General features: G+C 61.9%; 50 protein-coding genes and 1 pseudogene (1 of these 51 cut by a window edge). 19 read left to right on the top strand and 32 right to left on the bottom strand.

All coding sequences use genetic code 11. From position 1 onward, the window contains the following. Positions 1 to 2,001: the 5' portion of a TonB-dependent receptor family protein gene (locus FJD34_RS02700; protein ID WP_223232749.1), read on the bottom strand. 129 nt of this gene lie to the left of the window's left edge; only the first 2,001 of its 2,130 coding nucleotides appear in the window; its start codon is at positions 1,999 to 2,001; the stop codon falls past the left edge of the window. A 414-nt stretch (positions 2,002 to 2,415) separates the two neighbouring features. Continuing rightward, on the bottom strand, positions 2,416 to 3,726 hold the full coding sequence (locus tag FJD34_RS02695; RefSeq protein WP_032860575.1) for an MFS transporter: 1,311 nt from the start codon (positions 3,724 to 3,726) through the stop codon (positions 2,416 to 2,418). Positions 3,727 to 3,896: 170 nt separating this feature from the next. Here FJD34_RS02695 and FJD34_RS02690 point away from each other — a divergent pair, with 170 nt between their 5' ends. From FJD34_RS02690 to FJD34_RS02680, 3 genes are all read left to right on the top strand, one after another. Beyond that, entirely contained in the window at positions 3,897 to 4,997 is a 1,101-nt protein-coding gene (locus tag FJD34_RS02690; protein ID WP_032860574.1) for a sugar diacid recognition domain-containing protein, read from the top strand. A 115-nt stretch (positions 4,998 to 5,112) separates the two neighbouring features. Continuing rightward, the gene (locus tag FJD34_RS02685) at positions 5,113 to 6,261 is read left to right on the top strand and encodes a glycerate kinase (RefSeq protein ID WP_090291031.1); all 1,149 of its coding nucleotides are present in this window, start codon (positions 5,113 to 5,115) and stop codon (positions 6,259 to 6,261) included. Positions 6,262 to 6,321: 60 nt separating this feature from the next. Then, the gene (locus tag FJD34_RS02680) at positions 6,322 to 6,834 is read left to right on the top strand and encodes a GNAT family N-acetyltransferase (RefSeq protein WP_032860570.1); all 513 of its coding nucleotides are present in this window, start codon (positions 6,322 to 6,324) and stop codon (positions 6,832 to 6,834) included. Here the strand turns inward: FJD34_RS02680 and FJD34_RS02675 are convergent. Further along, positions 6,822 to 7,523 carry an aspartate/glutamate racemase family protein gene (locus FJD34_RS02675; RefSeq protein ID WP_090291032.1) on the bottom strand — a complete coding sequence of 234 codons (702 nt, stop codon included), beginning with the start codon at positions 7,521 to 7,523 and terminating at the stop codon, positions 6,822 to 6,824. The two genes, FJD34_RS02680 and FJD34_RS02675, sit on opposite strands and share 13 nt — an antisense overlap. A 119-nt stretch (positions 7,524 to 7,642) precedes the next feature. Between FJD34_RS02675 and FJD34_RS02670 the strand changes: the two genes are divergently transcribed. Continuing rightward, complete coding sequence (locus tag FJD34_RS02670; RefSeq protein ID WP_032860567.1) at positions 7,643 to 8,137, top strand: hypothetical protein; 495 nt, start codon at positions 7,643 to 7,645, stop codon at positions 8,135 to 8,137. Between the two features lie 69 nt (positions 8,138 to 8,206). On the opposite strand, the gene FJD34_RS02665 is transcribed toward FJD34_RS02670, so the two are convergent. From FJD34_RS02665 to FJD34_RS02655, 3 genes are all read right to left on the bottom strand, one after another. Continuing rightward, a complete protein-coding gene (locus FJD34_RS02665) occupies positions 8,207 to 8,428 on the bottom strand; it encodes a CcoQ/FixQ family Cbb3-type cytochrome c oxidase assembly chaperone (protein WP_090291033.1) in 222 nt (73 codons plus the stop codon). Continuing rightward, positions 8,428 to 9,855 carry a cytochrome-c oxidase, cbb3-type subunit I gene (gene ccoN / locus FJD34_RS02660; protein WP_032860564.1) on the bottom strand — a complete coding sequence of 476 codons (1,428 nt, stop codon included), beginning with the start codon at positions 9,853 to 9,855 and terminating at the stop codon, positions 8,428 to 8,430. The genes FJD34_RS02665 and ccoN overlap by 1 nt, the downstream gene beginning before the upstream one ends. Before the next feature lie 273 nt (positions 9,856 to 10,128). Then, positions 10,129 to 12,432: a tetratricopeptide repeat protein gene (locus FJD34_RS02655; RefSeq protein WP_090291034.1), complete on the bottom strand. Its 2,304-nt coding sequence runs from the start codon at positions 12,430 to 12,432 to the stop codon at positions 10,129 to 10,131. A gap of 193 nt (positions 12,433 to 12,625) precedes the next feature. On the opposite strand from FJD34_RS02655, the gene FJD34_RS02650 reads away from it, so the two are divergent. Continuing rightward, positions 12,626 to 13,297, top strand: a complete 672-nt coding sequence (locus tag FJD34_RS02650) for a DUF3313 domain-containing protein (protein ID WP_032860562.1) — start codon at positions 12,626 to 12,628, stop codon at positions 13,295 to 13,297. 41 nt (positions 13,298 to 13,338) lie between these two features. On the opposite strand, the gene FJD34_RS02645 is transcribed toward FJD34_RS02650, so the two are convergent. From FJD34_RS02645 to FJD34_RS02575, 15 genes are all read right to left on the bottom strand, one after another. After that, on the bottom strand, positions 13,339 to 15,825 hold the full coding sequence (locus FJD34_RS02645) for a fused MFS/spermidine synthase (RefSeq protein WP_090291035.1): 2,487 nt from the start codon (positions 15,823 to 15,825) through the stop codon (positions 13,339 to 13,341). Positions 15,826 to 15,979: 154 nt separating this feature from the next. After that, a complete protein-coding gene (locus FJD34_RS02640; protein ID WP_032860559.1) occupies positions 15,980 to 17,566 on the bottom strand; it encodes an arylsulfatase in 1,587 nt (528 codons plus the stop codon). A 76-nt stretch (positions 17,567 to 17,642) separates the two neighbouring features. Next, complete coding sequence (locus FJD34_RS02635; protein WP_090291036.1) at positions 17,643 to 18,644, bottom strand: HAD family hydrolase; 1,002 nt, start codon at positions 18,642 to 18,644, stop codon at positions 17,643 to 17,645. Next, a complete protein-coding gene (locus tag FJD34_RS02630) occupies positions 18,641 to 19,696 on the bottom strand; it encodes a BatD family protein (protein ID WP_090291037.1) in 1,056 nt (351 codons plus the stop codon). Before FJD34_RS02630 ends, FJD34_RS02635 begins: the two co-directional genes overlap by 4 nt. Then, positions 19,689 to 21,200 (bottom strand): VWA domain-containing protein, encoded by a 1,512-nt coding sequence (locus tag FJD34_RS02625; RefSeq protein ID WP_090291038.1) that lies wholly within the window; start codon positions 21,198 to 21,200, stop codon positions 19,689 to 19,691. The genes FJD34_RS02630 and FJD34_RS02625 overlap by 8 nt, the downstream gene beginning before the upstream one ends. Then, positions 21,181 to 22,182, bottom strand: coding sequence for a vWA domain-containing protein (locus FJD34_RS02620; RefSeq protein WP_090291039.1), 1,002 nt, complete (start codon positions 22,180 to 22,182; stop codon positions 21,181 to 21,183). Before FJD34_RS02620 ends, FJD34_RS02625 begins: the two co-directional genes overlap by 20 nt. Beyond that, entirely contained in the window at positions 22,169 to 22,639 is a 471-nt protein-coding gene (locus FJD34_RS02615) for a DUF4381 domain-containing protein (RefSeq protein WP_090291040.1), read from the bottom strand. The genes FJD34_RS02620 and FJD34_RS02615 overlap by 14 nt, the downstream gene beginning before the upstream one ends. Continuing rightward, positions 22,636 to 23,559 (bottom strand): DUF58 domain-containing protein, encoded by a 924-nt coding sequence (locus tag FJD34_RS02610; protein WP_032860551.1) that lies wholly within the window; start codon positions 23,557 to 23,559, stop codon positions 22,636 to 22,638. Before FJD34_RS02610 ends, FJD34_RS02615 begins: the two co-directional genes overlap by 4 nt. Next, positions 23,556 to 24,530, bottom strand: coding sequence for an AAA family ATPase (locus tag FJD34_RS02605; RefSeq protein ID WP_032860550.1), 975 nt, complete (start codon positions 24,528 to 24,530; stop codon positions 23,556 to 23,558). Before FJD34_RS02605 ends, FJD34_RS02610 begins: the two co-directional genes overlap by 4 nt. Before the next feature lie 24 nt (positions 24,531 to 24,554). Further along, positions 24,555 to 25,106 carry a hypothetical protein gene (locus FJD34_RS02600; RefSeq protein ID WP_032860549.1) on the bottom strand — a complete coding sequence of 184 codons (552 nt, stop codon included), beginning with the start codon at positions 25,104 to 25,106 and terminating at the stop codon, positions 24,555 to 24,557. Then, positions 25,103 to 25,843, bottom strand: coding sequence for a DUF2092 domain-containing protein (locus FJD34_RS02595; RefSeq protein WP_032860548.1), 741 nt, complete (start codon positions 25,841 to 25,843; stop codon positions 25,103 to 25,105). Before FJD34_RS02595 ends, FJD34_RS02600 begins: the two co-directional genes overlap by 4 nt. 20 nt (positions 25,844 to 25,863) lie before the next feature. After that, entirely contained in the window at positions 25,864 to 26,769 is a 906-nt protein-coding gene (locus FJD34_RS02590) for a transporter (RefSeq protein WP_032860547.1), read from the bottom strand. 45 nt (positions 26,770 to 26,814) lie between these two features. Then, the gene (locus tag FJD34_RS02585) at positions 26,815 to 28,215 is read right to left on the bottom strand and encodes a DUF1254 domain-containing protein (RefSeq protein ID WP_090291041.1); all 1,401 of its coding nucleotides are present in this window, start codon (positions 28,213 to 28,215) and stop codon (positions 26,815 to 26,817) included. A 95-nt stretch (positions 28,216 to 28,310) separates the two neighbouring features. Next, on the bottom strand, positions 28,311 to 29,072 hold the full coding sequence (locus tag FJD34_RS02580) for a hypothetical protein (protein ID WP_050593369.1): 762 nt from the start codon (positions 29,070 to 29,072) through the stop codon (positions 28,311 to 28,313). Between the two features lie 345 nt (positions 29,073 to 29,417). Then, positions 29,418 to 29,783: a response regulator gene (locus FJD34_RS02575; protein ID WP_032860544.1), complete on the bottom strand. Its 366-nt coding sequence runs from the start codon at positions 29,781 to 29,783 to the stop codon at positions 29,418 to 29,420. Between the two features lie 223 nt (positions 29,784 to 30,006). Between FJD34_RS02575 and FJD34_RS02570 the strand changes: the two genes are divergently transcribed. From FJD34_RS02570 to FJD34_RS02550, 5 genes are all read left to right on the top strand, one after another. Further along, the gene (locus FJD34_RS02570; RefSeq protein ID WP_032860543.1) at positions 30,007 to 33,507 is read left to right on the top strand and encodes a response regulator; all 3,501 of its coding nucleotides are present in this window, start codon (positions 30,007 to 30,009) and stop codon (positions 33,505 to 33,507) included. Between the two features lie 15 nt (positions 33,508 to 33,522). After that, positions 33,523 to 34,338, top strand: coding sequence for a CheR family methyltransferase (locus FJD34_RS02565; protein ID WP_032860542.1), 816 nt, complete (start codon positions 33,523 to 33,525; stop codon positions 34,336 to 34,338). Beyond that, positions 34,335 to 34,940 carry a chemotaxis protein CheB gene (locus FJD34_RS02560; protein ID WP_090291042.1) on the top strand — a complete coding sequence of 202 codons (606 nt, stop codon included), beginning with the start codon at positions 34,335 to 34,337 and terminating at the stop codon, positions 34,938 to 34,940. The genes FJD34_RS02565 and FJD34_RS02560 overlap by 4 nt, the downstream gene beginning before the upstream one ends. After that, positions 34,934 to 36,127, top strand: coding sequence for a hybrid sensor histidine kinase/response regulator (locus FJD34_RS02555; RefSeq protein WP_032860540.1), 1,194 nt, complete (start codon positions 34,934 to 34,936; stop codon positions 36,125 to 36,127). Before FJD34_RS02560 ends, FJD34_RS02555 begins: the two co-directional genes overlap by 7 nt. Positions 36,128 to 36,205: 78 nt before the next feature. Then, a complete protein-coding gene (locus FJD34_RS02550; protein ID WP_032860539.1) occupies positions 36,206 to 36,583 on the top strand; it encodes a response regulator in 378 nt (125 codons plus the stop codon). A gap of 37 nt (positions 36,584 to 36,620) precedes the next feature. On the opposite strand, the gene FJD34_RS02545 is transcribed toward FJD34_RS02550, so the two are convergent. The 4 genes from FJD34_RS02545 to FJD34_RS02530 all read right to left on the bottom strand — a co-directional run bounded on the left by FJD34_RS02545 (position 36,621) and on the right by FJD34_RS02530 (position 41,973). Continuing rightward, positions 36,621 to 38,303 (bottom strand): response regulator, encoded by a 1,683-nt coding sequence (locus FJD34_RS02545; RefSeq protein WP_065943243.1) that lies wholly within the window; start codon positions 38,301 to 38,303, stop codon positions 36,621 to 36,623. Then, the gene (locus FJD34_RS02540) at positions 38,300 to 39,802 is read right to left on the bottom strand and encodes an ATPase domain-containing protein (RefSeq protein WP_032860537.1); all 1,503 of its coding nucleotides are present in this window, start codon (positions 39,800 to 39,802) and stop codon (positions 38,300 to 38,302) included. Before FJD34_RS02540 ends, FJD34_RS02545 begins: the two co-directional genes overlap by 4 nt. 143 nt (positions 39,803 to 39,945) lie before the next feature. Next, on the bottom strand, positions 39,946 to 41,004 hold the full coding sequence (locus FJD34_RS02535) for a tetratricopeptide repeat protein (protein ID WP_065943241.1): 1,059 nt from the start codon (positions 41,002 to 41,004) through the stop codon (positions 39,946 to 39,948). 75 nt (positions 41,005 to 41,079) lie between these two features. Next, entirely contained in the window at positions 41,080 to 41,973 is an 894-nt protein-coding gene (locus FJD34_RS02530) for a bestrophin family protein (protein ID WP_065943240.1), read from the bottom strand. A gap of 253 nt (positions 41,974 to 42,226) precedes the next feature. On the opposite strand from FJD34_RS02530, the gene FJD34_RS02525 reads away from it, so the two are divergent. The 6 genes from FJD34_RS02525 to FJD34_RS02500 all read left to right on the top strand — a co-directional run bounded on the left by FJD34_RS02525 (position 42,227) and on the right by FJD34_RS02500 (position 48,188). Continuing rightward, positions 42,227 to 43,879: an AMP-binding protein gene (locus FJD34_RS02525; RefSeq protein WP_090291043.1), complete on the top strand. Its 1,653-nt coding sequence runs from the start codon at positions 42,227 to 42,229 to the stop codon at positions 43,877 to 43,879. 21 nt (positions 43,880 to 43,900) lie between these two features. Further along, positions 43,901 to 44,668, top strand: a complete 768-nt coding sequence (locus FJD34_RS02520) for an SDR family NAD(P)-dependent oxidoreductase (protein WP_032860531.1) — start codon at positions 43,901 to 43,903, stop codon at positions 44,666 to 44,668. Between the two features lie 12 nt (positions 44,669 to 44,680). Further along, entirely contained in the window at positions 44,681 to 45,874 is a 1,194-nt protein-coding gene (locus FJD34_RS02515; RefSeq protein ID WP_032860529.1) for an acetyl-CoA C-acyltransferase, read from the top strand. 9 nt (positions 45,875 to 45,883) lie between these two features. Further along, positions 45,884 to 47,011, top strand: a complete 1,128-nt coding sequence (locus tag FJD34_RS02510) for an acyl-CoA dehydrogenase (RefSeq protein WP_032860527.1) — start codon at positions 45,884 to 45,886, stop codon at positions 47,009 to 47,011. Between the two features lie 14 nt (positions 47,012 to 47,025). Then, the gene (locus tag FJD34_RS02505) at positions 47,026 to 47,799 is read left to right on the top strand and encodes an enoyl-CoA hydratase (protein ID WP_090291044.1); all 774 of its coding nucleotides are present in this window, start codon (positions 47,026 to 47,028) and stop codon (positions 47,797 to 47,799) included. Positions 47,800 to 47,993: 194 nt separating this feature from the next. Next, positions 47,994 to 48,188, top strand: coding sequence for a hypothetical protein (locus FJD34_RS02500; RefSeq protein ID WP_032860524.1), 195 nt, complete (start codon positions 47,994 to 47,996; stop codon positions 48,186 to 48,188). 1 nt (position 48,189) lies between these two features. On the opposite strand, the gene FJD34_RS02495 is transcribed toward FJD34_RS02500, so the two are convergent. After that, entirely contained in the window at positions 48,190 to 48,570 is a 381-nt protein-coding gene (locus tag FJD34_RS02495) for a hypothetical protein (RefSeq protein WP_032860521.1), read from the bottom strand. Between the two features lie 253 nt (positions 48,571 to 48,823). Between FJD34_RS02495 and pvdQ the strand changes: the two genes are divergently transcribed. After that, positions 48,824 to 51,112, top strand: a complete 2,289-nt coding sequence (pvdQ, locus tag FJD34_RS02490; protein WP_090291045.1) for a bifunctional acylase PvdQ — start codon at positions 48,824 to 48,826, stop codon at positions 51,110 to 51,112. Between the two features lie 5 nt (positions 51,113 to 51,117). Here pvdQ and FJD34_RS02485 read toward each other — a convergent pair whose 3' ends face one another. The 4 genes and pseudogenes from FJD34_RS02485 to FJD34_RS28780 form a co-directional block, all read right to left on the bottom strand. Further along, on the bottom strand, positions 51,118 to 51,642 hold the full coding sequence (locus FJD34_RS02485; RefSeq protein ID WP_032860517.1) for an AAA family ATPase: 525 nt from the start codon (positions 51,640 to 51,642) through the stop codon (positions 51,118 to 51,120). Further along, on the bottom strand, positions 51,639 to 52,202 hold the full coding sequence (pnuC, locus tag FJD34_RS02480; RefSeq protein WP_032860515.1) for a nicotinamide riboside transporter PnuC: 564 nt from the start codon (positions 52,200 to 52,202) through the stop codon (positions 51,639 to 51,641). The genes FJD34_RS02485 and pnuC overlap by 4 nt, the downstream gene beginning before the upstream one ends. Before the next feature lie 205 nt (positions 52,203 to 52,407). After that, positions 52,408 to 53,142: a methyl-accepting chemotaxis protein gene (locus FJD34_RS28785; protein ID WP_411736488.1), complete on the bottom strand. Its 735-nt coding sequence runs from the start codon at positions 53,140 to 53,142 to the stop codon at positions 52,408 to 52,410. A 120-nt stretch (positions 53,143 to 53,262) separates the two neighbouring features. Further along, positions 53,263 to 53,952: pseudogene (locus FJD34_RS28780) on the bottom strand (cache domain-containing protein); the annotation flags it as partial. Positions 53,953 to 54,292: 340 nt separating this feature from the next. On the opposite strand from FJD34_RS28780, the gene FJD34_RS02470 reads away from it, so the two are divergent. Together FJD34_RS02470 and FJD34_RS02465 are read left to right on the top strand one after the other, a co-directional pair. After that, the gene (locus FJD34_RS02470) at positions 54,293 to 55,123 is read left to right on the top strand and encodes an undecaprenyl-diphosphate phosphatase (protein ID WP_032860512.1); all 831 of its coding nucleotides are present in this window, start codon (positions 54,293 to 54,295) and stop codon (positions 55,121 to 55,123) included. A gap of 5 nt (positions 55,124 to 55,128) precedes the next feature. Next, positions 55,129 to 55,521 (top strand): DUF1294 domain-containing protein, encoded by a 393-nt coding sequence (locus FJD34_RS02465; protein WP_050593368.1) that lies wholly within the window; start codon positions 55,129 to 55,131, stop codon positions 55,519 to 55,521. 46 nt (positions 55,522 to 55,567) lie between these two features. Here the strand turns inward: FJD34_RS02465 and FJD34_RS02460 are convergent, their stop codons facing one another. After that, on the bottom strand, positions 55,568 to 55,918 hold the full coding sequence (locus tag FJD34_RS02460; protein WP_032860509.1) for an MmcQ/YjbR family DNA-binding protein: 351 nt from the start codon (positions 55,916 to 55,918) through the stop codon (positions 55,568 to 55,570). Positions 55,919 to 55,929: 11 nt separating this feature from the next. Next, positions 55,930 to 56,838, bottom strand: a complete 909-nt coding sequence (locus tag FJD34_RS02455; protein WP_090291046.1) for a LysR substrate-binding domain-containing protein — start codon at positions 56,836 to 56,838, stop codon at positions 55,930 to 55,932. Between the last annotated feature and the right edge of the window lie 9 nt (positions 56,839 to 56,847).

Here is a 56,847-nt window from a genome sequence, read left to right as displayed (position 1 = left end):
CACGTCCAGGTACACCTGCCATTTCTTGCTCGGGGCTTCATACCCCAGCTTGGCGCCGAAGATCGTGTAGGAGGGCGCATACAGGGTGTTGGCGTAGTCCACGGCGGTACTCGATACCGAGCGCACATTGACCCCGGCATAGAACCCGTCGGGATGGCGGTATTGCAGCTCGGCCTGGTACACGTGCTTGGGCAGCCCCGGCAGCTCGTTGGAGCCAAAGCGCTCGTCGTTGCGGTAGTAGAAGTCGTTGAGGGTGTAGGCCTGGCGCAGGCTGATTTTTTCGCCACGCGCGCTTTGCCACAGCTCGGTGTCCAGGCCGGCTTCGATGCCCTGGTGGATGGTCGGGCTGGCGTTGGACGTCGAGTTGACCGCCGCTGTGGTACGGGTGGCTGGAATCACTTCGACGGTGAGCAGTTCATCCTTGATCCACGAGCGGTACACCGCGAGGCTGCCGTCGAAAATCCCGGCTTTGCCGCGCACGCCAAACTCAACGGTATTGGCCTTCTGCTCGGTGAGGGTCTTGGCGTAGTTGCTGGCCACCCCAGAGCCCGACGACGACCAACTGCTGGGCGGGTCGATGGAGCGGCTGACGTTGCCGAATACCTGGAAGTCCGGTGTGATTTCATAGCGCAGGCCCAGGCGCGGCGCGACATTCCAGCTGTCGTAGTTGTAGTGGTCAGGGTAGGGCGAAGTATTGGCGCGGTCCGAGTAGCGCACTTCGATATCGCGCTTGATCTGGCTCAGCGACAGGCCGGTGGACAGCCACAGGCGATCGGTCAGTTGCAGGTCATTGCCGGCGGCAAACACGCGGTCGAACGAGCCGGTGTAGCGCGCCTGTTTCTGCAGGGCGCCGTAGGTGCTGGAGGCGGGGTTGCCGTTGTAGGTCTTGACCCCGGCCTGTAGGTGCTGGGTGCTGGTCAGGCTCAGGGATGTGTTGCTGGTATGGCCCTGGATCTGGTCGCTGCGGTTGTAGGTCAGCGACAGGTTCAGGTCGCGCCAGTCCCAGTAGTTGGGGTTGACCGTGCTCTTGCGGTACAGCACCTGAGGGTAGTTGTGGTAGACCAGGCCAAAATCCAGGGTGGCGTCATCGTCGAAGGTGTAGGTGGTCTTGCTGCCGACCCAGGTCGATCCGCGCTTGGTCGAATCATCGCGGCTGGCCAGGGCCACCGGGTTGGTTTGCGACGAGTTGTGCTTGAGCTGGGCCTTGGTCAGGGTGCCGGAGCTTTCGTGGTATTCCTCGCGGTAGCGCACGAACAGCCGGGTTTCCAGCTTGGGGTTGAAACGGTAGCCGAAGTTGGTCACCACGCCCTTGGCTTTGGTGAAGGTCCAGTCCTGGTAACCGTCGCGTTCGGAGTTGCTCAGGCTGACGTAGTAGTCACCGTTGTCCACCACGCCGCCGGTGCTCAGTTGCTGCTTGCGCCAGCCAAAGCTGCCGGCCTCGAAGCGCGCGTGATTGCCCGGTGCAGTCAGGCCAGAGTGGGTCACCATATTGATCGCGCCACCCAACGACAGCGCGCCGTACTGGAAGGCATTGGCCCCGCGCAGCACTTCGGTGTAGTCCAGGCCCTGGGTTTCCAGCAGCTCATAGGGCGTGCCACCGGAACCGGTCAGGGCCAGGCCATCGAACAGGAACTTGGTGCCTTCGCGAAAATACCCAGGCGAGGTATTGGCCCCGGAGCCGCGAATGGAAATCTTGATGGCATCGTTGCCGCCCGCCGACTGCGCGTACACCCCGGGCTGATAGGCGAGAGTGTCTTCCAGGGTCGCCGAGCGGCCGCGTTCGACATCGGCGGCCTTGACCAGGCTGACGCCGCCGGCCACCTCGTCGAGTTTGAGCTGGGCATCTTCGCTGGCGGTGACCTTGCTCGCCTGCACCGTCACGGTCTGCAGGCGCGATTCCTCGGCGTGGGCCCATTGGGAGGCGAGGATCAAGGTCAGGGCACTGACGGTTTTAAACGAGCTGGAGGAGAGTTGAGGCAGAGGCCTTGAGATCAACTTCAATTGTGCATTCCTTGTGATTGGCTACGAGTGGAGGCGAGTTTCTATTCGTATAGTCAATCTCTGGCAGGGATAGAGCAGAAAGCATGCCAAGACCAGAAGGGCGTTGTTGTGGGGTATTTGGTTTTAATCAGCGTGTCGCTTATGCCAAAAAACTACACCTGTGTTGAACTGCTGTTCGATTTTGAACAGTGCTGAAGAGCCCGTGCTAGAGCGGTTTTGGTTATGAGGTTAGATCATTCGGCACAGATATCATCGGCCTCGACGGCGGCGGCCTGTTGTAAACACCCAACCAAATGTGGGAGCGGGCTTGCTCGCGAAAGCGGTGGATCAGTCAACCTATGTATTGACTGATCCACCGCTTTCGCGAGCAAGCCCGCTCCCACAAAAAGCTGCTCCTACATTTTTTTGAGCGCGTCAGGCCTTCAGGGTGCGGGTCATGCGCAATGCCAACACGCTACCCGCGACAATCACCGCTGCCAGCAGATACAACGCCAGGTCGGTGGATCCAGTGGCATCTTTCACAAACCCCACCACATACGGGCTCAAGAAACCCGCCATCTGTCCCATGGAGTTGATCAACGCCAGGCCGCCCGCTGCAGCGCCGGCGCTGAGCATGGCGGTGGGTACTGGCCAGAACATCGGCAGGCCGGTGAGGGCGCCCATGGTGGCGATGGTCAGGCCGAGGATGGCAATGGCCGGAGTGGTGGCGAAGTTCACTGCGATGATCAGGCCGACAGCGCCCATCAGCATCGGCACCACCAAATGCCAGCGCCGTTCCTTGCGCAGGTCGGCAGAGCGGCCTACCAACAACATGAACACCGCGGCCAGCAGATACGGAATTGCACTGAGCCAGCCAATTACCAGGTTGTCGGAAAAGCCCATGTTCTTGATGATCGACGGCAGCCAGAAGTTGATGGCGTACACGCCGCTCTGGATGCAGAAGTAGATCAGGCCGAACGCCCAGATCGCCGGGTTCTTGAACACTTCCAGCAGCGAATCAGTGGTGGTCTTGGGCTTGTTGGCCAGGTCGGTGGCCTGGTCGGCTTCAAGCACTGCGCGTTCATGGGCGGTCAGCCATTTGGCGTTGGCGAAGCTGTCGCTGAGCAGGAAGTAGGCGAGAGCGCCGAGGATGACCGTCGGCACGCCTTGCAGCAGGAACATCCACTGCCAGCCCGCCAGGCCACCCTGGCCTGCGGCGAAGTGGTTGAGGATCCAGCCAGAGAACGGGCTGCCGAGCAGGCCGGACACCGGGATCGCCGACATGAACAGCGCCATGATCCGCCCACGACGGAACGTCGGGAACCACTGCGAGAGGTACAGCACCACGCCCGGGAAGAAACCCGCTTCAGCGGCACCGGTAAACAGGCGCAAGGTGTAGAAGTGCGTCGGCGTGGTCACGAACAGCAGGCAGGTAGACAGGGTGCCCCAGGTGATCATCATCAGCGCAATCCAGCGCCGTGGCCCGAACTTGGTCAGTGCCAGGTTGCTCGGCACACCACACAGCACGTAGCCGATAAAGAAGATCCCGGCACCGAGGCCGTACACGGTCTCGCTGAACTTCAAGGCGTCGAGCATCTGCAACTTGGCAAAGCCGACGTTGACGCGGTCCAGGTAGTTAAACAGGTAGCAGATGAAAATGAAGGGGATCAGGCGCAGGGTGATGCGCTTGTAGACGGCGTTTTTGTCGTCATCGTTGGCCAGGGTAGCGGCGGCGCTCTGTGACATGGCGTTCTCTCTTTATTATGATTTTTCGCGATGCGAGGGTAACGTTGATCGCCCCAAGAGTCTCGGTCACGGGACGGTGCCGTGTCTTTGTGCCCCCGCACAGCGATCGATCCATTGCGCTGTGCCTTTGAACAATTGCGTAACGCAGCGCTTTCAAGGAATTTAGCCCCATGTTCGAACTCGATCATGACCTGGCGCAGGATATCGTCAATCGCACGATGGCCATTTTGCCCTATAACGTCAACGTCATGGACAGCCAGGGCCTGATCCTTGGCAGCGGCGAACCGGAGCGGATCAATACCCGCCATGAAGGTGCGCAATTGGTGCTGGCCAACGGTCGCGTGGTGGAAATCGACAGCCAGACCGCCAAGCACCTCAAGGGCGTGGCGCCGGGGATCAACCTGCCGTTGCTGCATGACCAGCGCCTGATCGGCGTGCTGGGCATCAGTGGCGAACCGCAGCTGCTGCGCACCTATGCCGAGCTGGTGCGCATGACCGCGGAGATGCTGGTCAGCCAGCGCCACCAGCAGGCGGAGCAGCAATGGCGGCGCCAGCGCTGTGATGATCTGCTGGCGTTGCTGCTGGCCGACAGCGGCGAATCGCCGCGCCTGGTGGATGAGGCTCAGCAACTGGGGCTCAAGCCGCAGTTGCCGCGCACTCCTTACCTGTTTGAATTGGGCCCGGGGCAGACCGCCGAAGCGCTGGCAGCCTGGCTGGCATCGCGTTACCCGGACAGCTGGTGCGTCAGCTCCGCGCAGTTTTCGTTGCTGTGGTGCCGCCCGGCGTCGGTGCCGATGGACAACCCGCGCCTGTTGGAAAAACTCGATGCCTGCGGCTGGAACGTCCTGCGGGTGGCTGTGGGGGGGCAGGCCGATGGCTTGACGGGCTTGCGCCGCTGTTATCGTCGCGTGGCGGACTTACTCGCCTATGGCCGCGACGTGCTGCCCCAGTCACGCCTGCTGACCCTCAATCGCTACCGGTTGCCGGTAATGCTCTGGCGCCATCGCAACGACGACGCCCTCGACGAACTGCTCAACCCGTTGCGCAAGGTCCTGGCCAAGGACAGCAATGGCCAGTTGCAGGCCACGCTGCGCAGTTGGTGCGAGCACGACGGGCAAAGCCAGGCCTGCGCCGATGCCTTGGGCATCCACCGCAACAGCCTGCGCTACCGCATGGAGCGCATCGCCGAATTGAGCGGTGTCGACCCGTTGACCCTCGATGGCATGCTCGCGCTGTACCTGGGGGTGCAACTGCTGCCCCCAACCCCGTAGGCGCCGGTGCTTTTGTGGAAATGAACAACAAACCCCAGCCACGCTTGTGCATCGGACAGGCGTCATTGCCGGTGCCAACTGGCAGCATGGGCGTCATAAAAACCGGAGAAAGCCCATGAAAGTCATCATCGCCCCCGACTCGTTCAAGGACAGCCTGAGTGCCGAAGGCGTGGCCCAGGCCATTGCCAAAGGGTTGGCTCAGGTCTGGCCCGATGCCGAACTGATCAAGTGCCCGATGGCGGACGGTGGTGAAGGCACGGTGGACTCGGTACTCGCGGCCTGCCATGGCCAATTGCGCAGTTGCACCGTGCAAGGCCCGTTGGGCGGCACCGTTGAGGCTCGCTGGGGCTGGTTGGCCGAGAGTGCCACGGCGATTATCGAAATGGCCGAAGCCAGTGGCTTGCAACTGGTCCAGCCGGGGCAACGCGATGCCTGTGCCAGTAGCACCTTCGGTACTGGTGAACTGATCCGCGCCGCCCTGGACGCGGGTGCCCAGCGGATCATCCTGGCGATTGGCGGCAGCGCCACCAATGACGGCGGCGCCGGCGCCATGCAGGCCCTTGGCGTGCAACTGCTCGACGCCCAAGGTGCAACGCTGGCGCGCGGCGGCCTGGCCCTGGCGCAGTTGGCCCGCATCAATCTTGAACTAATGGACCCGCGTCTGGCCCAGGTGCGCTTCGAGATCGCCGCCGACGTCAACAACCCCCTGTGCGGCCCCCATGGCGCCTCGGCGATTTTCGGCCCGCAAAAAGGCGCCAATCCACAACAAGTCGCGCAACTGGACCAGGCCCTGGGCCACTTCGCCGACCACTGCGCCGAGGTCTTGCCCCGGGACGTGCGCGACGAGCCGGGCAGCGGCGCGGCAGGCGGCCTGGGTTTTGCCGCCAAAGCCTTCCTCGGCGCGCAGTTTCGCGCGGGTGTGGACGTGGTCGCCGAACTGGTGGGCCTGGAAGATGCGGTACGCGGCGCCGACCTGGTAATCACCGGCGAAGGCCGTTTCGATGCCCAGACCCTGCGCGGCAAAACCCCGTTTGGCGTGGCACGGGTAGCCAAGCAGCACGGTGTTCCCGTCATCGTGATCGCCGGCACCTTGGGCGAGGGCTATGAGCAGATGTACGCCCATGGCGTCGACGCCGCGTTCGCCTTGCCTGGCGGGCCGATGAGCCTGGAGCAGGCCTGCAGCGAAGCGCCGAGGTTGTTGCGTGAGCGGGCGGCGGATATTGCACGGGTGTGGCGGCTGGGCGCGCAACGCAGTCGGGGATGACAGCGCGTGATATCGCTGCCTACACTGATCGGCCACTTGTCTTTCAAAGGATGAAACACAATGCCTGCACCTGACTCCAAGATCGTGATCCAGCGCTTTGCCGAAACCCATCTCGAAGGCATGCATGCGCTCTACAACGAGCCGGCCGTGTGCCGTCAGGTGCTGCAGATGCCGTTCCAATCACTGGAGGTCTGGCGCAAACGCCTGGCGGATACCAATGAGCGACTGCTCAGGCTGGTGGCGGTGCAGGCCGGTGAGGTGATTGGCAATTGCACCCTGGAGCAGTATTCGCGCAGTCGCCAAAGCCATGTCGGCGGTATCGGCATGGGGGTGGCGGTGGCCTGGCAGGGCCAGGGCGTGGGCACCCAGTTGCTGGGTGCGGCGCTGGAGGTGGCCGACAACTGGATGAACCTGCGCCGGGTGGAACTGACGGTGTATGTCGACAACGAGCCGGCCCAGGCGCTGTACCGCAAGTTCGGTTTCGAGACCGAAGGCCGGTTGCGCGATTACGCCGTGCGTGACGGCGTATTTGTCGATGCCCTGAGCATGGCTCGCCTGCGTCAGACCGCCTGATCCCCCAGGGCAAACGCCACCGCAGCCTGCGCATGCAGCTCGGTGGTGTCGAGCAAGGGCAGACCGCTGTGCTCGGGCTTGATCAACAGGCCAATCTCGGTACACCCCAGGATAATCGCCTGGGCGCCACGGGCCGCGAGGTTCGCGATGGCCTGTTGGTAAACCAGGCGTGACGCCTCGCTGATCACCCCGACGCACAACTCTTCATAGATGATCCGGTGCACGGCGCGGCGCTCGTCGGCGTCAGGCACCAGTACGTTCAAGCCCTGGGCCGCCAGGCGCGCCTTGAGAAAATCCTGTTCCATGGTGAACGCTGTGCCCAGCAGGCCGACGGTCAGGGTATTGGCCTTGACTGCCGCCGCGCCCGCCGCATCGGCAATGTGCAGGAACGGTACCGACACGGCGGCTTCGATCTGCGGTGCCACCAAATGCATGGTGTTGGTACACAGCACAATGCAGTCGGCGCCACCGGCTTGCAGACGGCGTGCGGCGTCTTGCAGGATCTGCGCCGCGTCATCCCAGCGCCCGGCGTGCTGGGCCTGTTCCACCGGGCCGAAGTCGACGCTGTAGAGCAGGATTTGTGCCGAGCGCAGCGGCCCCAACCGGTCGCGAACCTGCTGGTTGATGATCCGGTAATACTCGGCGCTGGACTCCCAGCTCATGCCGCCGATTAGGCCGATGGTACGCATGCCAAGCTCCTCAAGCTGTTGGGCGAAAGGCACACCTTACCCAACACGGGTGCGTTAGTCATACGCGGCGGTGCGGCATCTGCCATGATCGTTGTTTGCAGTCCCCGAGGAACACCGCAATGGACGATGTACAGCAACTGGGCGAGATGCTTCGTCATTACGCCGACAGCGAAGCGCACAAGCGTCAGCAGTTCGAGGTGCAGTCAGCCCACTGGACCCAGAAAATCACCGAGCTGTATGGCCAGATCGAGCAATGGCTGGCGCCGGTCAAGAGTGACGGCTTGCTGGAGGTGCAGCGTGAGGCCTATGTGGCGTCCGGGCCGAGCGTGCCGGTGGAGACTTCGACCTTCAAGACCGAAAAGTTGACCATTCATATTGCCGGAAAACCGGTGGAGTTCGTGCCGGATGTGATGGGGGCGGGTGGCTTGATTTCGTTGTCGGTGATGGGGCTGACCGCTGCGCGCTACGGCAGTATTTCTCTGGTATTGCTGCCGGGGTCCAATGATTGGCTGTGGAAGAAAACCAATGGCCTGAAAGACCCGGACACCTTTGCCTTTGATGCCAACTTCCTGGCCTTGCAGTTGCAGAGCCTGATCCCTCGCGAGCGCGGCTGATTCCGGGTATCACCGCAAATCAAATGTGGGAGCGAGCAAGCCCGCTCCCACACAAAGCTCAACAGGCCTTCAGACCTCTACGTTGCCCCAACCGGGCTTGGCCTCCTCAGGCGCCACTGCCTTGACCTGCTTGCCCGTCGCCAACTCGACCCGCCGTGCCACTTGCGGGTCGTCGGCAAACGGAATCAAACTGGCCTCGTCCAAGGCTTCCCCGGACGGGTCCCGCAGGCAATATTCCACAGCGCCATACAGGCAGATCACCGTCGCCAGGTTAAAGATAACCTCCCACATCAGGCGATCTGCGCATCACTGTGCGCCACCTTCAAGTCCGCGACCCGCACCGTACGCCAGGTGTTGTAGGCCATCAGCAACATACCGCCGAGGAAGAACACGCCGCCGGCAAACCGCACTACAAACCCCGGGTGGCTGGCCTGCAAGGCTTCGACGAAGGAGTAGGTGAGGGTGCCGTCGTCGTTGACTGCCCGCCACATCAGGCCCTGGGTGATGCCGTTGACCCACATCGAGGCGATGTACAGCACCGTGCCGATGGTTGCCAGCCAGAAGTGCAGGTTGATCAGCGGCACGCTGTACATCTGCTCGCGGCCGAAGACTTTGGGGATCATGTGGTACAGCGAGCCAAAGGTGATCATCGCTACCCAGCCCAGGGCGCCTGCGTGGACGTGGCCGATGGTCCAGTCGGTGTAGTGGGACAGGGCGTTGACCGTCTTGATCGCCATCATCGGACCTTCAAAGGTCGACATGCCATAGAACGCCAGCGACAACACCAAAAACCGCAGGATCGGGTCGGTGCGCAATTTATGCCAGGCGCCCGAGAGGGTCATCATGCCGTTGATCATCCCGCCCCAACTGGGCGCCAGCAGGATCAGCGACATGGCCATGCCCAACGATTGGGCCCAGTCCGGCAGCGCGGTGTAGTGCAGGTGGTGGGGGCCGGCCCAGATATACAGGGTGATCAACGCCCAGAAATGCACGATGGACAGGCGATAGGAATACACCGGCCGCCCGACCTGCTTGGGCACAAAGTAATACATCATTCCCAGGAACCCGGTGGTCAGGAAAAACCCTACCGCGTTATGCCCGTACCACCACTGCACCATGGCGTCGGTGGCCCCGGAATACACCGGATAGGACTTGAACCAGTCCACCGGGATCGACAGGTGGTTGACCACGTGCAGCATGGCGATCACCACGATAAACGCGCCGAAGAACCAATTGCCGACGTAGATGTGCTGGGTCTTGCGCTGCACCACGGTGGTGAAGAACACGATGGCGTAGGCCACCCACACCACGGTCATCCACACCGCGCCGGAGAACTCGATCTCGGCGTATTCCTTGGTGGTGGTGTAGCCCAGGGGCAGGGTGACCAGCATGATCACAATCACCGACTGCCAACCCCAGAAGGTGAAAGCGGCGAGCCAATCGGAGTACAGGCGCACCTGGCAGGTACGTTGTACCGCGTAGTAGCTGGCGGCAAATTGCGCGCTGCCGGCAAAGCCGAAAATCACCAGGCTGGTGTGCAGCGGCCGCAACCGGCCAAAGGTGGTCCAGGGCAAGTCCAGGTTCATGTCCGGCCACACCAGTTGCGAGGCGATCCACACCCCCATGGCCATGCCGATGACGCCCCACACCACGGTGGCAATGACGAATTGACGGACAACCTTATAGTTATAGGCCTGCCCGGTTGATGCTGTGCTCATGGTCAGTCTTCCACGGTTTCAAGTCCCGGGCACTGTAGGAAATCCATGGAAAACAAAACAGACTCAGAAAAACTACATTAATACGGATCAGAATTTAGGCCATAAAACATCAGTTATTCCTCGGCTGATATGGTTTTATGGTTTTTATCTTGGTCTGTAGCGTTTTAAAACGACAAACTGCCAAAAGCGGAATCGCTCATCATCGGCTATGGCGCTTAGATCAACCGGCGTTCGGTTGTATCTCACTGCCCCCCCCTTGAAGATCAGGCCTAGTTATTTCAAGGCCGGGTCTTGTGGATTCAACTGCTTCCACGATTGCATCACCATCTGCGCTTTCGGTTCCTGGCCGTTCTCCAGGTAGTACTGGATCAACGACAACCGCGCATTACGGTTATACGGTTGGCGCTTGAGCAGGTCTTCCAACTGCTGGCAGGCCTTGTCGACCTGGCCACCGTCGTGCAACGCCACCGCCAGCACAAAGCTGTACTGCCCGTTGCCCGGTTCCAGGCGGGCCGCCTCACGCAAATGCGCCAGCGCTGGTGCCGTATTGCCCTGGCGAATCAGCATCAGCCCCTGGGTGTGTTGCAGCAACGCGGCTTCGGGATGCTGCTTGAGGTTATCGGCCACCAGGCGCCGGGCTTCTTCGCCACGGCCATTGGCCTCCAGCCACTGCGCGAGGGTCACCAGTGCCGGGTAGAAGTCCGGGTCGCGCAGCAGTGCGGTGCGCAGTTGGGCTTCGACCTGACCAGCGCGGCCGCTGGCCTGGTACAGCATGGCCAGGTTGAGGTTGGCTTCGGCGCGTTCCTGCAGGCTCAGTTGCACGTTTTCATACTCTCCGATGGCCTGCTCCCAGGCCGGGCCCAGGCCTTGCGCCGCGACACTGAGCAGATCCCGCGCGGCGAGGATGCGCACCGCACGCACCGGGTCCTTCAGCAGGGGGGCATACAGCGTGATGCGCTCGGCGGGTGGCACAAAGGCGCTGACCGCCCGTAGCGCACTCTCGCGCACCTGTGGGGCAGGGTTGCCCAGGTCCTTGGTCGCCAGTTTCAGCGCCTGTTCGCTCGGGTAGTTGACCAATTCGGCCAGCAGCGTGGCGCGTTGGATTGCCGGCAGATTATTGCGCGCCAACTGCTCATACAGCGCTTGTGCAGCGCCCGGCTGGCCGCCGCGAATCAACGCCAGGCTTTCGTCGTAGCGCGGGGCCTGGAGTGTCTGGCTGTGGTCCCACAGTTTGAATTGCGCGGTGATCTTGTCGCCGGCCTTGCCCTGGTGGCAGGCCAGGCAGGCGTCCGGGGTACCGAGCCTGGCGGCGCGCTCGGGGTTGGGAATGCTGAAACTGTGGTCATGACGAAAGTCATTGCCCATGTAGACCTTGCCGGGCATATGGCAATCGACGCAAAACGACCCGGGCTGCCCGGCGACATGGCGCGTGTGCTCCGGTGCTTCGTAGTTCTTGGCCTGCAAACCCCGGCCATCTACCGAGGCAACAGCGGTCTTGCCCGCGGTGTTGTGGCATTGCAGGCACACGCCATTGCCGGGGGCTTTCAGTTGGTTGCTATGGGGGTTGTGGCAGTCGGTGCAACGTACGCCTTTGTCGGCCATCTTGCTTTGGGCGAAGGAGCCGTGCTCAAACACCTCGTCCTTGATCTTGCCGTCCAGGGCATACAGTTCGCGGGTGAGGGCGCTGGGCAGGTAGTCGTCCATCAGGCGTTTGCCTACGGTATAGCCGTCACCCAATGGTGCACGACGGGCGTGGCAGCGGGCGCAGGTTTCGAGTTCGACAGTGGCGTCCTTGTCCTTCAAGTCCACGGCAAAACCGGCATGCAGCAGGTCGCCTTTTTTTGCCGCCCATTGCACATGGTTGGACGCTGGGCCATGGCAGGCCTGGCAGCCGACGCCGAGGCTGTTCCATTGGCTGTCGAAGGTGTTGCCGGCCGCATCGAAGTTGCGTTTATAGCCGGTGGTGTGGCATTCCACGCACATGAAATTGGCGTTCTGGCTCGATTTGCTCCAGTGCAGCGGGTTCTTGAAGTTCACGCCTTGGCCGGGATAGAGGTGGAACCAGCGGTTTTTTTCGGTATCCCAGGCCACGCCCAGGGCCTGCAAACGTCCATCGCCGACGTCGATCAGGTATTGCTGCAAGGGCGCGATGCCGAAGGTGTAGGCGACCTTGAAGTCCAAGGCCTTGCCGTCGCCGCCAGGGGTGTTGACCCAGAACTCATCGCCCCGGCGAAAGAACCGGGTGGTCTCGCCTTCGCCCTGGAACGCTGCATTATTGAAGTCAGCCGGCACTGTTGCAGGCGTTGCCAGCTGCATCGCCAGTTGATGGTGCGACCCACGCCAGTCCTTGGCCTGGGGTTGATGGCAACCCTGGCACTGTTGCTCGTCGACCATTTGCGCAGGTGGCAGCGCCGCCGGTTTGGCCACCACTGCCACAGGTGCAGGCACCGGTAACGGCAGCCTGGGCGTACTGGCCTGGAGGAACAGCCAGATCCCGGCCATCGCCAGCAGCACAACGGCAATCAACAGTGGGTAGAGATAGCGACGGGGTGAATCACGGTGGGTAACCTTGGGCATACGACTTCCGATGTCCGATGCGTTGACGCTCTACGGCGTGCTTTAGCTGTGTGCAGCTTTGACGCAGGTTGGATGCCTGTCAAATCGATGCGGTGAAATAAGCCGCACATGCGCGCAACCGGCAGGTTATTTCCCAAGAGTTGGCTATACCTGTAACTTCACATTTCGACGATAAACACCAAGGAGTCGCACCATGAAGCTAGGGCTAATGATCAGCACACTGTGTATTGCCTCACTCGGGGTTGCCGGGTGCGCGAGTAAAGTCCCCCAGCCGGACGAATACTCGGGCTTTCTCTCGGACTACAGTCATTTACGCGAAGCCAAGTCGCCGTCGGGCGCAGAGGTGATGCGCTGGGTCGATCCCAAGCTGAATCTGAACCGCTACACCTCGGTGTACATCGAGCCGACCCAGTTCTTCCCCAAGCCCCAGGCCACCGCGCAGATTCCCGAAGACACTTTGCGCAGCATCAACGAGTACTACAACCAGGCGCTCAAGCGTGAGCTGGTCAAGTCACTGCCACTGGCCAATGCACCGGGCCCTGGGGTGATTGTGGTGCGGGCGGCCATTACTGCTGTCAGTCGCAAGACTGAAGGCCTCAAGCCCTACGAATTCATTCCGGTCGCCCTGGTGGCAGCAGCGGTCAGCACTGGCACAGGGATTCGCGACCAGGAAACCACCCTGGGTACCGAGGCGCAGTTTCTCGATGGTGACAGCGGCCGCGTGATTGCCCAAGTCGTGCGTAAAGGCACGGGCAAGCCTTTGGACAACGATACCCAGGTCATGAAAGCAGCCGACGTGAAGGCTGTGATGGATGGCTGGGCGGCGGACCTGCATCAGTCGTACGTCAAGCTCAAAACCCAATAACCCGCCCTCACGGTAGGAGCTGGCAAGCCAGCTCCTACACGTCAATCGCCGACAAACCAGCGGTAATACGGGTTGGCGCCATCTTCCTGCAACACTTGCCGGATATCCCGCCCCCACGCCGCGCGATCACCCTCGTAGGCATGCAGGCTGGCGCGGTAGAACTGCATCAGGCGTTGCTGCTCTGCGTCCAGGGTCCGCGAGAATGCCGGGTCGGCATTGCGCAGCGGTGCGCTTACCCGCAAGTCCAGTAATGCCGGCAATACCCGCTTGATCTCCTGGCTGCGCACCCATGGTGCGTATTCGATGCGTGGTTGATCATCGGTGACCGCCAGGGCCTGCCCGGCAAAACGCTCCAGCCCATTGCGATCGGTGACCCAGGTGGCCAGCAAGGTCGCTGCCGAGTCAATGCCGACCTCGGCCAGGGCACTGCGTACCGGGGCTTGTTCGAAGCGCTGGCGGATGCGCGCGGCGTCCAGCTCGATGGGCTCCATGGAACCCACCAGCAGCATTTCGTGGAATTCGCTGGTCCACAGGCTGGCGTAGGGAAACACATCGAGAAAGCTGCGCACCAATGACTGCGAATCTTCGATGTTCTGTGTTGGCAGTGGCAGCCATTGGGCCAGCAGGCCGTGTTTCTCCAGGCGGCGCGCGGCCAATTGATAGAAGTCGCGCGAATACAGGTTGACCACGCCGGCGGCGGAGGGCGGTGGCGGCTCCAGGGTGATCAAGTCGTAGGCCTGGGGGCTGCGCAGCAGTTCCTGGCGACCGTCGCGCAAGCGCACTTGCACGCCGGGATCGCTGGCGGCGTTGTAGTTGCCCTTGAACAGGGGCGCCGCTTGCACCACCGCAGGCAGCAACTCGGCGACCACCCGTTGTTCCAGCCCCGGATAACGCAACAGTGCGCCCGCGGTGATACCGGTGCCAAAGCCGATCACCAGGGCCGAGCGGGGTTCACCGTTATGGATCAGCAGCGGCAACAGGGCCTGGATGCGCATATAACGCAGGGATGGCATGGCGTCGCCGGTGTTGGAAACGCCCTGGATATACAGGCGTTGAAAGGCCCGTGCACCTTTGCCCTGGGTGACCACGGCGACCGTGGCACCGCGTCCTTCCTGGTAAAACTTGAGGCTGGCATTGCGTGCGCCGGGCAGCAGGTTGGCCAGGCGGTCCACCGGGGTCAGCAGGGCCACGGCCAGCGACAACAGGCCCAGAGCCACCACCGCCTGGCGCCGACCCCTTTTCACCCCATGGCCACGCCGTGCCGCGATGTAACCTACCGCGCCGGCAATCACTGCCAGCAGGCCCAGGGTGCGCACCAGACCCAGCCAAGGAATCAGCACAAAACCGCAGAGCATGACGCCGACAATCCCGCCCAGGGTGTTGAACGCCACTACCGCGCCCACATCCCGGCCCACATGCGCGCTGCCCACACTCAGGCGCAACGCCAGGGGAAACGCCGCGCCCAGCAACAGGGTGGGCACAAACACAATGCACAGGGCGGCCATCGCAAAACGCGCGCTCATGCCCGCCAACTCAAGGCCGCCCAGGTTCAGCACCATTGCCTCGGCCTGGGTTTGCAACAGCACCAGCCAACGGCCCAGCAGGGCGATTTCCAGCAGGGCCACCAGCCCGGCCCCGGCGATCAACAGGCCGAACACGCCCCAGGGATCGCGCAGGCGTTCGACCCGGCGCGCCATGAGTTGGCTGCCGATAAACAACCCGGCCAGGTAGGTGGCCAACACCACCGCAAAGGCGTAGGTGCGGGTGCTCATGAACTGCACGATCGATTGCGACCAGACCACTTCGTAACCCAGGGCCACGCCACCGGCGATGGCATACAGTACCAGTGCCAGGCGCGCCGGCTGCGTCTTGGACGGGACGCTGGCCGCCGTCGCGCGATGACGCACATACAACAAGGCGCCGACGGCGGCCAGCAGGTTGAGCAGGGCGGCCACCAGGGCACTGCCGCGCACGCCAAAGGTGGCGATCAGCACAAAGGCGGTGAGCAAGGTGCCGACGATCGCCCCGGCGGTGTTCGCGGCATACAGTCGGCCACCGGCCTGGCCCAGGTCCTTGGCATCGACGTTGAGGGCGCGTACCAGTACCGGCAGGGTGCCGCCCATCAACAAGGCGGGCAAACCGACTAGGACGAAGGGCAGGATCCAGGCGAACAGGCCGATGCGTTGCTCCAGCCAGGCAAACGGGCTGGCGGCCATGCCCAGAGCCAACGTGGCGCTGACCCCCAGCACGGCGACAAAAATTTCCAGTGCCGCGTACAGCACCAGCGGCCGGGCGAGACGGTCGGCCCAGCGGCCAAACAGCAGGCTGCCCAGGGCCAGCCCGGCAAAGAACGCACTGATCCCAGTGGTAATGGCATAGACCTCGACCCCGACCACCAGCGACAACTGCTTGATCCATAGCACCTGATACACCAGGGCGGCGGCGCCGGAGGTGAACAGCAGCAGGGCGGGGATCAGCAGGGTGGAGGTGATTTGAGTTTGAACCATGGCAGCGGAGCGTGAAGACATTGAGTGGAGCCCCCTGTAGGAGCGAGCTTGCTCGCGAAAAACGCCAACGATTACGCGCACATTCTGGATAAACGCGGCGCGCTTGCATTTTTCGCGAGCAAGCTCGCGCCTACATAAAAATGCCGCTCACCCTGGGTGAGCGGCGTTCAGCCCTTTATTGTGCAGGCTGTGCTTTAGCCTTCTCGGCAATCTTCGCATCCACCGCTGCACGAATCTGGTCGATGCTGAAGCTCGCCGGTTTCTGGCTCGGTGGGTATTCGACAAAGGTTTGGAGGAACTTCGCCGATTTGGTCACCGCTACCGCAACCAGGTAGACGTTTTTCGTGCTCCAGTCGTAATACTGATCAGAGACGATGTCTGCCCGCTCAAACGGGTCCATGCGCAAGTTGAAGATCTTCGGTACCCGCAGGCACACGAACGGCTCGCTCCACACCTTGAACCCACCGGGCGCGCGCTGTTCGCAGTACACGGCTTTCCAGTTGCCAAAGCGCGCCGAAACCAGCACCCCGTCATCGTTGAAGTAGTAGAACTCGTCGCGTGCGCCCTTGGGTTGCTGGCCTGTCAGGTACGGCAGTTGGTTGAAACCATCCAGGTGCACCTTGAAATTGCCACCGCCTGCGGTGGGCGCCCAGCCTTTGAGCAGCTTGTCCTTGACCTCGGTATCACCCGCGGCCGCGAGCAGGGTCGGGAACCAGTCCATGCCCGAGAACATCTCGTTGGAGACCTCGGCCGGCTTGATCTTGCCCGGCCAGCGAATCATCGCCGGCACGCGATAGGCACCTTCCCAGTTGGAGTTCTTCTCGTTGCGAAACGGCGTGGTCGCCGCATCCGGCCAGGAGAACTGATTCGGCCCGTTATCAGTGGTGTAGACCACGATGGTGTTGTCGGCGATTTTCAGGTCGTCGAGGGTTTGCAGGAGTTTACCGACGTCGCCGTCATGCTCCAGCATGCCATCGGCATACTCGTTGCCGGGCATGCCGCTCTGGCCTTTCATCGACTCACGCACATGGGTGAACAAGTGCATGCGGGTGGTGTTCATCCACACAAAGAACGGCTTGTCGGCCTCGGCCTGCTTCTTGATGAACGCCTGGGCGGCAGCGGTGGTTTCGTCGTCGATGGTCTCCATGCGCTTGGTGGTCAAGGCACCGGTGTCCTCGATCTTGCCGTCGGCAAAACTGTGGATTACCCCACGCGGCGAGTTGGCCTTGACGAAGTCAGGGTCGTCCTTGGGCCAATAGGGCCGCTCGGGTTCCTCTTCAGCATTGAGGTGGTAGAGGTTGCCGAAAAACTCGTCGAAACCGTGGTTGGTCGGCAGGTATTCGTCTTTGTCACCCAAGTGGTTCTTGCCGAACTGGCCGGTGGCATAGCCCAGTGACTTGAGGGCCTGGGCGATGGTGATATCGCGCTTTTGCAGGCCCACCGATGCGCCCGGTGCGCCGACCTTCGACAAGCCCGTGCGCAACGGCGTCTGGCCCGTGATAAAGGATGAACGCCCGGCGGTACAGCTGTTCTCCGCGTAGTAATCGGTGAACATCATGCCTTCTTTGGCGATGCGGTCGATGTTCGGGGTCTTGTAGCCCACCACGCCCATGGAATAGGCGCTGATATTGGTTTGCCCGATGTCATCGCCGAATATCACCAGGATATTCGGCTTTTCGGCGGCCAAGGCGGTTGCCCCGGCCCCCATCACTGAAGCCGCCACCAGGGCCAGCTTCGGTAGCCACTTGCGTATGCGAGTCATAAGACCTGCTCCTATATCGGCTTGAGCCGCAGTACCTGCGACCAACGTTTATTACAGTCCATCGCGACGTCTTTTCTTATTGCACCTGCTGTTGCACCACCGGCTCGAAGGGGTAGATACGGCGCCATTCGGCGGCCATATCCACCACGGTCCAACCTTGGGTGTTTGCCTCATCCAGCGCCTTGTCCAGGCGCCCGACGGAAGATTTGCGGTCATAGGCCCACTCGCGCGTGGCGTCGGTGTGGTGCACCAGCCCCATCAAGCGTTTGCCTTTGCCAGCGGCCGTCCACTGCAGCATCTGCAGGTCGCCGTCGGAGTTGCCGAAGGCCAGGATCGGGCGCCGGCCGATGATCGCGTCGATGCTTTCCGGCTTGCCCGGGCCATCGTCGTTGTGGGCCAGCTTGGCAGTGCGCAGGATGTGCGGGGTGCCGTCGGTGATCTGGAACTGGGTCACGAAGGTGCTGCCGATCACCTGTTCCGGCGGCACGCCGTAGACCACTTCGGCAAAGGCGCGCATGAATGCGGTGTCGCCGCCGGAGACGATGTAGGTCTTGAATTGCTGGCTGCGCAGGTAGTCGAGCATTTCCAGCATCGGCTGGTAGATCATCTCGGTGTAGGGTTTGCCGGTTTTCGGGTGGCGGGCCTGGGTCAACCAGGTCTTGGCATTGGCGATAAAGGTCTCGGTGCTGATCCCGGTATGGGTCGCGCCGATGATTTTCAGCAGGCCGTCCATGCCGCTCTGGGCCAGGGCCTGATGGTCGTTTTCCAGCACTGCCTTGAAGGGCTGGGTGGTGCGCCAGTCCGGATGCTGGGGCGCCAGGCGTTTGATTTCATCGAATGCGAACAGCACCTGGAAATACGCCGGTTGCTCGGTCCACAGAGTGCCGTCGTTATCGAACACGGCGATGCGCTCGGCCGGTTTGACATAGTCCGTCGAGCCCTCGGCGGTCACCGCCTGGACGAACTCGATGATGTGCTGTTTGCTCGGGCCCTCATTCCAGGAAGGCAGTGGGTCGGCGCCCAGCACCGGGAAGCTCAGGAGCAGCAGCAAGGGCAGGGTGCGGCGCAGAGACGTCATGGGAAATCCTTTTCGCGACGAGGGTTCAGTGGTTGCAAGCGTAGTTGACGGCAGGTCCAGCGCAATGTTGTCCAGGCCCGTCGCCACAGAGGAGGAACCCGTGGCCACAGCACGCGGAGCAGGTAGCCGGCGAGCGCCAGCAGCACCAGCGCCGCGCTCCAGGCCAGGGCATGGCGCGACAGTTGCCAGCGGCTGTGCTGGCCGAGGTCCTTGAGGTCTTGGGCGATGGAAAAGGTCGGGGCGTAGGTGCTACCGGCCAGGGCTTCGACGTTGATGGCCGGCAATTGCGCCACTTGCAGGCGATGGTTGCGGCTGTCCCACCATTTCACGCGGATCGCGGGTAGTTGGTAATGACCCGCCTGTTCGATCCGGTACACCCAGCGATCCACGCGCTGCCCGCCAGTGAGTGTGCCGCGCCCGTTATCCAGGTTGCTGATCATGGGCGCCTGTGGGTAGGCACGCAGGCCTTGAATCGTAACCTGGGGTGGCGCGGCCAAGGACAGTGCCGGGGTGTTGTCGGCTTGCAGGGTGACGGTGCGGGTCAGGCTGTCGCCGACGTGCAAAGGGCTCGCCGAGGTGCTGAGCTGTTGTGCCAGGCGCACGTCGGCGGCCACCAGCAGGTGTTCGCCGGGGGCGAAACCGGGCGGTCGCGAGGCCTTGAAGGCCAGTGGTGTGCTGTGGGCGATCAACGGGGCGCTGGCCTGGCCCGGCTGGGCACTGATGGTCAGGGAGGGCACGTTGAAGTCTTGGGCCACATTGGGGGTGATCCGGTAGCGGTAGCGCATGCCAAAGAAGGTCTGGCCGTCGATCACCTGGGTCAGGTGCTCGGACTCGCCGCCCGGTGCATCCACCCGCGCCCCCGGTAATTGCAAGGCTGGCAGGCTGGCGGCGGCAGTGAACCAGGTGTCGGTGAGCACATCGACCTGCAACTGCACTTGCTCGCCCACCACCACCTGCGGGCCGGGCAGCAGTTGCACCTGCACTTTGAGTTGCGGCTCGCCCGCCCAGAGCGGGGCGCAGAACAGCAGGCCGAGCAGGGCATACCTATTCATGGCCCGCACCTTGATCTTGCAGGCTGAATTTACGTCGCAGGAAATTGGCCGGCGAAGTGCTCAGGTTCTGCAGCCACAAGGCATCACTGCTGGCCTGTTCGGTCTGCACCGTCTTGGTCTGGCCCTTGCCGGGCGTCTTGTCGAACTTGAGGGCGTCGGGCTTGACCTCGGGGGTGTTGTCGGCTGCGCTTTCGGTGTCTTTTTTCAAGGCTATGGCCAATGCCAGGTTGGCGCTGGCCTGGGGAAAGTCCGGCTGGTGTTGTAAGGCTTGCTGATAGGCGCTGATGGCCTGGTCGAACTTGAAGCGGCGCACGTAGATATTGCCCTGGTAGAACGCTGCCTGCGCGGTGTCGAGTTGGGCGAAGGTGGCCAGGGCCAGGTCATAGTCGGCGGCGTTGTAGGCGGCGATGCCTTTCCAGTAGGGGTCGACAAACAGTTGGGCGGCGGCGGGGTAGTGATGGTGCTCAAAGGCCCAGCGCCCCTGTTGATCGGCGGTGAGGAACGCATCGGCCAGGGCATTGGCCTGGGCAGGCTGGGGTGGCAGGAGCAGCCCCAGCAGCAGCACGGCAGCCCAGTTCAGGCTCCAGCCGCGACGAATGCACAGCAGCGCCACCAGCAACAGTGGCCAGCAGAGCCAGTAACCGGCGTCTTTCCATTGCAGGGCGCGCTGTTGCTCATCGGCATCCTGGAAATGCTGCTGGGCGTGCAGCTCCACCCAGTCGAGATCGTCGTCATTGAGGGTCAGGCTGCCCAGTGGTGCGTCGGTGGCAGCAGCCAGTTGTTTCAGGGCCGGGGCGTCAAAGCTGGCGGGATTGCTGCCTACGGCCAGGATCAATACTTGCAGCGGGCTGTCGGCCAATAACGCCTTGAGGCGCGACAGTTGCGTGACGTCGGCACCGTCACTTATCAGCAGCAGGGTACCGGGGGCTTGCTCTGCCGCCAGCAGGCGCTTGGCCTGCGCGATAACCCCGGCCACGTCCTTGCCCGGCCGGGTGAGCAAGTCGCTGCTCAAGGCCTGGATAAAGCTGTCCAGTAATGCCGGGTCATCGGTGGGCGGCAATACCAGGTGCGCACTGCCGGCGTAGACGATCAGCGCGGTGCGTGCGCCGCTGCGGCGCGCAATCAGGTCGTGCAATGTGTGCTTGGCCGCTTCGAGGCGGGTGGGTGGCACGTCGATAGTGTCCATGGACGGCGACAGGTCGAGGGCAATGATCAACGGCGCACGGTTTTCCAGGAAGTCCGGGCGGTCCTGTTCCCAGGTCGGCCCGGCAGCGGCGAGGGCGCCGAGCACCAACAGCGCACTGGCCAGATGTACGGGCCGCAGGCGGTGGGGGTCGCTGGGCATCAACAGCAGATGTGGTAACAGATGGGGCGCAATATTGCCGCGCAGACGGTGTTGCAGATCGCGGCTGCGCCGCCACAGCATCGGCAACAGCACGCCGATCAGCGCCAGCAACAGCCAGGCCGGGCGCAGCAAGTGCAAGTCACTGAGGTTGAACGCCATCAGCGGCCTCCCGTCTTGGGCGGTGCGGCCATGCGGCGGCAATCAGGTGATACAGCGCAAACAGGCTCAGGGCCGCGGTCAGCGGCAGCCAGAACAGATCGCGCTTGGGCTGGTGGCTGAGGGTTTTCACTTGATGGGGGGTGAGTTGGTCCAGGGTGGCGTAGACCTGGTCCAGGGTGTCGCGGTTTTCGGCACGCAAATAACGTCCGCCCGTGGTTTCGGCAATCTGCTGCAAGGCACTGAGGTTGACCTTGGCTTCGCCCGACGCACTCGGGTCGCCAATGCCGATGGTATGGATCACCACGCCTTTGGCTGCCGCCATGCTGGCCGCGTGTTCCGGGGTGATGGCGCTGCTGGTGTCGTTGCCGTCGGTGAGCAGGATCAGCACTTTTTCCTGTTCGTGGGCCGCGTCCAGCAGTTTCAGGCTCAAGCCGATGGCATCGCCAATTGCGGTGTTGGGCCCGGCCATGCCGATGCCGCTGTCATCGAGCAACAGCGCCAGGCTGGCATGGTCCAGGGTCAATGGCGCCTGGGGATAGGCGCCGCTGCCAAACAGGATCAGGCCCAGGCGATCATCCTTGCGGCGCTGGATAAACCCCTGCACCACTTGCTTGACCGCCGTCAGACGGTCGATTTTCTGGCCACTGGCGTCGGTGAAATCCTCGGTCTGCATGGACTGGGATATGTCGATGGCGAGCATCAGGTCGCGCACCGGCTGTTGGCGTTCGATGGGTTTTTCGACCCAGACCGGGCGGGCGATGGCCAGCACCAGCAGGCTCCACACCAACAGGTTGAGCATCAGTTGCGCGCGATTGCCTTGGCTGCCACTGGCCGCAGGTTTTTGCCCCACTGCACGGCTCATACCCGTAAAAAACGGTACACGTACGGCGCTGCGCGCCTCGCGGTAGTCGGGCAGGTAACGCCAGGCCAGCCAGGGCAATGGCAGCAGGAGCAACAGCCAGGGGTAATCAAGCTGCCACATGATGAGCCTCCACCCAGGTTCGGCATTGGGCCAGCAGGCGTGTGCGTTGTTCCGGCGACAGCGCGTCAGCCGGGGCGTAAGCCAACTCGGCCAGTTGCCGGCTGAGGTCTGCCGGCACATCCGCGCCGCCATGGCGTTGCAGGAAGGCTTGCCACTGGGCGCCACTCAGGGTCGGCACGCGTTGCTGTTCCTCGGGTGCCAGGGGCATCGACAGGGCCACGCGCTTGAGCAGCGTTGGCAGCTCGCGTAGATCGTCCAGGGCATCCAGTCGCGCCAGGGCTTCACGGCGATAGGCATTGCGTCGCCATTTCAACCAGGCCCGTGCTGCCCACGCCAACAGGCCCAGGACCAGCAGCCCCAGCAGGACCCACCAGCCCCAGGTCTGCGGCCAATAGCTGACGGGCGCGGGCAAGCCCAGCTCTTGCAGCTGTTCGATGCTCGGCACCTGGCTGTTCAACGACGCCTGCCCAGTTCGTCACGCAACTGATCGGCGGCGGGCAGCGCGGTGCTGAACATCAGCAACGGCACCTGGCTGCGGCGTAACAGGCTGGCGACAGCCTTCAAGCGCCCGCCCAGAAAATCCCCCAAGGGTTGGCGCACCTGCTGTTTCTGCACCGCCAGCTCCACTTGCAGCTGGCCCTGGGTCACGCGCAGTTGGCCGGTCCTGGGCACGTTGAGGGCCAGTGGATCGTAGACTTGCAGGGCGATCACATCATTGTGGGCCGACAGTTGCCGCAACAGCTGCAGGGTGCGCGGCCCGGCGCCGGCAAAGTCGCTGACGATGCAGATCAAATGGTCATGCCCGGCCAGGGCCAGGCACTGCTGCAAGACCTTGTCCAGTTGCCCGTCGCCTTCATGGTCGGGATTGCTGGCGTTGAGCGCCTGGTTATGCTGCACGATGCGGCTGCACAGGGCTTCGACCCGCTTGCGGCTGCGCAGCGGGGCCACGGCGTCGATGCGCTCATCGTTGAACACCACGCCGCCAACCCGGTCGCCCGCGCCGAATACCATCCACGCCGCCAGCGCCCCCAACTCGGCGGCGACTGCCGATTTGAAACTGCGCACCGAGCCAAAGAACATCGACATGCGTTGGTCGACCACGATCAAGGCCGGGCGGTCGCGTTCCTCGGTAAAGGACCGCACCACCGGCTTGCCGGTGCGCAGGGACGCCCGCCAGTCGAGGTGACGCAAATCGTCGCCGGGTTGATAGCGCCGCAGCTCGTCGAAGTTCAGGCCGCGCCCGCGCAGCCTGGAGGCATGGTTGCCCGCCAGGAGGCTGCCCCGGGGTTGGCGCGCAATGAAACTCAAGCCCCGTGCCTGGAACTGCAGGGCCATCAACTGCCCGAGGGACACGTAGACCTGGCCGTCGGCGTTCATGCCGGGAGCGCCACTTTGGCCAGGAGCCGGTCCAGCACCTGATCGGCGTTGACGCCATCGGCCACGGCGTCGTAGCTCAATTGCAGGCGGTGACGCAGCACCGGGTGGACCACGGCTTGCACGTTGGCTGGCGTCACGAATGCCTGCCCCTGTAGCCAGGCGTCGGCCCGCGCGCAGCGGTCCAGGCCGATGCCTCCCCGGGGGCTGGCGCCGAGGCTGATCCAGCGCGCCAGGTCCGCGTCGTAGTCGCCGGGGTGGCGGGTGGCATTGATCAGGTCGATCAGGTAGCGGTCGATGGCAGGTGAGACCTGTACCGCGCTGACTTCCTTGCGGGCGGCGAAGATCACCTCCTGCGCCAGAGTGAAACCCTGGGTGACGGAGCTGTCGACGGCCTGTTCTTCCGCACGCAGCAGGCGCAACACCTGGCTTTCATCATCGGCACTGGGGTAGTCGAGGAGGATTTTCATCACGAACCGGTCCATCTGCGCTTCCGGCAACGGGTAGGTGCCTTCCTGCTCGATGGGGTTCTGGGTCGCGACCACGATAAACAACTCGGGCAGTGCATGACTGGCGCCCGCCACGGTGATTTGCCGCTCTTCCATGGCTTCGAGCAGGGCGGCCTGGACCTTGGCCGGGGCGCGGTTGATTTCATCGGCAAGGATCAGGTTGCCGAACAGCGGGCCGGGCTGGAAGCGGATCTGGTTCTGCCCATCCACCTGGTGCAGGACCTCGGCCCCGGTGATGTCCGAGGGCAGCAGATCGGGGGTGAACTGGATCCGGCTCATTTTTGCGTCCAGGTGCCTGGCCAGGGCCTTGACCGTGCGGGTCTTGGCCAGCCCCGGAAGGCTTTCCAGCAGCAGGTGACCGTTGGCCAGCAGGCCCAGGAGGATCTGCCGGATAACCTGGTCTTGGCCCAGCACGCTTTCGGCGATGTTGGCTTGCAGGGCGTTTAGATCGTTGAGCGCTGTCATCACAATCGTCCTTGAGGCAAGGGATCACCAGGGTGCGGCGACCACGATGTACTGCACGGAGCTGCCGACGTAATGCGGCTGGTACCAGGTCGGCCCGCAATGCTGGTAGGCCACGCCATTGGCGACAACCGACACGCAGTCCACCGGCACGCTGTTGACCCGTGTACCGATGGCCAGGACCGTGGCGGTGGTGGCGCCAATCACGGCGGCCGTAGCCCAGGGGTGATACCAGTCATCTGGCGGCGGTGGTGGTGGCGGTGGCGGGGGCGGCATCGGATAGGGATGCGGCCCAGGCCCCGGATAAGGCTGCGGGTGTGGCCCCGGCGGTGGCGGAGGATGTGGCTGCGGCCCCGGATAAGGATGTGGTCCCGGTTGTGGGTGCGGTTCGGGATGGGGCGGCAGTGGCCGGGGAGCCGGCATGGGGTGGGGCGGCGGGGGATGGAAGCCGCCACCACCATGGGGCACCACGAATGTCCGTGCGCCACCGCCGCCACGCATCTGCCAGGCCTGGGCGGCCAGCGGGTCGAACAGCGTCAGCAGCAAACTGGCGGTGAGCACCGCTGCCGTGGGCTTCATGGCTGGGCTCCTGCGGGGGCCAGGGGGATTGCCCGGGCGCCGGCCGGTGGGGTGAACTCAAAGTCCCGATCGTTGCTCGGGGCGTCAAGTTGCCAGCGGTAGTCAACGCTGTGGCGTGGCTGTTCGGCGCTGTCGCGGCGGCTGATCACCAGGCGGCACGGCAGTGGCTGCGGGCCCTGGCGAATCCACAGTTGCCAGTCGATATCCGGTTGTCGGTACGCATAGTGATCGCACACTTGGCCGTCGAGGGTTTGCTGATCGATCCACAGGGCATCACTCAGGCCTGCGACCTTGGCGGTATTGGCGTCCCAGCGGAACAGGTCGGCCAGGGGCAGTTCGATGCCGTAGCGCTCGCTCAATTGCGCGAGCAAGCTGGCGATGTCCGTGGGGGCGGCCTGTTCGGTGAAGTAACCGCTGCGGCTGTCGTAAAGGGTAAAGCGCTGGCCGTTGTAGAACAGGCTGCGGCGGTTGCCATCGCGTTCGACCTGCACCCGCAGTTTATCGGGCCGCCTGGCCTGCAGGTGGGTCCGGTGGTTGAACTCGATGACCTGGCCGTTTTCCAGGACCTGGTCGGTGCGGCTGTCGGCGTCGATACGCAACTGCTGCAAACCACGCAGGTAGCTGCCCATCTGCTCCAGGGCAGCCAGGGCCTTGGGCTCCAGTTCAGCGGCCACGGCCCCGCCGCTGACAAGCAGCAAGCCAAGCAATAACCGGTGTATGCGATGAAAACGCAACATGGCTTACCTCACTGGGGCGATTACCACACGTATTGCATGCGCAAGGTCCAGGTGTTCACGTCTGGCGAACCGCGTCGCTCGGCAATCGTGTCGGAATAGGCCAGCAGCCCACCGAACTGCGGTGTTAGCATAAAACCGAGGCTGGCTCCCAACAGGCCGTTTTCCTGCTTGTTGTCCTGCCAGATGCCGTCGATCTTGCTTTCGCCGCCACGGCTGTAGGTGGCATCCAGCGACGCCCAAAGCGCGCGGTTGATGGTGTAGCTGTAGTGGCCCTCGATGGCGTACAGCGGCTTTTGCTCCAGCTTGCTGTTGCCGTGGTACTCGTCGTTGTCGCCAAACAGCGAGACCCAGGTATTGATTTCCAGCCAGGTGGGGCCGAACGGCGTGCCAAAACCCAGCTCCGGCTTGACCACCCAGCGGTTGGCGCCGATGTTGATCACGCGGTCCTTGTCATAGTCGCCAGTCGGTACAGTGAGCCACACGGCGCCAGTGAGGAAGGTTTCGGGTTTCCAGTTGGCAAACTCCGCAGCGGTCAGCGCCGGGCCGCCGAAGATATTGTGCGCGAACACCACCTGGGCATCGCCCATGCCGCCGTTGTGCTTGGTGCCATCGAAGAAGCGCGCGTTGTCGAAGGATGCCGAAACGTCGGCATAGGGCTGGATAAGCTGAATGGCACTGTTGCGCCCGTCGATGCCGAACGAGCGGGCGTAGCGCAACAGATACACATCGGCGTTGAGCGACAAACCATCGATCGGCAACGTGGTGTCGATGGGCGTGTTGGTGTCGACCCGGTTGTAGTAACCGAACAGCATATTCAGGTCCGTGGGGGTGTTCTGCCAATCCCTGGCGTTGTCGGCAAACCCCATCCCCGGCATCAGCGCCAGTGTGGCGGTAGCGAATGCACTCAGTTGACTGCGTGAAACCATGGCTCTACTCCTTGTTTCGGCCTGACGTCAGGGATCGTTGGGTGGTTATTTTATCGGGGTCAGCGGCGGTAGCTTCCACTGGCCGTTACCCACCTCAGGCTTGGGCAGGTAAATGCGCAGGATTGCGTAGAACGGGCCGGGGGGCGCCGGCAGCCAGTTGCTTTGTTCGGCTTTTGGGGGCTCGTGGTGCTGGACCTTGAGGGTCAAGCCCCCATCGGCATCAAGTTTCAGCTCGGGCAACATCCGCGAGTTGATCAGGTAGCGTTTCTTGTGGTTGGCCACCAGCAGCTTGTTTTTGCCGTTGTACAGGGTCAGCGACCAGAACGCGTCGGCGGGCGGCAACTGGTCCTTGGCGAAATGCAGCGTGTAGCTGTGCTTCGCGCCGTTGGCCGGCTTGCCTTCACTGTCGACGAAGTAGCTCATGTAGGCCGCTTCATCGGTGGAGTTGCCAAAAATCCCCATGTCGGCACCGGCGTAGCGGTACAGGTAGTTGTTTTTCAGGTGATCGCGGCTGCCGAACAGATCGCCGCTGGTGATTTGGTGGGTATCGACCTTGTCCTTTTTGAAGGTTGCAAACTCGGCCTTGCCGTCGGCGATGCCGTCTTCCAGGGCCTTGCGCTGTTCGGCGCTGAGTTGCGCGACCTTGAACGGCGCACCAGGGGCGATACCGATCTTGGCAAAGCGCGCCAGCAGGTCTTTTTCACTGTCCTGGGGCGCAGCGAAGGCCAGCATGAAGTTCAGGTAGCGGAACAGTTGCGGGCTGTCGCTCATGTCGGCGACCGGCTTGGGCCATTCGATCTTCGGCACCTTGGCAGGCGCTGCCTGTTTGACGTAGCTGCTCAGGGGCTGGACTTTGTAGCCGCCCTGGATCTGCTTGACCTTGGCCAGGTCCTTGTCATCGAACAACTGGGTGCGATACAGCGCGTAGGCGATATTGCTTTCGCTGTAGACCACACGGTCCACATCCACCGGCTGCTGGCCCTTCCAGTTGGGCCCGGCGACCATGTAGTGCCCGCCATTGTTGCCGGTGCTGCGGGTGCCCAGGTAGGCGAAGTTCTGGGTATAGAGGTCGATCAACTGCACGGAGTAGTAACGGCTGTCCTCGATTTTCGGCAGGGTCAGCACCACCGGTTCACGGCGCAGGTCCAGCCAGACAAAGGAGTAGGGCGTGTCCGAATTGGGGGTGACGAATGCCGTGTCCTTGGGCGTGAAGACCTTGGCGGTGTTGCCGATTTTATTGAACGGTGCCTTGAAGTTGACGCCGCCCTTGTCCACCGCCTGGGTGTAGAGGGTCTTGTACATTTCCACCACCGGGAAGCCATACAGATAGGCTTCCTTGGCAATGGCCCGGGCTTCACTGGGGGTGGCGGTAAAGTCCGCCCAGGCGCCGGTGCTCAGCACTATCGAGAGGCTCGCCAAGAGTAGGCGCGTTGGTTTTCCAATCATGTTGGTGCGTCCTTCCTTCAATACGTTACGCCACTGGCAGACAGGGCCAGTAGGCCCAAGCCAGCATTGTGAATCAGGGCCCGCCTAAATCGTGGTTATTTACCGAAAGTGACGTTGATCCCGGCGAACAGGGTGAACTGCGGCAACCCATCGCCTTTGCGCGCCACCGTCCACTGCGGCTCGATAAAAGCGTTGAGAATATTGCTGCCGGCTTTCCATGCCTTGCCTGCACCGAGCCCGATGGGGATGTAGTGGGTGTCGTTCTTCAGGTCAAAGGTCCAGGTGCCGGTGGAGCGCAGGTACCAGCCCTTGGGCAGGTTATGGATGATGAACGGTTGAAAAGTGGCACTTTCCACGTGCGCCCGGTCCCGGTCGCCGGCGAACGAGCTTTGGTACTGCACCAGTGCGCCCAGCAGGCCACGGGGCGACGCGTCGATGGCAATGGCGGCTAGGCCCGCCTGCCATTTGCCAGTGCCCAGTTCATCGTGCTCGGCGGTCGGCGCAGTTATCTGCGGGCCGATGCCCAACTGCACGCCATCGGTCTTGAGCAGGAAAATATCGAACAGGTTCAGGTCGCCGATACCGGTGCTGTAGCCACTGTGTGGATCAGGTCGGGTGCTCAGGGGCAGGGTGGCGCGCAGCAGTTGCGGCACGCCGATAAAATCCGACGGGGCAATGGGCAGCGTGCCGCGCAACAACAGGTCATTGGTATGGGCATCGCTGTCGTACAACTTGGGGGTGTAGTAGTCCTGCAGGTTGGCCCCCGGCGCCAGGTTGAGCGGGTTATTGCTCTTGTTCGCTGTGTCGGCGTTATCGGCCTGGGCAGCAAACGTGGGCAACAGCAAAGAGGCCAACATAAATGCCGGAAGTCGCGCTGGCGTGAACATCATGATTCCCCAGTTCCTTGGTCACTGACCCGATAGCGATTCGTATGGGCTGCCGGTGGTCCTTATTCGAAATATCTTGTAGGACATGTCGTTTGAAGCTAGCAGCTAAATTCAGACTCGCTAGTCATTCGAATGAATTAATGACTTCGTGTGGGGGGCAATCACGGTTTTTGCGGGGATATATGTCTAGCAGAGCCAGTGCGCGGACCAGCTTACCTGTAGGAACTGGCTTGCCAGCGATGGCGCCGGAAAGGGCGCTGAGTAGTGTCAAGTGGCCCAGGTCATCGTTAGCGACCATCGCTGGCAAGCCAGCGCCTACAAGGGGGTACCCAGCATGCCTTTGACTTTATCGCGCAACTGGTCGATGGAGAACGGCTTGGCAATCATCTGCACGCCCGCGGGCAAGTCGATGTTTTCGGCATAGCCACTGGCAAGCAGGATGGGCAGGGTTGGACGCAGTTCTCGGGTTTTTTCCGCCAGTTCCTTGCCATTCATACCCGGCAGGCCCCAGTCGGTCATCATCAGGTCGATCACTTTTGCGCTGTCTTCTATGAATGCCTGCGCAGCTTCGGCGTGTTCAGCCACCAGCACCTTGAACTCCAGTTCTTCGAGCACATCGACGATCAGCATGCGCACGATGGCATCGTCTTCGACTACAAGGATGGTGGATTCGCCGGACATAATGAGGGTTCCCAAGAAGTGGAGGTACAGGTCTTGATCAGCTGAAAGACCATCCTCTAATGAGTCGCGTCGATCCCGGCAAGTTCCCGAAACGGTGCGGGCATTGTGCCAATAATCAGGGCCAATGTCCTCGGTGTGTCGTTGAAATACGGCAGAAACATAGCCGTCGTCGTCGATTTTGGGGCAAACTTCCGGTTTTTCCGTACTTGGCCAAGGCACGCCCATGACTCCCGCTTCGTCAGTCGATGAAAACAGTTTCCGCAAACTCCTGAGCCGCAACGTAGCGCTGCCGCTCGGTGTGGGGGTGATCAGTGCGGTGTTTTTCGTGTGCCTGATCACCTACCTGTTGTCGGTGATCCAGTGGGTGGAGCACACGGACCGGGTGATCAACAACCTCAATGAAACCGCGAAACTGACGGTTGACCAGGAAACCGGCATGCGTGGTTTCCTGATTACCGGCGACGAGCATTTCCTTGACCCTTATGAAGTGGCCAAGCCACGGATCATTGCCGATCTGCGCAATTTGCAGGCGCTGGTCGCGGATAACCCCCAGCAAGTGGATCGCCTCAAGCGCCTGGAATCGTTGCAACTGGAGTGGAACAACTACGCCCAGACGATGATTGACCTGCAACGCCAGAACGGCGATTACCGTGGCGCAGTGAAAGCCGGGCGGGGTAAGCGCCTGACCGACGAGATCCGCAAGGAATACGATGCAGCGATTGCGATGGAGCAGCAGTTCCGGCTCGAACGCAATGAGGACGTCACTCGCACCACTGTGCTCAGCGTGACGCTTTACTTGCTGTTTGTGTTGGGCCTGAGTGGTTTTCTGGCGTATGCAGGCAGAAAAAACCTAGTCGTCCTGTCCGACAGCTACAGCGCCAACCTGGCGTCGCAAATGAAGATCGCCAAGCGCCTGGAACAGCAGGCCTGGCTGCGCAACGGCCAGACCGAACTGGCTGAACAGGTGCTGGGCCAACTGACGCTGAACCTGCTGGGGCGCAATATCCTGCAATTTTGTGCCCAATACATGGGCTCGGTGGTGGCCGCCCTGTATGTGCGTGAAGAACACGGCGGTCTCAAGCGCGTGGCTACGTATGGCTTCTCCCGGGAGCAGGAGCAGCAGGAACAGGCGATCTACCGCGACGAGGGAATTGTCGGCCAGGCCGCCCAGCAGCACCGCCTGATTCGCCTGGACGATGTGCCGGTGGACTACTTCAAGGTCAGCTCCGGTCTGGGTGACGGTACGCCGCGCAGCGTGTTGGTGGTGCCGACCAGCGATGACGATCGGGTCAATGGGGTGATTGAACTGGGCTTCTTGCGCCCGCTGGACGAGCGTGATGTGGAACTGCTGGAGCTGATCGCCGGCAATATCGGCACCTCCATTGAAGCCGCGCGCTATCGCCAGCGGTTGCAGGAAGTGCTGGCCGAGACCCAGCAACTCAATGAAGAGCTGCAAGTGCAGCAGGAAGAGCTCAAGACCGCCAACGAGGAACTGGAAGAGCAGTCACGCATCCTCAAGGAATCCCAGGCTCACCTGGAAACCCAGCAGGCGGAGCTGGAACAGACCAACGAGCAATTGGCCGAGCAGACCCAGGTCCTCGCCGACCAGCGCGATGCCATGGACCGCAAGAACGTTGAGCTCAATCGCGCCCAGGTCGAGCTGGAGGACCGCGCCGATGAGTTGCAGCGCTCCAGCAAGTACAAGTCCGAGTTCCTCGCCAACATGTCCCATGAGTTGCGCACGCCGCTCAACAGTTCGCTGATCCTGGCCAAGCTACTGGCGGAGAACTCCGAGGAAAACCTCAGCGCCGAACAGGTCAAGTTTGCCGAGTCGATCTACTCGGCCGGCAACGATCTGCTCAACCTGATCAATGACATTCTGGATATTGCCAAGGTCGAGGCCGGCAAGCTCGATATGCGCCCGGAAAACACCAGCGTCGCACGCCTGGCCGATGGTTTGCGCGGGATGTTCGAGCCATTGGCGGCGGATCGCAAGCTTGGATTCCAGGTGGAGGTTCAGGCCGGTGCGCCGCTGATGTTGTTCACCGACCGTCAGCGCCTGGAGCAGATCCTCAAGAACCTGCTGTCCAATGCAGTCAAGTTCACCGAGAAAGGCCAGGTCAGCCTGACCATTTCCCGCCAGCCGGGGGAGGGTATTGCCTTTACCGTGCGCGACTCGGGGATCGGTATCGCCCCGGACCAGCAGGAAAGCATCTTCGAAGCCTTCCGCCAGGCCGATGGCACCACCAACCGCCGTTATGGCGGTACCGGTCTCGGGCTGTCCATTTCCCGCGACCTGGCCACCTTGCTAGGCGGCTATATCAACGTCACCAGTGAGCCGGGCCAGGGCAGCATCTTTACCCTGGTGCTGCCGGAGCAGTACGTTGAACGCGATGAAGACGCGCCCGCCATCGAGCGCCCGCGGGCAGCCGTGATTGCTCCGGCACCCGTAGCACCGATCAAGGTGTCGCCGTTGCCGGTGGCCGACGAAGCGTTGATCCCGCGATTTGCCGATGACCGCGAACTGGCCCCGTTCACCACCCGCTGCATCCTGGTGGTGGAAGACGAGCCGAACTTTGCGCGGATCCTCTTCGACCTGGCCCACGAACTGGGGTATCACTGCCTGGTGGCCCACGGTGCGGACGAGGGCTACACCCTGGCCGAACAGTACCTGCCCGATGCGATCCTGCTGGACATGCGTCTGCCGGACCACTCCGGTCTCACCGTGTTGCAACGCCTCAAGGAGCACGCCCAGACCCGGCATATCCCGGTGCATGTGATTTCCGTCGAGGACCGTGTCGAAGCCGCCATGCACATGGGCGCCATCGGTTATGCCGTCAAGCCCACCACCCGCGAAGAACTCAAGGACGTGTTTGCGCGCCTGGAGGCCAAGTTGACGCAGAAGGTCAAACGCATCCTGCTGGTGGAAGACGACGATTTGCAGCGCGACAGCATTGCCCGCCTGATCGGCGACGAAGACATTGAAATCACCGCCGTTGGTTTCGCCCAGGAGGCCCTGGATCTGCTGCGCAGCACGGTATACGACTGCATGATCATCGATCTCAAGTTGCCGGACATGCTCGGCAACGAGTTGCTCAAGCGCATGGCCACCGAGGACATCTGTTCGTTCCCGCCGGTGATTGTCTATACCGGGCGCAACCTGACCCGGGATGAAGAGGCGGAACTGCGCAAGTATTCGCGTTCCATCATCATCAAGGGGGCCCGTTCACCTGAACGGTTGCTGGACGAAGTGACACTGTTTTTGCACAAAGTCGAATCCCAGCTGTCCCAGGAACGGCAGAAGATGCTCAAGACCGCCCGCAGCCGCGACAAGGTCTTCGAGGGCCGCAAGGTGTTGCTGGTGGACGACGATGTACGCAACATTTTCGCCCTTACCAGCGCCCTGGAACACAAGGGGGCGATTGTGGTGATTGGCCGTAATGGCCGTGAAGCCATCGAAAGACTCAATGAAGTCGAGGATATCGACCTGGTGTTGATGGACGTGATGATGCCGGAGATGGATGGCTACGAGGCGACCGCCTTGATCCGCCAGGACCCGCGCTGGCGCAAGTTGCCGATCATTGCGGTGACGGCCAAGGCGATGAAGGACGATCAGGAGCGCTGCCTCGCAGCGGGCTCCAACGATTACCTGGCCAAGCCCATCGACCTGGACCGGCTGTTCTCGCTGATTCGAGTGTGGTTGCCCAAGATGGAACGCATTTAAGTGGAAATACACTAAGTGGATCGAAGTACAGATATTGAACTGCGCTTGCTGATCGAGGCGATTTACCTCAAGTACAGCTATGACTTTCGTGACTACTCCGGGGCTTCGGTCAAGCGTCGCGTGGCCCATGCCTTGCGCCAGTTCGACTGCAAGACGATTTCGGCGTTGCAGGAGCGGGTGCTGCACGATCCCACGGCGTTCATGCAGTTGCTGCAGTTTCTGACTATCCCGGTCAGCGAGATGTTTCGCGACCCGTCGCACTTCCTGGCGATTCGCCAGGAAGTGGTGCCTTTGCTCAAGACTTACCCGTCGATCAAGATCTGGATCGCCGGTTGCAGTACCGGGGAAGAAGTGTATTCCATGGCCATTTTGTTGCGTGAGGAGGGTTTGCTCGAGCGCACTATCATTTATGCCACGGATATCAACCCCAACTCCCTGGACAAGGCCAAGCAGGGGATTTTTTCCCTGGAAAACGTCCGTGCCTATACCCACAATTATCAGCAGGCGGGTGGGAAACAGTCGTTTGCCGACTACTACACGGCGGCCTACGATTACGCGATCTTTGACAAGACCCTGCGGGAAAACGTGACGTTTGCCGACCATAGCCTGGCAACCGACAGTGTGTTCTCGGAAACACAATTGATTTCATGTCGTAACGTTCTGATTTATTTCAATAAAAAGTTGCAGGATCGGGCGTTTGGACTGTTTCATGAGTCACTGTGCCATCGCGGCTTCCTGGTGTTGGGCAGTAAGGAAACCCTGGATTTTTCCGCCTACAGCAAACAGTTCGAACCCTTGGTCAAGCAAGAACGGATCTACCGCAAATCATGAATGAAACTGCTGTCAGCCTGGCGCGTGTGCCGGGTGTCCAAGCCATTGTCGTTGGCGCATCAGCCGGAGGGGTCGAGGCGTTGTTGAGCATTTTTGGTGCCTTGGCGCCAGGGTTCAGCCTGCCGATCATCGCCGTGCTGCACCTGCCGGATGAGCGCCGCAGCCAGTTGGCCGAGGTGTTTGACCGGCGTGTGGCGATGACGGTGGTGGAAGCGCGGGACAAGGAGCAGATCCAGCCCGGTACCCTCTACTTTGCGGGCCCTGGCTATCACTTATCAGTGGAACACGACCGCAGCCTGTCGCTGAGCCAGGAAGAGCGCGTTCATCACTCGCGCCCGGCCATTGACTATCTGTTTGAGTCTGCCGCCGACGCCTATGGCCCGAACCTGCTGGCAATCCTGCTGACCGGTGCCAACCAGGACGGTGCGCGAGGCCTGACCCACGTCAAACAGCGTGGCGGCATCACCGTGGTGCAGGACCCTTCGGATGCGCGGGTGGACGTAATGCCCAAGGCGGCCCTGGCGCTGCATACACCTGACCATATCCTTACCTTGAGCCGCATTGGCGATTTGCTGGCTTCCCTGGAATCTTCCCCATGTTAAGTACTATCCAGGCCAAACTGCTGATCGTCGACGATCTGCCGGAAAACCTGTTGGCCCTTGAAGCGCTGATCAAGCGCGAGGACCGTCAGGTCTACAAGGCCTTGAGTGCCGACGAAGCCTTGTCGCTGCTGCTGGAGCACGAGTTCGCCATGGCGATTCTCGACGTGCAGATGCCCGGCATGAATGGCTTCGAACTGGCCGAAATGATGCGCGGTACCGAAAAGACCAAGAACATCCCGATCGTGTTTGTCAGCGCGGCAGGCCGTGAGCTCAACTATGCCTTCAAGGGCTACGAGAGCGGCGCGGTGGACTTCCTGCACAAGCCGCTGGATATCCATGCGGTCAAGAGCAAGGTCAATGTATTTGTCGACCTGTTTCGCCAGAGCAAGGCCATGAAGTTGCAGGTCGAAGCCCTGGAGCAGAGCCGGCGCGAGCAGGAACTGTTGCTCAACCGCCTGCAGGCGACCCAGGCGCAACTGGAGCAGGCGGTGCGCATGCGCGATGACTTTATGTCTATCGTCGCCCACGAGGTGCGTACGCCCCTGAACGGTCTGATCCTGGAAACCCAGTTGCGCAAGATGCACCTGGCCCGGAACAACGCTACCGCCTTTACCCTGGACAAGATGCACGCCATGGTCGACCGCGATGAGCGGCAGATCCAGAGCCTGATCCGCCTGATCGAGGACATGCTCGACGTGTCGCGGATCCGCACCGGCAAGCTGTCGATCCGCCCCGGGCATTTTGACCTGGCGAACCTGGTGCGCAACCTGCTGGAGAACTTTGCCCCGCAAGTGGCGGCAGCCGAATCGTCGGTGCAACTGGATGCGCCCCAGCCGGTAGAGGGTAATTGGGATGAGTTTCGCATTGAGCAAGTGGTGTCCAACCTGTTGACCAACGCCCTTCGCTACGGTGCCAAGAGCCCGGTGGATGTCCGAGTGTATGTTGAACATGAGGAGGCGCGGGTTGAAGTGCAGGACCGCGGGATTGGCATCAGCGAAGACAATCAGAGACGAATTTTCCAGCAGTTCGAGCGGGTGTCTGCCAACCATGCGGTGGCAGGGCTTGGCCTGGGTCTGTTTATTTCCGAGCAGATTGTGGCGGCCCACGGTGGCACTATTGAAGTCGAGAGTCGGATAGGCGAAGGCGCATTGTTTCGAGTGTGCCTGCCCCTGGGGCCTGGGGCGTGAAATCAATCGCCGCCCTGACGCAACCTCTGCGTGACCCGATGGTCGTAACAGCAGCAATTGACCGGACAAAGGCTTCCCATGAGTGAAGATGCACAAGATGTTGTACTGATCGTCGAGGATGACGAGTCGATCATGTTCGTGCTGGGCGAGTACCTCGCAGGCCTGGGGTATCGGGTACTCAAGGCGGTCGACGGCGAGCAGGCTTTTGAAATCCTCGCCTCCAAGCCGCACCTGGACTTGATGGTCACCGACTATCGTCTGCCTGGCGGGATTTCCGGGGTGCAGATTGCCGAGCCGGCGATCAAGTTGCGGCCTGAGTTGAAGGTGATCTTTATCAGCGGGTACCCACAGGAGATCCTCGACTGCAACAGCCCGATCACACGTAATGCACCGATCCTGGCCAAGCCGTTTGATCTGGATACGCTACATGAGCATATCCAGCGGTTGTTGGCTTGAGCTCTCGCCTGTGACCGTCGCTGTGGGCGGTTCAGGCTCACCCTGAGCCTGACGCCCTGATCATCTCCCGCACCTTCGCGGTCAACAGATCAAACGTAAATGGCTTGGTGATCAATTGCATCCCAGGGTCCAGGAACCCCCCGCGCACCGCCGCATGCTCGGCATACCCGGTAATAAACAACACCTTCAGGTCTGGGCGAATCTGCCTGCCTATCTCCGCCAGTTGCCGTCCGTTCATCCCCGGTAACCCCACGTCACTGATCAGCAGATCAATGCGCTGGCTGGATTCGATAATCGGCAGCGCGCTGTCGGCATCCGAAGCTTCGACAAAGGCATAGCCCAATTCACTCAGCACCTGGCTGACCAGCACCCGCACTGCCGGGTCGTCCTCGACGATCAGCACGGTCTCACCGCAATTGGCAAAGGGCAGCAGGGTCGGGTCGTGAGGCATGTCGGCGGGGATTTCGCCGACAAAACGCGGTAGGAACAGGCTGACGGTGGTGCCCTGGCCAACCACGCTGTGAATGGTCACATGGCCATGGGATTGGCGAGCGAAGCCGTAGATCATCGACAAACCCAGGCCGGTGCCCTGGCCGATGGGCTTGGTGGTGAAGAAGGGGTCGAAGGCCCGGCTGATCACGGTGTCGGGCATCCCGCAGCCGGTATCACTGACGCTCAGCTCCACGTAGTCGCCCGGCGTCAGCGTGCCGTATGCCGCAGTGAACATGTTGTCCAGGTGACGATTACGGGTTTGCACCACCAGCCGGCCGCCATCCGGCATGGCGTCCCGGGCATTCAGGGCCAGGTTGAGCAGGGCGCTTTCCAGTTGGTTGGGGTCGGCTTCAGCGGTCCACAATTGCCCGTCCAGTTGCATCTGGAGCACGATGCTTTCGTTGAGGCTGCGTTGCAGCAGTTCGCCCATGGCCGTCACCAGTTGGTTGATCTCCACCGGTTTGGAGTCCAGTGACTGGCGGCGAGAGAACGCCAGCAGGCGGTGGGTCAGGCCGGCGGCGCGGTTGGCCGAGGTGACACCAAGGTCGATCAGGCTGTCGAGGTCATCCAGGCGCCCCCGCGCCAGGCGCCGGCGCAGCAGTTCCAGGCTGCCGATAATGCCGGTGAGCATATTGTTGAAGTCGTGGGCGATGCCGCCGGTCAATTGGCCGACGGCTTCCATTTTTTGCGACTGGCGCAAGGCTTCTTCGTTAGTGCGCAACTGGGCGGTGCGTTCTTCGACTTGCTGCTCAAGGGTTTCCAGGGTGCGTTGCAGGCGCAGTTCGCTCTGGCTCAAGTCGATCAGGCGGTCCCGGGCCTCGTACTGCCTTCGGCGGCCACGCAGGGCGGTGCTCACCAGGCTGATCAAGGTCACCGGATGAAACGGCCGCTCCAGCAAAGTGATATTGCCCAGCCTGGCGCTCAGGTGCGAGGACGCGTTCTGTTCGCAGCCGCCGTGGTGAGTCAGCAGCACGATCGGCAGGTCCGACCAGGCCGGCTGCTGGTGCAGGTAGTCCAGCAGTGGTTCCAGGCCGACCCCAAGCAAGGCTTCGGCGGCAATAATGAGCAGGCCCGCACCTTGTTCCGCCTCCTCGCAAAGCATCGGCAGGTTGGTGGCAGCGATACCACTGAAACCTGCCTCGTTGAGCATCATCAGCGCCAGCGAGCTGTCCCGTCCCAAGGGCGCGAGAATGATCGCGCGCTCGGAAACGGCCGGCAGGCTACTCACAAGCTCTCATCCTTGAGCAGCGGGTTGCCAGCACCCATGTAGGTAGGGACGCCACGTAGCACGCCCTGGAAGGCTTCGAGGGGTTCGCCGATGGTCATGCCCTGGCTGGCGATGCGGTACTCGCGAATGGTCGACTCATGGCTGCCGGTGCGTTTCTTGATGATCGAAATGGCCCGTCGCACCTTGCCCAACGCTTCGAAGTAGCGCAGCAGGATCACCGTGTCTGCCAGGTAGGTGATATCCACCGGGGCCTGCATATCGCCGACCAGGCCGTGTTGGGCCACGGTCATGAAGGTCGCCGCGCCCCGGCGGTTGAGGTACAGCAACAGCTCGTGCATGTGCAGCACCAGGGCGTTTTCCTCGGGCATGGCCGCCTGATAGCCGTTGATGCTGTCGATGACCACGGTCTTGATCTGGCGTTCGTCCACGCAGCGCCGCACCCGGTGGGAAAACTCGCCCGGCGACAGCTCGGCGGCATCCACCTGTTCGATCAACAGGTTGCCAGTGGCTTGCAGGGCGGCCAGGTCGATGCCCATGTTTTTCATGCGGTCGAACAACAGGCCCAGCTCTTCATCGAAGATGAACAGTGCAGCTTTTTCACCACGGGCCACTGCGGCGGCGGCGAAGATCATCGAAATCAACGATTTGCCAGTACCGGCCGGGCCCAGGATCAGGGTGCTGGAGCCGGTCTCGATACCGCCACCCAGCAGTGCGTCCATCTCACGAATGCCGCTGGTCAGGGTCTGGCGGTTGTAGCCGCCCCGGTGCTCGGCCGCCACCAGGCGCGGGAACACATGCACGCCGTCCTGCATGATGGTGAAGTCGTGAAAGCCGCCACGGTATTTCTGCCCGCGGTACTTCACCACCCGCACACGGCGCCGTTCCGCGCCGTAGTTGGGGGTCAGCTCTTCCAGGCGGATCACCCCGTGGGCCACGCTGTGTACGGTTTTGTCCAGGGACTCGGTGGTCAAGTCGTCCAGCAGCAGTACAGTGGCTTCGTAGCGCACGAAGTAGTGCTTGATCGCGAGGATCTGCCTGCGATAACGCAATGAGCTTTGTGCCAGCAGGCGGATCTCCGAGAGGCTGTCGATCACCACACGGGTGGGCTTGACCCGTTCCACCACTTCGAAGATCTGCCGGGTGGCCTCGCCCAGCTCCAGGTCGGAGGAGTACAGCAGGCTTTGCTGATGCTCGGCATTGAGCAGGCTTTCCGGTGGGGTCAGTTCAAAAATATGGATGTGTTCGTCCAGGTCCCAGCCATGGGACTTGGCACCCTGGCGCAGCTCGCGCTCGGTTTCCGACAGGGTGATGTACAGCGATCGTTCGCCGGCCTTGGCCCCGGCCTGGAGAAAGTGCAGGGCCACGGTGGTCTTGCCGGTGCCGGGTTCACCTTCGAGCAGGAACAGGTGGCTACGCGATAGGCCCCCGCAAAGAATGTCGTCAAGACCTTCGATGCCGGTGGCCGCTTTTGCTGTGAACAGCTCTTTGGATGTAGACAAGAAGTGCCCTCGGGTCACGTATCAAATGGAGGGGCGTGCCGGCTAAGGCACGCCATATTCACTTGACCGTTGGGCTATGGGGCGGTTCAACGTTTTCTATCAAATGTGTAATCCAGCGCGCAGCGCTTAACCACTTGAGCGCTTCAAAGCCCTTGTTGCAGCGCCGGATCGTCGGGGTTTTGCTGTTCCAGCTGTGCCAACAGCACCTGCACGTTCTGCAACTGGCCGCTTTCCTTCCAGTAGTTGATCAACAGTACCCGGGCCTTGCGGTTGGCGGGATGGCGCTGGACGATTTCTTCCAACTGGCGCTGGGCGGCTTCCAACTCCTCCTGATCATGCAGGGTGGTGGCCAGGTCGTAGCGGTAATCCTGATTGTCGGGTTCCAGTTCCACGGCCTTGGACAGGCCCAGCAGGGCATACTCGCGCTCGCCATGGTGCAGCAGCCACATGCCCAGGGCATGTTGCAGGTAGGCCGACTCGGGATGGGCTTGTAGTTGGGCCGCCAGCACTTGGCGCGAATCATCGACCTTGCCTTGCTTATCCAGCAACTCGATGCGCGCCACCACGGCCGGCAGGTTCTCCGGATCCAGGCGCAAGGCCTGCTCCAGGGCATGCTGTGCTTCGGGCAACAGGGCGCTGTGGATGTACAGGCGTGCCAGCTGGATCCAGCCTTCGGGGCTTTCGGGTTGGGACTTGAGGTATTTCACATATTCATCCAGCACCTGCTGCAAGGGGCCGAAGTACAGGCCCAGGGTGTCGGGAGACAGCCCCAACAGGGCATTGGCGGCGGCAAACCGCACGCTTTGCTCGTCATCGTCGAGCAAAGGGCCAAGCAACAAGGTGCGCTGGCCGCTGGGCACCAGGCCGACGATGCTGGTAATGGCTGCCTGGCGCACCAGTGGTGCCGGGTGGCTCAGGTCCTTGTCCGCCAGTTTCAATGCCTGGGGGCTTGGGTAGTTGTGCAGTTCACTGTGCAGGGCCGCGCGGCGCACATCGGACAGGTCCGGCCGGGCCAATTGCTGATACAGCACCCGCGCCGCGCCAGGTTCGCCGTTATGCGCCTGTTTCATTGCTTTGGAGTAACCGTGGGCAATAGCCGGGGGGGCAGACACGCTGGGAGTGCGGGAGAAATACCAAATCATCAGTACGACAAACAACAGGGCGCTCAGGCCGATGATCGAGTAACGGCGTGACTTTGACATGCAGGCGTCCGAAAGCTGGGCAGCTAGTGCAAAGTGCTCAGCTTCGGTCAGACACCGACGAGTGTCAAACCTGTGTCACGTCAGTACGTAGTCCACGGGCTCCAGGGGCGCGGGCAGCTCGGTTTCGCCCAGCGCCGCAAGGATCTCGCGCTCCAGGGTACGCACGATGGCATTGCAGGGCAGGTCGTTTTCGTCGAAGCCGAACGGGTCTTCCAGGTCATCGCCGATCTCATCCAGGCCAAAGAAGGTGTAGCTGACGATGGCGGTAAAAATCGGCGTCAGCCAACCCAGTGGCTCGGCCATGGCAAACGGCAGCAGGATGCAGAACAGGTAGATGGTGCGGTGCAGCAACAGGGTGTAGGGAAAGGGCAGTGGCGTGCTCTTGATTCGCTCGCACGCGGCTTGCACCTGGCTCAGGCCCACCAGGCGGGTTTCCAGCTGGGTGTAGCGCCAGTCACTGATCCGGCCCTGTTGCGCAGCGTTTGAGCAGTGCGCGCCGAGAGATTGCAGGATGCTGTCGGGCAGGTTCGGGTGGCTGGGTTCAACGCGGGACCACGGCTTGATGGCGCGAGCCTCGTCTTCGTGACGCAGGCGGGCAACCAGGCCGTGGGCAAAACCACACAAACCACGCAACAGACCTTCACGCTCGCCAGGCTGTGTGAACACCTGGGTTTCACGGATCAGCGAGCGGATCTCAACGATCATTTGCCCCAGTTGCTTGCGGCCCTCCCACCAGCGGTCGTAGCAGGCGTTATTGCGAAAGCTCATGAAGATCGACAGCGACAACCCCAGCAGCGTGAACGGCGTGGCGTTGACCTTGGAAAAATAGGCTGGGTGCAGGGTCTCCACCAGCACGATCACCGAGGCCAGCAGCGTGACCAACAGGCTGCGCAGGGCAATACGCTTGGCAATCGAGCCCTTGAGGGAGAACAGGATGCCGAACAGATTGGGTTTGGGGCGAACAATCATCGAGGGGCTTCTTCGGTGGCGCAGGCCCTCAGATTAGAAGCAGGCGGGCAGGGCGTCCAATCGCTTGCGTTGACTGGATGATTGTCGGCCTCTATGACGGAGCCGTTTTTGCCAGGCGTCATTGGCCAAACCAGTCAGCCACATTGAAAGCTTTGACCATTGTCCCTGTGCCGCTCTGGCGCCACTATTTGCGCAGGTTCACCCCGCAAAAGCACGCCCCCAAAAACAACAAAAGACACAGGGATTTGCCACGATGCGCGATTATTTGGCTGCTACCACCCAGTTCAACTACCAGCAAACCGTCGAGGCCGCACTGGCCGGCCACCTGCAAGGGCTCAACGCCTGCGTCGAGTGCTGCGACCGGCACGCGCTGCCGGGGCGGATTGCCTTGTTCTGGGAGGGCAAGGATGGCCGTAGCGCCACGTCCACCTTCAGCGACCTGCAAGACCAGGCGGCACGTTTGGCCAACTTCCTGCTGGCCCAGGGCGTCAAGCGCGGCGACAAGGTTGCCGGCCTGTTGCCGCGCACCGCCGAACTGCTGGTGACGGTGCTTGCCACCTGGCGCATCGGCGCGGTCTATCAACCGTTGTTCACCGCGTTCGGTCCCAAGGCCATCGAGCATCGCCTGAACAGTTCCGGGGCGGCGCTGGTGGTGACCGACGCGGGCAACCGCAGCAAGCTGGCCGAAGTTGCCGATTGCCCGACCATCGTTACCGTGGCCGGTGCCAAGGGCGAAGGTATTGTGCGTGGCGATTTCAGCTTCTGGGCCGAGTTGCCCAACTATTCCAATGTTTGCGAGCCGGTCCTGCTGGGCGCCGATGATCCCTTCCTGCTGATGTTCACCTCCGGCACCACCGGCCCGTCGAAAGCCCTGGCCGTGCCGCTCAAGGCCCTGGTCGCGTTCCAGAGCTACACCCGCGACGCCGTGGACTTGCGCCCTGAAGATGCATTCTGGAACGTCGCCGATCCGGGCTGGGCCTACGGCATCTATTTCGGCGTGGCCGGGCCGTTGGCCATGGGCCATCCGATCACCTTTTACGATGGTCCTTTTACCCTGGAAAGCACCTGCCGGGTCATCAACAAATACGGGATCACCAACCTCACCGGCTCACCCACGGCCTACCGCCTGCTGATTGCCGGCGGCGAGCAGTTCGCGCGCTCGATCAAGGGCCGGCTGCGCATCGTCAGCAGCGCGGGCGAGCCGCTGAACCCGGAAGTGATTCGCTGGTTCGCCGATAACCTGGGCGTGACCATCCATGATCACTACGGCCAGACCGAGTTGGGCATGGTCCTGTGCAACCACCATGGCCTGGAGCACCCGGTGCATGTCGGTTCCGCCGGCTTTGCCTCGCCGGGGCACCGCATCGTGGTGCTGGACGACAACTATCAAGAATTGCCCGCGGGCCAGCCGGGCATCCTGGCGATCGACCGCGAGCAGTCGCCGATGTGCTGGTTCGCTGGCTACGAGGGAGTCAAGACCAAGGCTTTTGTTGGCAAGTACTACTTGAGCGGCGACACCGTGGAGCTCAATCCCGATGGCAGTATCAGTTTTGTCGGGCGCAGTGACGATGTGATCACGACCTCCGGCTACCGCGTGGGGCCGTTCGATGTGGAGAGTGCATTGGTCGAACACCCAGCGGTGATCGAAGCGGCGGTGGTCGGCAAGCCGGATGCGGAACGCACCGAGCTGGTCAAGGCGTTCGTGGTCATCAACAGCCAATACCGTGCCGACGCCGAGTTGGCCGAAGAGCTGCGCCAGCATGTGCGCAAGCGCCTGGCGGCACACGCTTACCCACGGGAAATCGAATTTGTCAGCGACTTGCCCAAGACCCCGAGCGGCAAGCTGCAACGTTTTATTTTGCGTAACCAGGAAATCGCCAAGGTCCAGGCAGCGACCACGGCTTGAACCCTCTTTAAGGAAACAATGATGCAGATTGAAAACAAGGTATTTATGGTCAGCGGCGGCGCGTCGGGCCTCGGCGCGGCGACTGCCGAAATGCTCGTGGCCGCTGGCGCCAGGGTGATGCTGGTGGACCTGAATGCCGAGGCCGTGGCGGCCCAGGCCACAAAACTGGGCGCGCAGGCGCGCAGCGTGGTGGCAGATATCAGCCAGGAAGCCGCCGCCGAAGCGGCCGTGCAAGCGACCGTTGCGGCGTTTGGCGGTCTGCATGGGTTGGTCAACTGCGCAGGCGTGGTACGTGGCGAGAAAATCCTCGGCAAGAACGGGCCGCATGCCCTGGCCAGTTTTGCCCAGGTGATCAACGTCAACCTGATCGGCAGTTTCAACCTGCTGCGCCTGGCTGCGGCAGCCATCGCTGAGTCCGAGGCCAATGCTGAGGGTGAGCGCGGCGTGATCATCAACACCGCTTCGGTGGCGGCCTTCGACGGCCAGATCGGCCAGGCGGCCTACGCGGCGTCCAAGGGGGCGATTGCCAGCCTGACCCTGCCTGCCGCGCGGGAGTTGGCGCGCTTCGGCATTCGGGTGATGACGATTGCCCCGGGCATTTTTGAAACGCCGATGATGGCTGGCATGACCCCAGAGGTCCGCGACTCGCTGGCGGCCGGCGTACCGTTCCCGCCACGCCTGGGCAAACCGGCCGAATACGCTGCACTGGCACGGCATATCATTGAAAACAGCATGCTCAATGGCGAGGTGATCCGTCTCGACGGTGCCTTGCGCATGGCGGCCAAGTAAGGAGGATTTGTCATGACTCAGCTCCACGATCCGATTGTTATCGTCAGCGCCGTGCGCACCCCCATGGGCGGCTTTCAGGGCGACCTCAAGGGCCTGACCGCGCCGCAACTGGGCGCCGCTGCGATTCGCGCCGCTGTCGAGCGCGCCGGTATCGCCACTGACGCAGTGGATGAAGTGCTGTTTGGTTGCGTACTGCCCGCAGGCCTCGGTCAGGCCCCGGCCCGCCAGGCTGCACTGGGCGCCGGGCTGGATAAGTCGACGCGCTGCACCACCCTCAACAAGATGTGCGGGTCAGGCATGGAAGCGGCGATTCTTGCCCATGACTCGCTGCTGGCCGGCAGCGTGCAAGTGGTGATCGCCGGCGGCATGGAGAGCATGTCCAACGCGCCGTATCTGCTGGACCGTGCGCGCAGTGGCTACCGCATGGGCCATGGCCGGGTTCTCGACCATATGTTCCTCGACGGCCTCGAAGACGCCTATGACAAGGGTCGCCTGATGGGCACTTTTGCCGAAGATTGCGCCGAGGCCAATGGCTTCACCCGTGAAGCCCAGGACGCATTTGCCATTGCCTCGCTGACCCGTGCGCAACAGGCGATCAAGGCTGGCAGCTTCAGCGCCGAGATCGTCCCGGTGCAGGTCACCGTGGGCAAGGAACAAAAAACCATCACTGACGACGAGCAGCCGCCCAAGGCCAGGCTGGACAAGATCGCCACTCTCAAACCAGCGTTTCGCGAAGGCGGTACGGTGACGGCGGCCAACTCCAGTTCGATCTCCGATGGCGCGGCAGCCTTGCTCATGATGCGCCAGAGTGAAGCACAGCAGCGTGGGCTCAAGCCGTTGGCGGTGATCCATGGTCACGCCGCGTTTGCCGATGAGCCTGGGCTGTTTCCGGTGGCGCCGGTGGGGGCGATCCGTAAATTGTTGAGCAAGACCGGCTGGAGCCTGGGCGATGTCGACCTGTTTGAAATCAACGAAGCCTTTGCCGTGGTCAGCCTGGTCACCATGAGCAAGCTGCAAATCCCCCACGACAAGGTCAACGTTCACGGTGGCGCTTGCGCCCTGGGGCATCCGATTGGCGCATCGGGCGCACGCATCCTTGTGACCCTGCTCTCGGCCCTGCGCCAGAAAGGCCTCAAGCGCGGTGTCGCGGCAATCTGCATCGGTGGCGGCGAAGCTACGGCCATGGCTGTCGAGTGCCTGGATTAAGGAATTGATATGTTGCCCAATGACGAACAACTGCAAATCAGCGACGCGGCCCGGCAATTTGCCCAGGAACGACTGAAACCGTTCGCTGCCGAGTGGGACCGCGAGCACCGTTTTCCCAAGGAGGCCATTGCTGAAATGGCCGAGCTGGGCTTTTTCGGCATGCTCGTGCCGGAACAGTGGGGCGGTTGCGACACCGGTTACCTGGCCTATGCCATGGCCCTGGAAGAAGTCGCAGCGGGGGATGGCGCGTGCTCGACCATCATGAGCGTGCACAACTCGGTCGGTTGCGTACCGATCCTCAAGTTCGGCAATGACCAGCAGAAAGAGCAGTTCCTCAAGCCCCTGGCCAGCGGCGCAATGCTCGGTGCATTCGCCCTGACCGAGCCCCAGGCCGGGTCTGACGCCAGCAGCCTGAAAACCCGGGCCCGCCTTGAGGGCGATCACTACGTGCTCAATGGCTGCAAGCAGTTCATCACGTCCGGGCAGAACGCCGGGGTGGTGATTGTGTTTGCCGTGACGGACCCGGCGGCCGGCAAGCGCGGGATCAGCGCGTTTATCGTGCCGACCGACTCGCCTGGCTACACGGTGGCGCGGGTCGAGGACAAGCTTGGCCAACATGCATCCGATACCTGCCAGATCCTGTTTGAGGATGTGAAGGTGCCAGTGGCCAACCGCCTGGGCGAAGAGGGCGAGGGGTACCGGATTGCCCTGGCCAATCTGGAGGGCGGCCGCGTAGGCATTGCCTCGCAATCGGTGGGCATGGCCCGCGCGGCGTTTGAAGCCGCTCGTGACTACGCGCGTGAGCGTGAGAGTTTTGGCAAGGCCCTGATCGAGCATCAGGCCGTGGCGTTTCGCCTGGCAGACATGGCCACCCAGATCGCCGTGGCCCGGCAGATGGTGCATTACGCCGCGGCCCTGCGCGACAGTGGTCGGCCCGCGCTGGTGGAGGCGTCCATGGCCAAGCTGTTCGCCTCGGAAATGGCCGAGAAAGTCTGTTCTGCCGCCTTGCAAACCCTGGGCGGATACGGTTACCTGAGCGACTTCCCGCTGGAGCGGATCTACCGTGATGTGCGGGTCTGCCAGATTTATGAAGGCACCAGTGATATTCAGCGCATGGTCATTTCGCGCAATCTTTGAAGAGGAACGGATCGATGAGTTACCAAACCATTTTGCTCGACGTTCAAGGCCGTGTCGGGCTGATTACCCTCAATCGCCCCGAGGCACTGAACGCCTTGAACGCGCAACTGGTCAGTGAAGTGAACCAGGCCCTGGACAGCCTGGAAGCCAACCCCGAGATTGGCTGCATTGTGTTGACCGGTTCGAAAAAAGCCTTTGCCGCCGGTGCCGATATCAAGGAAATGGCCGAGCTGACCTACCCGCAGATCTACCTCGACGACCTGTTCAGCGACAGTGATCGCGTGGCTAACCGACGCAAGCCGATCATTGCCGCAGTCAACGGCTTTGCCCTGGGCGGCGGTTGCGAGCTGGCCTTGATGTGCGATTTTATCCTGGCCGGTGACAACGCCAAGTTTGGCCAGCCGGAAGTCAACCTCGGCGTGCTGCCGGGCATGGGCGGCACCCAGCGCTTGACCCGCGCGGTAGGCAAGGCCAAGGCCATGGAAATGTGCCTGACCGGGCGCTTTATCGATGCGGTGGAGGCCGAGCGTTGTGGCATCGTGGCGCGGATCGTGCCGTCGGACGAACTGCTGGAAGAGGCGCTGAAGGTCGCTGCGCTGATCGCCAGTAAATCGGTGCCGATCAGCATGATGGTCAAGGAAAGCGTGAACCGCGCCTTCGAGGTCAGCCTGTCGGAAGGTGTGCGCTTTGAACGCCGGGTGTTCCACGCGGCCTTTGCCACCCAGGATCAGAAGGAAGGCATGGCAGCATTCGTCGCCAAGCGCGCGCCCGAATTCAAAGACAAATAACCTGCCGATCTTGCCCTTTGTAGGAGCGAGCTTGCTCGCGAAAAACGTCAACGATAACGCGTACTGCCTGATAAAACGCGGTGTTCTGACGTTCTTCGTGAGCAAGCTCGCGCCTACAAGGGCATGTGCGCGGGTGCCAAAGCGTTTCATCGCCTGTAACATGAGCCCCAATTTTCAGGTTTCAGGAACCCGTCATGACCCAGAAGCAACGCTTGATTTACTCGATTCTGATTTCGCTGGTCGTCCTCGGCACGATGTTTGGCCTGTCCTATTTGCAGAACACTGGCGCCATCAGTGAGAAGACGTTCCAATACATCGCCATTGCCGTGGCGGTAATCGTGGTCGTGATCAACGGCATCATGCGCCGCAAGGTCAAGCCTGGCCGTTGAGTCAGGCGCCGGCGGCCAGTACCTTGGCGGCCTCTTCATGGAGGCTGTAGCTTTTGTCGTTGTTGAGGGTGATCACACCCTCGCTGCACAGGCGCTTGAGCACCTCGCGCACACTCAAGAACGATAACGGGATGCCCAGCTCCAGCAAATGGCTGTGCACACCCCGTACACCCAGCGTGCGGCCGTTGTCGGCGGCGGTGAGCAGGGCGTCGATCACCTTCAGCCGGATCAGGCTGGTACGCAACCCAAAACACTTGAGCAAATGCCGGATGCGTTGGTTGCCTTGATGCTCGGGTGCCTTGGCGAAGGCTTGGTTACCCGGGCCAAAAGCGGCGTCGTGGGCCATAGAATGTCCGTCCGTGGGCAGTTGCGGGTTGTACATGCAAAAACTCCTTATCAGAGCCTGATCAGGAAAATGATGGTGCTCTCTAAGTAATAAGACGTATGAGCGGCGCAAATCATGAAGTCCAATGTGTATAAATTTTGTCAGTAACAGCGCTGTCACATTCCTGGTGCCTGGAAATAATCGGCACGCAGACTAAATTTCCTCGATTTTTTACGTCTCTATCGGTGGGTTGGCGCTGGCAGGCCGGCTTCGCCTTGGGCGTTTAATTTGGCTTGATGATGGGGGCTGCGTGATTATTTCCAACGGGTTGTCCAGGGTGTGCGTGGCGGGTGTGTTGCTGGGGGTGAGCCTGTGTGCGACGGCTCGCCAGGTGAGCGAAGTGCAGGCGGGTGCGATGAGCGCTGATATCCGCCGCACTGCTTTTGGTATCCCGCATATCCGTGCCAGCGATGAGCGTGGCCTGGGGTATGGCATCGGCTATGCCTATGCGCAGGACAACCTGTGCCTGCTGGCCAACGAAGTGGTGACGGTCAATGGTCAGCGTGCCCGCTATTTCGGCGCCGAGCAGGCGACCCTGGAAGAGCGTAACAACCTGACCAGCGATGTGTTTTTTACCTGGCTCAACACCCCCCAGGCTGTGGCGGCTTTCTGGAAGGCGCAGACCCCGCAGGTACAGCAGCGTCTTGAGGGGTATGTGGCGGGGTACAACCGTTATCTTCAGGAGCGCGGGGCAACGGGGCGGCCGATGCAGTGTCAAGGCGCCTGGGTGCGGCCGATCAATACCGCAGACCTGGTGAAGTTGACCCGACGGCTGTTGGTGGAAGGCGGTGTGGGGCAATTCGCCGAGGCGTTGGCAGGGGCGACGCCGCCCCAGCCTGGCGTGGCGGTGCAGGGTCGTGCGCGGGCGTTTGAGGTCGCCACGTTGAATCAGCAACGCTTCACCCTGGATCGCGGCAGTAACGCCGTGGCGGTGGGCGGTGAACGTTCGTTCAACGGGCGCGGCATGTTATTGGCCAACCCGCATTTCCCGTGGATTGGCGGCATGCGCTTTTATCAGATGCACCTGACCATTCCTGGCCAGTTGGACGTGATGGGCGCCGCCTTGCCGGGCCTGCCGGTGGTCAACATTGGTTTCAACCAGCATGTGGCCTGGACGCATACGGTCGATACGTCCAAGCACTTCACCTTGTACCGCTTGACCCTGGACCCGAAAGACCCGACCCGGTACCTGCTCGATGGCAAGTCGATCCCCATGCAGAAAACCCAGGTAACGGTGCAGGTCAAGGACGCTAAGCCTCACACTCAAACGGTCTACAGTTCGCAGTTCGGGCCGGTGGTGCAATGGCCAGGCAAGCTTGACTGGAACGGGCAATACGCTTTCAGCCTGCGCGATGCCAACCTGGGCAACGACCGTGTGCTGCACCAGTGGTACGCGATGAACCAGGCCCGCAGCCTCAAGGACTTGCAGGCCTCGGTGCACACCCTGCAAGGCATTCCGTGGGTCAACACCCTGGCGGCGGACGACCAGGGGCAGAGCCTGTATATGAACCTGTCGGTGGTGCCCAACGTCAGTGCGAAAAAACTGCAGCAATGCAGTGACCCGCGTGCCGGCCTGCAACTGATCGTGCTCGACGGTGCCCACAGTGCCTGCGCCTGGGACATTGACCCGCGTGCGGCGCAGCCGGGGATTTTTCCGGCGGACCAACTGCCGCAACTGGAGCGCAAGGACTATGTGCAGCACTCCAACGATTCGGCCTGGATGGCCAACCCCAAGGCGCCGTTGACCGGTTACTCGCCGGTCATCAGCCAGGATCAGATTGCCCTGGGCGCGCGTGCGCGTTTTGCCTTGCAGCGTTTGCAGGACCTGGACAAGCAGCCGATCAGTAGCGCTGACCTGCAGCACATGGTGCTGGACAACCAGGTGTATCTGGCCGATCAGGTGATGCCGGACTTGCTCAAGTTCTGCGCACAACAGACGGATGCATCCTTGAACACCCTGTGTACCCATCTCAAGGACTGGGACCAGAAGGCCAATCTCGACAGCGGCCCGGGCCTGGTGCATTTCATCCACGTACTGGAGCAGATGCAGCAAGTGCCGGATGTATGGCGTGTCGCGTTTGACCCGCGCAGCGCGCAAACCACGCCACGGGGGCTCGCCATCGAGCGGCCGGAGGTGGCCAAGGCGTTGCGTGAAGCGATGCTGGCGTCAGTCGTACAGGTGACCGAGCTGGGGTTGAAGGCAGGCACTCGTTGGGGCGATATCCAGGTGTCGGGTAACACCCCGATGCATGGTGGGCCGCAGGAACTGGGGATCTACAACGCGATGCAAAGCGTGCCCAGGGCAGATGGCAAGCGTGAGGTGGTCAGCGGCAGCAGTTACTTGCAGATCGTCACCTTTGACGACAACGGGCCGAAGGCTGAAGGGGTATTGGCGTTCTCACTGTCCAGCGACCCGGCGTCGCCGTATTTCAAGGACCAGACCCAGGCCTTCTCCGAGAAAAAACTCAGCCCATTGCCGTTTACTGAACAACAGATCAAGGCTGATCCGCAGTATCAACGGCAGGTGATCCGCGAGTAGGGGATTTATTCGGCGAGCAGTTGCGTCACCGCTGCGAAGGCCTGGTCATGCCGCGCTTGCCAATCCCCACCCAGCACCCGGTACGGCTGGTGATGCTGCTCCAGCCAGTCGCGGCTGGCCTGGAAGAACGCTTGGCGGTCAGCCAGGTTCGGCTGGCAGCGCTGACCATCGGCGGTCCAGCCAATGCCTTCGGGCGACAGCAGCAGATGCAGGTCGTAATGGCGTGCCAGCAGCGCGTCGTCGAGCCACGCGGGGGCATCACCAAACAGCGTCAGGCTCCATAGCTTGTTGGTCAGCAGGTTGGTATCGAGGATCAACAGTTCTGGCGCTTGGGCACGGCCCGCATCCTCCCAGGCCAATTGGCCTCGGGCGATTTCGGGGATGTCTGCCAGGGTGGTATCACGCTGGTAGTGGTCGATGAAATACCGCACGTATTCCCCCACCAGCACCGCACCGAAATGCGCCTGTAATTGCTCGGCCAACCAGCTTTTGCCGCTGGACTCGGGGCCGGCCATCACCAGCACCTTCATGTGCGCAGCGCCGGGTCAGCACGCCATTCCCGCCAGCCCTGCACGGCTATCACGGTGAACAAGGCGTAGAGTGCCGCTGTCAGGTACAGCCCTTTGTAGACAAACAGGCCGACAAAAATCACATCGACCACGATCCACAGCGCCCAGCATTGCACGCGTTTTTGCGCCATCCACATTTGCGCCACCAGGCTGAAACCGGTCAGCGCAGCATCCAGCCAGGGTTGTGCGGCATCGGTCCAATGCGCCATGGCGGCGCCCAGCAACAGGCTGCCGGTTGCGCCAATGGCCAGGCTCAGGAGGATCGATGGGGTGCCGAGGCTGGTGACCTGCCGCCCTTGCCGAACTTCACCCGCGCGCGTCCATTGCCACCAGCCGTAGACTTGCAGGCCGGCATAGACCACTTGCAGCAGCATGTCGGAATACAGCTTCACTTCGAAGAACACCCAGGTGTACAGCAGCACCATGACCAGGCCGATTGGCCAGCACCATGGGTTCTGTTTGACTGTCAGCCAGACGGCAATCACCCCCAGCGCGGCGGCAAACAGTTCAAGCCCGGACATGGGATTCCTTGGAAGAGTCGAAGAGGAGGGCGATTGTACCCAACCTCCCGGGTAAAATCCTGTTGTGGCTGCGGCGGCTTTGGCGACATTGTGTAGGAGCGAGCTTGCTCGCGAAGGACGTCAACAATAACGCGTATTCTCTGGGTAAACGCGGCGCTTTCAAGTTCTTCGCGAGCAAGCTCGCTCCTACAGGGCTTGCCCGCATCTAGACCTTGAATTGGCGCAGCAGGCTGTTGAGCTCTTCGCTCAAGTCCTTCAAATGCACACTGGCCACGCTCGATTGCTGTGCCGCCAGCGCGGTGCTGTGGGACAGGCCGGCCGCCTGGGTCACGTTCTGGTTGATGTCTTCCACCACATGGGCTTGTTGCAGGGTCGCGCTGGCAATCGAGGCGTTGAGGCCGTTGAGGTTGCGCAGGGCCTGGCCAATGGCGGTCAGGCTGGCGCCCGCCTGGCCGGCTTGTTCGATGGTCAGTTGCGAAGCCTGGTGACTGTCGCTGATGACCTTGACCGCGGCTTCGGAATGCCCTTGCAGGCGTTCGATCATGCTCTGGATCTCGGCGGTGGATTTCTGCGTGCGCTGGGCCAGCAGGCGTACTTCGTCGGCCACCACGGCAAAGCCGCGGCCCTGTTCGCCGGCGCGGGCCGCCTCGATGGCGGCGTTGAGGGCCAGCAGGTTGGTCTGGTCGGCAATCGAGCGAATCACCTCCAGTACGCCGCCAATCTGTGTGCTTTCGGTGGACAAGGTACGGATGACATCCACGGCCTGGCTGATGGTGCCGGACAGTGCATCGATCTGTTGCAGGCTGCCGTCGATATTCACTTGGCCCTGTTCGGCCTGGGTCTGGGCGTCGCGCATTTCGCTGGCGGCGTGTTCGGCATTCTTGGCCACGTCCTGCACGCCGTAGGTCACCTCATTGATCGCGGTGGCCACCAACTCCATCTGCTGGGACTGCTGCTGGCTGCGGTCATGGGCCTGGCTGGCGTTGCTGCCCAGTTCGGCGGACGACTGGCCCAGGGCATTGGCGCAGACCTGCAACTGGCTGACCACCTGGCGCAGTTTGGCGGTGAACGTATTGAAGTGCCGGGACAGTTGGGTGACTTCGTCCTGGCCGTGGGTGTCGAGGCTGCGGGTCAGGTCGCTTTCGCCGCTGGCGATATTGGCCATGGCGTGTACCGCTTCCTGCAGTGGGCGCACGATGCTGCGGGCAATCAGCACCACCAGCAGGGCCATGATCAGTGCAATGCCCAGGCCGACGAGGGAGGCTTGCCACACCTGGCCACGGAACTGCGCCTGCACATCATCCACGTAGACGCCGGAGCCAATGATCCAGCCCCAGGGTTCGAACAACTGGATATAGGAGGTCTTGGCCACCGGTGCATCCGCGCCGGGTTTCGGCCAGCGGTAGTCGACCATGCCGGCGCCCTTGGCCTTGGCCAGGGTGACAAATTCGTTGAACACCGCAAAACCGTCCGGATCGCGAATGGCCGAGAGGTTCTGGCCGTCGAGCTTGGGGTTGGCCGGGTGCATGATCATTACCGGCGTCAGGTCATTGATCCAGAAGTAGTCGTCCTGGTCGTAGCGCAGGCCGCGTACCACACTCAGGGCTTGCTTCTGCGCGGCTTCGCGGGTCAGTACGCCGGTGGTTTCGAGGCCGTGATAAAAATTCAGAATCCCGCTGGCGGTCTGCACCACATGCTGGGTCTGCTGGCTCTTGGCCTGGTAGAGATCGTCGTGGATCTGCTTGAGCATCAGCAAACCCAGGGTCAGCAACATCAACACGGCGACTATCAGGATCATCCAGAGGCGCCGGCTGATCGACATATTGCGCAAACTATTCATAGTCATGTCACTCCGCGTTCTTATAATTGTCAGTGCTGCATTGATCGGCCAGTGATAACGCGAAGCGCAATTCGGGCTTGTCTGATAGGCTTTCGGCCCGGAATCAAAAAACCTGAGTCCTGCCTGATTTTTCACACAAATTCTGCAGTTCAGCCTTGATCCTGCGCGCGGCCTTGCAGCGTGCTCATCGTTAGTGAACACCTAGAAAATATCAACGAGGCATGCCGTCGCATGGCCTTTTGGGGGAATAATGGATCTTTGGACCGCCTTTCAGGCACTGATACTTGGCATTGTCGAAGGGCTGACGGAGTTCTTGCCGATCTCCAGTACCGGGCACCAGATCATCGTCGCCGACTTGCTCGACTTCGGTGGCGAACGCGCCATGGCGTTCAACATCATCATTCAACTGGGTGCGATCCTGGCGGTGGTCTGGGAGTTCCGACGCAAGATTCTCGACGTGGTAATCGGCCTGCCGACCCAGCGCAATGCGCAGCGCTTCACCATCAACCTGCTGATCGCGTTCATGCCGGCGGTGGTGTTGGGGGTGATTTTCGCCGACCTGATCCATGAATACCTGTTCAACCCGATCACCGTGGCCACCGCGCTGGTGATCGGCGGGGTGATCATGTTGTGGGCCGAGCGCCGCGAGCATCAAATCCATGCTGAAACGGTGGATGACATCACCTGGAAAGACGCCTTGAAGGTGGGCTTTGCCCAGTGCCTGGCGATGATTCCGGGTACGTCGCGTTCCGGCGCAACCATTATTGGCGGCCTGTTGTTCGGCCTGTCGCGCAAGACGGCCACCGAATTCTCATTCTTCCTGGCGATGCCGACCATGGTCGGTGCGGCAGTGTATTCGGGCTACAAGTACCGTGAACTGTTCCAGCCTGCGGACCTGCCGGTGTTTGCCGTCGGCTTCGTGGTCTCGTTCATTTTCGCGATGATTGCGGTGCGCGGTTTGCTCAAGTTCATCGCCAGCCACAGCTACGCGGTGTTTGCCTGGTATCGGATTGCATTCGGTCTGCTGATCCTGGCCACCTGGCAGTTCGGCTGGATTGACTGGGCGGCGGCCAAGGCTTGATGAACATGCCCCGCAACACAATCCAGCATCTGCGATCCAAGGCCCTGGTGTTTGTGCTGTTGTGTGCCGTGCCGCTGTTTGGCGCGGCACTGCTGGCGTATCGCGGGGTGTCGCTGATCCCGCTGGCGGCCTATGGCCTGGTCAGCGTGGTGACGTTTTGCCTGTACTGGAGCGACAAGCGCAAGGCCCAGAGCGACAGTTGGCGCACCCCGGAGAAGATCCTGCATGCCATGGAACTGGCCGGTGGCTGGCCGGGTGCGTTGATCGCCCAGCAGGTGTTTCGCCACAAGACGCGCAAGGTGTCGTATCAGGTGGTGTTCTGGCTGATTGTATTGCTGCACCAGGTGTTCTGGATCGATCAGTTGTTTCTTGGCGGCACGCTGCTGTCCGTCTTCTAGATAGCCAACCCTGTAGGAGTTGGCAAGCCAGCTCCTACAGGGAACCTTATTCTTCCAGCCTCAGCCCAATCTGCGTGCGCTTGGGGAGTTTGCTCACCACCAACTGGTGGGAGCGTTGCAACAAACCACGTAGCTCCTCGCCGCCCAGCGGGTAGGGCGCTTGCATGATGATCCACTGCGCCCGCGCCAGGTACGGCGCAGGGTGGATTCCCGGGCGGTCCACGTGGCCGAGGAACAGTTCCTTGTCGACCTTGAACGCCAGGGAATCGCCCCGCAGGTTCTGCAAGGCGAACATCTTGTTGCCGGCAATCGAGAACACCCGTACGCCGCCCCACTTGTAATCTTCCCGTGCGCCGGGCAAACCCAGGCAGAACTGGACGACGTCGGCTTCGGTCATGATCCGTGTGCTCATAGCTGTCGATCTCCACAATTGCTGAAGGCATGGGCCAGGAAGTCGATCCAGGCACGGATCGCTGGCGATACGCCGCGCCGGTGCGGGTACACCGCTTGCAGCCAGCCACCGGGCAATGACCATTCAGGCAGCAGTTGCACCAACTGGCCACTTTCCAGTTCTTGCTCGCAATACATCATCGGCAGCACGGTAAAGCCCAGGCCGGCGAGGGCGCTGGCCTTGCGCACCAGGAAGTCGTCGATGCCCAGGCGTGCCTCCAGCACCAGGTCGGTGGCATTGCCTGCTGGGTCGAGCATGCGCAGGTGGACCATGCGGTCGGCTTCCAGTGCGCCGAGCACGGGCAGTTGCTTGAGGTCGGCCGGGGAGTTGACCGGGTGCTCACGCACAAACTCGGGGCTGGCGACCATGGCCGTCTGGGCCTGGCGCAGGCGGCGGGTCACCAGCAGCGGATCTTCATCCCCCAGTTCGCGTACACGCAGGGCCACGTCTACACCTTCGGCCACCAGGTCGACGCGGCGATTGACCAGCATCATTTCAAGTTGCACCAACGGGTGCGCCGCCAGGAATTGCGCTACGACGGTCGGTAAAATTTCGTGGGCCAGGCCCACCGGGCAACTGACCCGCAGGCGGCCCCGGGGCTCGCTGGACATGTTGGCCACGGCTTCGTCGGCCATTTCCGCTTCCAGCAGCATCGCCTGGCAATGCCCCAGGTAGCGTTCGCCGACGGCGGTCAGGGTCAATTGCCGGGTGGTGCGCTGCAACAAGCGGGCGCCGAGGCGTTCTTCCAGTTCGGCAATACGCCGCGACAGCCGTGACTTGGGGATCCCCAGCAGTCGGCCTGCCGCCGCGAAGCCGCCGGCTTCCACCACCTTGGCGAAATAGTAGAGGTCATTGAGGTCTTGCATGTTGAGCCT

Source organism: Pseudomonas brenneri, assembly GCF_007858285.1.
GTDB lineage: Bacteria > Pseudomonadota > Gammaproteobacteria > Pseudomonadales > Pseudomonadaceae > Aquipseudomonas > Aquipseudomonas brenneri.
The sequence above is the reverse complement of the archived record's forward strand: the minus strand, read 5'-3'. Positions and strand labels throughout refer to the sequence as shown.

Excerpts from the sequence above, each read along its gene's own strand:
- FJD34_RS02695 (WP_032860575.1), bottom strand. The coding sequence starts at position 3,726 with ATGTCACAGAGCGCCGCCGCTACCCTGGCCAACGATGACGACAAAAAC.
- FJD34_RS02690 (WP_032860574.1), top strand. The coding sequence starts at position 3,897 with ATGTTCGAACTCGATCATGACCTGGCGCAGGATATCGTCAATCGCACG.
- FJD34_RS02685 (WP_090291031.1), top strand. The coding sequence starts at position 5,113 with ATGAAAGTCATCATCGCCCCCGACTCGTTCAAGGACAGCCTGAGTGCC.
- FJD34_RS02680 (WP_032860570.1), top strand. The coding sequence starts at position 6,322 with ATGCCTGCACCTGACTCCAAGATCGTGATCCAGCGCTTTGCCGAAACC.
- FJD34_RS02675 (WP_090291032.1), bottom strand. The coding sequence starts at position 7,523 with ATGCGTACCATCGGCCTAATCGGCGGCATGAGCTGGGAGTCCAGCGCC.
- FJD34_RS02670 (WP_032860567.1), top strand. The coding sequence starts at position 7,643 with ATGGACGATGTACAGCAACTGGGCGAGATGCTTCGTCATTACGCCGAC.
- FJD34_RS02665 (WP_090291033.1), bottom strand. The coding sequence starts at position 8,428 with ATGTGGGAGGTTATCTTTAACCTGGCGACGGTGATCTGCCTGTATGGC.
- ccoN (WP_032860564.1), bottom strand. The coding sequence starts at position 9,855 with ATGAGCACAGCATCAACCGGGCAGGCCTATAACTATAAGGTTGTCCGT.
- FJD34_RS02655 (WP_090291034.1), bottom strand. The coding sequence starts at position 12,432 with ATGCCCAAGGTTACCCACCGTGATTCACCCCGTCGCTATCTCTACCCA.
- FJD34_RS02650 (WP_032860562.1), top strand. The coding sequence starts at position 12,626 with ATGAAGCTAGGGCTAATGATCAGCACACTGTGTATTGCCTCACTCGGG.
- FJD34_RS02645 (WP_090291035.1), bottom strand. The coding sequence starts at position 15,825 with ATGTCTTCACGCTCCGCTGCCATGGTTCAAACTCAAATCACCTCCACC.
- FJD34_RS02640 (WP_032860559.1), bottom strand. The coding sequence starts at position 17,566 with ATGACTCGCATACGCAAGTGGCTACCGAAGCTGGCCCTGGTGGCGGCT.
- FJD34_RS02635 (WP_090291036.1), bottom strand. The coding sequence starts at position 18,644 with ATGACGTCTCTGCGCCGCACCCTGCCCTTGCTGCTGCTCCTGAGCTTC.
- FJD34_RS02630 (WP_090291037.1), bottom strand. The coding sequence starts at position 19,696 with ATGAATAGGTATGCCCTGCTCGGCCTGCTGTTCTGCGCCCCGCTCTGG.
- FJD34_RS02625 (WP_090291038.1), bottom strand. The coding sequence starts at position 21,200 with ATGGCGTTCAACCTCAGTGACTTGCACTTGCTGCGCCCGGCCTGGCTG.
- FJD34_RS02620 (WP_090291039.1), bottom strand. The coding sequence starts at position 22,182 with ATGTGGCAGCTTGATTACCCCTGGCTGTTGCTCCTGCTGCCATTGCCC.
- FJD34_RS02610 (WP_032860551.1), bottom strand. The coding sequence starts at position 23,559 with ATGAACGCCGACGGCCAGGTCTACGTGTCCCTCGGGCAGTTGATGGCC.
- FJD34_RS02605 (WP_032860550.1), bottom strand. The coding sequence starts at position 24,530 with ATGACAGCGCTCAACGATCTAAACGCCCTGCAAGCCAACATCGCCGAA.
- FJD34_RS02600 (WP_032860549.1), bottom strand. The coding sequence starts at position 25,106 with ATGAAGCCCACGGCAGCGGTGCTCACCGCCAGTTTGCTGCTGACGCTG.
- FJD34_RS02595 (WP_032860548.1), bottom strand. The coding sequence starts at position 25,843 with ATGTTGCGTTTTCATCGCATACACCGGTTATTGCTTGGCTTGCTGCTT.
- FJD34_RS02590 (WP_032860547.1), bottom strand. The coding sequence starts at position 26,769 with ATGGTTTCACGCAGTCAACTGAGTGCATTCGCTACCGCCACACTGGCG.
- FJD34_RS02585 (WP_090291041.1), bottom strand. The coding sequence starts at position 28,215 with ATGATTGGAAAACCAACGCGCCTACTCTTGGCGAGCCTCTCGATAGTG.
- FJD34_RS02580 (WP_050593369.1), bottom strand. The coding sequence starts at position 29,072 with ATGTTGGCCTCTTTGCTGTTGCCCACGTTTGCTGCCCAGGCCGATAAC.
- FJD34_RS02575 (WP_032860544.1), bottom strand. The coding sequence starts at position 29,783 with ATGTCCGGCGAATCCACCATCCTTGTAGTCGAAGACGATGCCATCGTG.
- FJD34_RS02570 (WP_032860543.1), top strand. The coding sequence starts at position 30,007 with ATGACTCCCGCTTCGTCAGTCGATGAAAACAGTTTCCGCAAACTCCTG.
- FJD34_RS02560 (WP_090291042.1), top strand. The coding sequence starts at position 34,335 with ATGAATGAAACTGCTGTCAGCCTGGCGCGTGTGCCGGGTGTCCAAGCC.
- FJD34_RS02555 (WP_032860540.1), top strand. The coding sequence starts at position 34,934 with ATGTTAAGTACTATCCAGGCCAAACTGCTGATCGTCGACGATCTGCCG.
- FJD34_RS02550 (WP_032860539.1), top strand. The coding sequence starts at position 36,206 with ATGAGTGAAGATGCACAAGATGTTGTACTGATCGTCGAGGATGACGAG.
- FJD34_RS02535 (WP_065943241.1), bottom strand. The coding sequence starts at position 41,004 with ATGTCAAAGTCACGCCGTTACTCGATCATCGGCCTGAGCGCCCTGTTG.
- FJD34_RS02530 (WP_065943240.1), bottom strand. The coding sequence starts at position 41,973 with ATGATTGTTCGCCCCAAACCCAATCTGTTCGGCATCCTGTTCTCCCTC.
- FJD34_RS02525 (WP_090291043.1), top strand. The coding sequence starts at position 42,227 with ATGCGCGATTATTTGGCTGCTACCACCCAGTTCAACTACCAGCAAACC.
- FJD34_RS02520 (WP_032860531.1), top strand. The coding sequence starts at position 43,901 with ATGCAGATTGAAAACAAGGTATTTATGGTCAGCGGCGGCGCGTCGGGC.
- FJD34_RS02515 (WP_032860529.1), top strand. The coding sequence starts at position 44,681 with ATGACTCAGCTCCACGATCCGATTGTTATCGTCAGCGCCGTGCGCACC.
- FJD34_RS02510 (WP_032860527.1), top strand. The coding sequence starts at position 45,884 with ATGTTGCCCAATGACGAACAACTGCAAATCAGCGACGCGGCCCGGCAA.
- FJD34_RS02505 (WP_090291044.1), top strand. The coding sequence starts at position 47,026 with ATGAGTTACCAAACCATTTTGCTCGACGTTCAAGGCCGTGTCGGGCTG.
- FJD34_RS02500 (WP_032860524.1), top strand. The coding sequence starts at position 47,994 with ATGACCCAGAAGCAACGCTTGATTTACTCGATTCTGATTTCGCTGGTC.
- FJD34_RS02495 (WP_032860521.1), bottom strand. The coding sequence starts at position 48,570 with ATGTACAACCCGCAACTGCCCACGGACGGACATTCTATGGCCCACGAC.
- FJD34_RS02485 (WP_032860517.1), bottom strand. The coding sequence starts at position 51,642 with ATGAAGGTGCTGGTGATGGCCGGCCCCGAGTCCAGCGGCAAAAGCTGG.
- pnuC (WP_032860515.1), bottom strand. The coding sequence starts at position 52,202 with ATGTCCGGGCTTGAACTGTTTGCCGCCGCGCTGGGGGTGATTGCCGTC.
- FJD34_RS28785 (WP_411736488.1), bottom strand. The coding sequence starts at position 53,142 with ATGGAGTTGGTGGCCACCGCGATCAATGAGGTGACCTACGGCGTGCAG.
- FJD34_RS02470 (WP_032860512.1), top strand. The coding sequence starts at position 54,293 with ATGGATCTTTGGACCGCCTTTCAGGCACTGATACTTGGCATTGTCGAA.
- FJD34_RS02465 (WP_050593368.1), top strand. The coding sequence starts at position 55,129 with ATGCCCCGCAACACAATCCAGCATCTGCGATCCAAGGCCCTGGTGTTT.
- FJD34_RS02460 (WP_032860509.1), bottom strand. The coding sequence starts at position 55,918 with ATGACCGAAGCCGACGTCGTCCAGTTCTGCCTGGGTTTGCCCGGCGCA.
- FJD34_RS02455 (WP_090291046.1), bottom strand. The coding sequence starts at position 56,838 with ATGCAAGACCTCAATGACCTCTACTATTTCGCCAAGGTGGTGGAAGCC.